Annotated in this window: 51 protein-coding genes and 4 pseudogenes (1 of these 55 cut by a window edge); 29 read left to right on the top strand and 26 right to left on the bottom strand. The window is 60.2% G+C overall.

Annotation, left to right across the window (positions count from 1 at the left end; genetic code table 11):
- Positions 1-539 (top strand): annotated as a pseudogene (locus WCA85_RS29495) (hypothetical protein); the annotation flags it as partial.
- Between the two features lie 150 nt (positions 540-689).
- Positions 690-983, top strand: a complete 294-nt coding sequence (locus tag WCA85_RS29500) for a hypothetical protein (RefSeq protein ID WP_424068406.1) — start codon at positions 690-692, stop codon at positions 981-983.
- A gap of 12 nt (positions 984-995) precedes the next feature.
- Here WCA85_RS29500 and glgA read toward each other — a convergent pair whose 3' ends face one another.
- Positions 996-2,627 carry a glycogen synthase GlgA gene (glgA, locus tag WCA85_RS29505; protein ID WP_424068407.1) on the bottom strand — a complete coding sequence of 544 codons (1,632 nt, stop codon included), beginning with the start codon at positions 2,625-2,627 and terminating at the stop codon, positions 996-998.
- Positions 2,628-3,161: 534 nt separating this feature from the next.
- Here glgA and WCA85_RS29510 point away from each other — a divergent pair.
- A complete protein-coding gene (locus WCA85_RS29510) occupies positions 3,162-3,431 on the top strand; it encodes a hypothetical protein (protein WP_424068408.1) in 270 nt (89 codons plus the stop codon).
- Positions 3,432-3,510: 79 nt separating this feature from the next.
- Entirely contained in the window at positions 3,511-4,590 is a 1,080-nt protein-coding gene (locus WCA85_RS29515) for an alpha/beta hydrolase (protein WP_424068409.1), read from the top strand.
- 20 nt (positions 4,591-4,610) lie between these two features.
- Here WCA85_RS29515 and WCA85_RS29520 read toward each other — a convergent pair whose 3' ends face one another.
- From WCA85_RS29520 to WCA85_RS29540, 5 genes are all read right to left on the bottom strand, one after another.
- Positions 4,611-6,566 carry a putative bifunctional diguanylate cyclase/phosphodiesterase gene (locus tag WCA85_RS29520; RefSeq protein ID WP_424068480.1) on the bottom strand — a complete coding sequence of 652 codons (1,956 nt, stop codon included), beginning with the start codon at positions 6,564-6,566 and terminating at the stop codon, positions 4,611-4,613.
- A gap of 170 nt (positions 6,567-6,736) precedes the next feature.
- Positions 6,737-8,566: an ABC transporter ATP-binding protein gene (locus tag WCA85_RS29525; protein WP_424068410.1), complete on the bottom strand. Its 1,830-nt coding sequence runs from the start codon at positions 8,564-8,566 to the stop codon at positions 6,737-6,739.
- Between the two features lie 158 nt (positions 8,567-8,724).
- Positions 8,725-9,831, bottom strand: coding sequence for a lipocalin-like domain-containing protein (locus WCA85_RS29530; RefSeq protein WP_424068481.1), 1,107 nt, complete (start codon positions 9,829-9,831; stop codon positions 8,725-8,727).
- Between the two features lie 119 nt (positions 9,832-9,950).
- Complete coding sequence (locus WCA85_RS29535; RefSeq protein ID WP_424068411.1) at positions 9,951-12,542, bottom strand: FtsX-like permease family protein; 2,592 nt, start codon at positions 12,540-12,542, stop codon at positions 9,951-9,953.
- Positions 12,535-13,260 (bottom strand): ABC transporter ATP-binding protein, encoded by a 726-nt coding sequence (locus WCA85_RS29540; protein ID WP_424068412.1) that lies wholly within the window; start codon positions 13,258-13,260, stop codon positions 12,535-12,537. Before WCA85_RS29540 ends, WCA85_RS29535 begins: the two co-directional genes overlap by 8 nt.
- A gap of 202 nt (positions 13,261-13,462) precedes the next feature.
- On the opposite strand from WCA85_RS29540, the gene WCA85_RS29545 reads away from it, so the two are divergent.
- Positions 13,463-13,894 carry a PRC-barrel domain-containing protein gene (locus tag WCA85_RS29545; RefSeq protein ID WP_424068482.1) on the top strand — a complete coding sequence of 144 codons (432 nt, stop codon included), beginning with the start codon at positions 13,463-13,465 and terminating at the stop codon, positions 13,892-13,894.
- A 403-nt stretch (positions 13,895-14,297) separates the two neighbouring features.
- Positions 14,298-16,559 (top strand): catalase/peroxidase HPI, encoded by a 2,262-nt coding sequence (katG, locus tag WCA85_RS29550; RefSeq protein ID WP_424068413.1) that lies wholly within the window; start codon positions 14,298-14,300, stop codon positions 16,557-16,559.
- A gap of 69 nt (positions 16,560-16,628) precedes the next feature.
- Here katG and WCA85_RS29555 read toward each other — a convergent pair whose 3' ends face one another.
- Positions 16,629-16,901: a hypothetical protein gene (locus WCA85_RS29555; protein WP_424068414.1), complete on the bottom strand. Its 273-nt coding sequence runs from the start codon at positions 16,899-16,901 to the stop codon at positions 16,629-16,631.
- Positions 16,902-17,207: 306 nt separating this feature from the next.
- Here WCA85_RS29555 and WCA85_RS29560 point away from each other — a divergent pair, with 306 nt between their 5' ends.
- Positions 17,208-17,669 (top strand): RidA family protein, encoded by a 462-nt coding sequence (locus WCA85_RS29560; protein WP_424068415.1) that lies wholly within the window; start codon positions 17,208-17,210, stop codon positions 17,667-17,669.
- Here the strand turns inward: WCA85_RS29560 and WCA85_RS29565 are convergent.
- Positions 17,666-19,126 (bottom strand): catalase, encoded by a 1,461-nt coding sequence (locus tag WCA85_RS29565; RefSeq protein WP_424068416.1) that lies wholly within the window; start codon positions 19,124-19,126, stop codon positions 17,666-17,668. The genes WCA85_RS29560 and WCA85_RS29565 overlap by 4 nt on opposite strands.
- Before the next feature lie 113 nt (positions 19,127-19,239).
- A complete protein-coding gene (locus WCA85_RS29570; RefSeq protein WP_424068417.1) occupies positions 19,240-21,285 on the bottom strand; it encodes an FUSC family protein in 2,046 nt (681 codons plus the stop codon).
- 576 nt (positions 21,286-21,861) lie between these two features.
- Here WCA85_RS29570 and WCA85_RS29575 point away from each other — a divergent pair.
- From WCA85_RS29575 to WCA85_RS29585, 3 genes and pseudogenes are all read left to right on the top strand, one after another.
- Positions 21,862-22,017: an FAD-dependent oxidoreductase gene (locus WCA85_RS29575; RefSeq protein WP_424068418.1), complete on the top strand. Its 156-nt coding sequence runs from the start codon at positions 21,862-21,864 to the stop codon at positions 22,015-22,017.
- Positions 21,980-22,300 (top strand): FAD-dependent oxidoreductase, encoded by a 321-nt coding sequence (locus WCA85_RS29580; RefSeq protein ID WP_424068419.1) that lies wholly within the window; start codon positions 21,980-21,982, stop codon positions 22,298-22,300. Before WCA85_RS29575 ends, WCA85_RS29580 begins: the two co-directional genes overlap by 38 nt.
- Before the next feature lie 176 nt (positions 22,301-22,476).
- Positions 22,477-23,110, top strand: a pseudogene (locus WCA85_RS29585) (ABC transporter permease subunit).
- A gap of 20 nt (positions 23,111-23,130) precedes the next feature.
- On the opposite strand, the gene WCA85_RS29590 reads toward WCA85_RS29585, so the two are convergent.
- The 3 genes from WCA85_RS29590 to WCA85_RS29600 all read right to left on the bottom strand — a co-directional run bounded on the left by WCA85_RS29590 (position 23,131) and on the right by WCA85_RS29600 (position 25,914).
- On the bottom strand, positions 23,131-24,234 hold the full coding sequence (locus tag WCA85_RS29590; RefSeq protein WP_424068420.1) for an acyl-CoA dehydrogenase family protein: 1,104 nt from the start codon (positions 24,232-24,234) through the stop codon (positions 23,131-23,133).
- Positions 24,231-24,797 (bottom strand): carboxymuconolactone decarboxylase family protein, encoded by a 567-nt coding sequence (locus WCA85_RS29595; RefSeq protein WP_424068421.1) that lies wholly within the window; start codon positions 24,795-24,797, stop codon positions 24,231-24,233. The genes WCA85_RS29590 and WCA85_RS29595 overlap by 4 nt, the downstream gene beginning before the upstream one ends.
- A 112-nt stretch (positions 24,798-24,909) precedes the next feature.
- Positions 24,910-25,914 (bottom strand): AraC family transcriptional regulator, encoded by a 1,005-nt coding sequence (locus WCA85_RS29600; protein ID WP_424068483.1) that lies wholly within the window; start codon positions 25,912-25,914, stop codon positions 24,910-24,912.
- A gap of 250 nt (positions 25,915-26,164) precedes the next feature.
- Between WCA85_RS29600 and WCA85_RS29605 the strand changes: the two are divergent.
- Both WCA85_RS29605 and WCA85_RS29610 read left to right on the top strand, forming a co-directional pair.
- Positions 26,165-26,395, top strand: a pseudogene (locus WCA85_RS29605) (sugar ABC transporter substrate-binding protein); the annotation flags it as partial.
- Between the two features lie 312 nt (positions 26,396-26,707).
- A complete protein-coding gene (locus tag WCA85_RS29610) occupies positions 26,708-28,360 on the top strand; it encodes an FAD-dependent oxidoreductase (RefSeq protein ID WP_424068422.1) in 1,653 nt (550 codons plus the stop codon).
- A gap of 495 nt (positions 28,361-28,855) precedes the next feature.
- Here the strand turns inward: WCA85_RS29610 and WCA85_RS29615 are convergent, their stop codons facing one another.
- The 3 genes from WCA85_RS29615 to WCA85_RS29625 all read right to left on the bottom strand — a co-directional run bounded on the left by WCA85_RS29615 (position 28,856) and on the right by WCA85_RS29625 (position 32,418).
- Positions 28,856-30,586 (bottom strand): FAD-dependent oxidoreductase, encoded by a 1,731-nt coding sequence (locus WCA85_RS29615; protein WP_424068423.1) that lies wholly within the window; start codon positions 30,584-30,586, stop codon positions 28,856-28,858.
- 90 nt (positions 30,587-30,676) lie between these two features.
- On the bottom strand, positions 30,677-31,513 hold the full coding sequence (locus WCA85_RS29620) for an enoyl-CoA hydratase/isomerase family protein (protein ID WP_424068424.1): 837 nt from the start codon (positions 31,511-31,513) through the stop codon (positions 30,677-30,679).
- Between the two features lie 227 nt (positions 31,514-31,740).
- The gene (locus tag WCA85_RS29625) at positions 31,741-32,418 is read right to left on the bottom strand and encodes a type 1 glutamine amidotransferase domain-containing protein (RefSeq protein WP_424068425.1); all 678 of its coding nucleotides are present in this window, start codon (positions 32,416-32,418) and stop codon (positions 31,741-31,743) included.
- A gap of 627 nt (positions 32,419-33,045) precedes the next feature.
- Here WCA85_RS29625 and WCA85_RS29630 point away from each other — a divergent pair.
- Together WCA85_RS29630 and WCA85_RS29635 are read left to right on the top strand one after the other, a co-directional pair.
- Positions 33,046-33,612 (top strand): VOC family protein, encoded by a 567-nt coding sequence (locus WCA85_RS29630; RefSeq protein WP_424068426.1) that lies wholly within the window; start codon positions 33,046-33,048, stop codon positions 33,610-33,612.
- A gap of 371 nt (positions 33,613-33,983) precedes the next feature.
- A complete protein-coding gene (locus WCA85_RS29635) occupies positions 33,984-34,946 on the top strand; it encodes a LysR family transcriptional regulator (protein ID WP_424068427.1) in 963 nt (320 codons plus the stop codon).
- Positions 34,947-34,959: 13 nt separating this feature from the next.
- Here the strand turns inward: WCA85_RS29635 and WCA85_RS29640 are convergent, their stop codons facing one another.
- The 3 genes from WCA85_RS29640 to WCA85_RS29650 are packed head-to-tail and all read right to left on the bottom strand — an operon-like array spanning position 34,960 to position 36,830.
- Entirely contained in the window at positions 34,960-35,295 is a 336-nt protein-coding gene (locus tag WCA85_RS29640) for a putative quinol monooxygenase (RefSeq protein ID WP_424068428.1), read from the bottom strand.
- Positions 35,296-35,346: 51 nt separating this feature from the next.
- Complete coding sequence (locus WCA85_RS29645) at positions 35,347-36,261, bottom strand: dioxygenase (RefSeq protein ID WP_424068429.1); 915 nt, start codon at positions 36,259-36,261, stop codon at positions 35,347-35,349.
- 44 nt (positions 36,262-36,305) lie between these two features.
- Entirely contained in the window at positions 36,306-36,830 is a 525-nt protein-coding gene (locus WCA85_RS29650) for a cupin domain-containing protein (RefSeq protein ID WP_424068430.1), read from the bottom strand.
- Positions 36,831-37,126: 296 nt separating this feature from the next.
- Between WCA85_RS29650 and WCA85_RS29655 the strand changes: the two genes are divergently transcribed.
- The 3 genes from WCA85_RS29655 to WCA85_RS29665 are packed head-to-tail and all read left to right on the top strand — an operon-like array spanning position 37,127 to position 39,765.
- Positions 37,127-38,062, top strand: a complete 936-nt coding sequence (locus WCA85_RS29655) for an NAD(P)-dependent oxidoreductase (RefSeq protein ID WP_424068431.1) — start codon at positions 37,127-37,129, stop codon at positions 38,060-38,062.
- Between the two features lie 12 nt (positions 38,063-38,074).
- Entirely contained in the window at positions 38,075-39,340 is a 1,266-nt protein-coding gene (locus WCA85_RS29660) for a sugar MFS transporter (RefSeq protein ID WP_424068432.1), read from the top strand.
- A gap of 53 nt (positions 39,341-39,393) precedes the next feature.
- Positions 39,394-39,765, top strand: a complete 372-nt coding sequence (locus WCA85_RS29665; RefSeq protein WP_424068433.1) for a YciI family protein — start codon at positions 39,394-39,396, stop codon at positions 39,763-39,765.
- Between the two features lie 160 nt (positions 39,766-39,925).
- Here the strand turns inward: WCA85_RS29665 and WCA85_RS29670 are convergent, their stop codons facing one another.
- A complete protein-coding gene (locus tag WCA85_RS29670; RefSeq protein ID WP_424068485.1) occupies positions 39,926-40,099 on the bottom strand; it encodes a hypothetical protein in 174 nt (57 codons plus the stop codon).
- On the opposite strand from WCA85_RS29670, the pseudogene WCA85_RS29675 reads away from it, so the two are divergent.
- From WCA85_RS29675 to WCA85_RS29690, 4 genes and pseudogenes are all read left to right on the top strand, one after another.
- Positions 40,055-40,236: pseudogene (locus WCA85_RS29675) on the top strand (fumarylacetoacetate hydrolase family protein); the annotation flags it as partial. The gene WCA85_RS29670 and the pseudogene WCA85_RS29675 sit on opposite strands and share 45 nt — an antisense overlap.
- A 162-nt stretch (positions 40,237-40,398) precedes the next feature.
- Positions 40,399-41,127 carry an SDR family oxidoreductase gene (locus WCA85_RS29680; protein ID WP_424068434.1) on the top strand — a complete coding sequence of 243 codons (729 nt, stop codon included), beginning with the start codon at positions 40,399-40,401 and terminating at the stop codon, positions 41,125-41,127.
- A 28-nt stretch (positions 41,128-41,155) separates the two neighbouring features.
- Positions 41,156-41,581, top strand: a complete 426-nt coding sequence (locus WCA85_RS29685) for a hypothetical protein (RefSeq protein WP_424068435.1) — start codon at positions 41,156-41,158, stop codon at positions 41,579-41,581.
- Positions 41,578-41,805, top strand: a complete 228-nt coding sequence (locus WCA85_RS29690; RefSeq protein ID WP_424068436.1) for a hypothetical protein — start codon at positions 41,578-41,580, stop codon at positions 41,803-41,805. The genes WCA85_RS29685 and WCA85_RS29690 overlap by 4 nt, the downstream gene beginning before the upstream one ends.
- Positions 41,806-42,342: 537 nt before the next feature.
- Here WCA85_RS29690 and WCA85_RS29695 read toward each other — a convergent pair.
- Both WCA85_RS29695 and WCA85_RS29700 read right to left on the bottom strand, forming a co-directional pair.
- The gene (locus WCA85_RS29695) at positions 42,343-43,227 is read right to left on the bottom strand and encodes a hypothetical protein (protein WP_424068437.1); all 885 of its coding nucleotides are present in this window, start codon (positions 43,225-43,227) and stop codon (positions 42,343-42,345) included.
- A 13-nt stretch (positions 43,228-43,240) separates the two neighbouring features.
- Positions 43,241-43,819 carry a hydrolase gene (locus tag WCA85_RS29700; protein WP_424068438.1) on the bottom strand — a complete coding sequence of 193 codons (579 nt, stop codon included), beginning with the start codon at positions 43,817-43,819 and terminating at the stop codon, positions 43,241-43,243.
- A 101-nt stretch (positions 43,820-43,920) separates the two neighbouring features.
- On the opposite strand from WCA85_RS29700, the gene WCA85_RS29705 reads away from it, so the two are divergent.
- Complete coding sequence (locus tag WCA85_RS29705) at positions 43,921-44,535, top strand: TetR/AcrR family transcriptional regulator (RefSeq protein ID WP_424068439.1); 615 nt, start codon at positions 43,921-43,923, stop codon at positions 44,533-44,535.
- Between the two features lie 51 nt (positions 44,536-44,586).
- Here WCA85_RS29705 and WCA85_RS29710 read toward each other — a convergent pair whose 3' ends face one another.
- From WCA85_RS29710 to WCA85_RS29725, 4 genes are all read right to left on the bottom strand, one after another.
- The gene (locus WCA85_RS29710; protein WP_424068440.1) at positions 44,587-45,339 is read right to left on the bottom strand and encodes an SDR family NAD(P)-dependent oxidoreductase; all 753 of its coding nucleotides are present in this window, start codon (positions 45,337-45,339) and stop codon (positions 44,587-44,589) included.
- A 56-nt stretch (positions 45,340-45,395) separates the two neighbouring features.
- Positions 45,396-45,980 carry a TetR/AcrR family transcriptional regulator gene (locus WCA85_RS29715; protein ID WP_424068441.1) on the bottom strand — a complete coding sequence of 195 codons (585 nt, stop codon included), beginning with the start codon at positions 45,978-45,980 and terminating at the stop codon, positions 45,396-45,398.
- 368 nt (positions 45,981-46,348) lie between these two features.
- Complete coding sequence (locus WCA85_RS29720) at positions 46,349-46,669, bottom strand: CcdB family protein (RefSeq protein ID WP_424068442.1); 321 nt, start codon at positions 46,667-46,669, stop codon at positions 46,349-46,351.
- The gene (locus WCA85_RS29725; RefSeq protein ID WP_424068443.1) at positions 46,669-46,911 is read right to left on the bottom strand and encodes a type II toxin-antitoxin system CcdA family antitoxin; all 243 of its coding nucleotides are present in this window, start codon (positions 46,909-46,911) and stop codon (positions 46,669-46,671) included. The genes WCA85_RS29720 and WCA85_RS29725 overlap by 1 nt, the downstream gene beginning before the upstream one ends.
- 413 nt (positions 46,912-47,324) lie before the next feature.
- Between WCA85_RS29725 and WCA85_RS29730 the strand changes: the two genes are divergently transcribed.
- From WCA85_RS29730 to WCA85_RS29740, 3 genes are all read left to right on the top strand, one after another.
- On the top strand, positions 47,325-48,713 hold the full coding sequence (locus WCA85_RS29730) for a cytochrome ubiquinol oxidase subunit I (RefSeq protein ID WP_424068444.1): 1,389 nt from the start codon (positions 47,325-47,327) through the stop codon (positions 48,711-48,713).
- Between the two features lie 42 nt (positions 48,714-48,755).
- The gene (cydB, locus tag WCA85_RS29735) at positions 48,756-49,754 is read left to right on the top strand and encodes a cytochrome d ubiquinol oxidase subunit II (RefSeq protein ID WP_424068445.1); all 999 of its coding nucleotides are present in this window, start codon (positions 48,756-48,758) and stop codon (positions 49,752-49,754) included.
- A 1,427-nt stretch (positions 49,755-51,181) separates the two neighbouring features.
- A complete protein-coding gene (locus tag WCA85_RS29740; protein WP_424068484.1) occupies positions 51,182-52,018 on the top strand; it encodes an alpha/beta fold hydrolase in 837 nt (278 codons plus the stop codon).
- Positions 52,019-52,217: 199 nt separating this feature from the next.
- Here WCA85_RS29740 and WCA85_RS29745 read toward each other — a convergent pair whose 3' ends face one another.
- Positions 52,218-52,424: a hypothetical protein gene (locus tag WCA85_RS29745; RefSeq protein ID WP_424068446.1), complete on the bottom strand. Its 207-nt coding sequence runs from the start codon at positions 52,422-52,424 to the stop codon at positions 52,218-52,220.
- 388 nt (positions 52,425-52,812) lie between these two features.
- On the opposite strand from WCA85_RS29745, the gene WCA85_RS29750 reads away from it, so the two are divergent.
- From WCA85_RS29750 to WCA85_RS29765, 4 genes are all read left to right on the top strand, one after another.
- Entirely contained in the window at positions 52,813-53,739 is a 927-nt protein-coding gene (locus WCA85_RS29750; protein WP_424068447.1) for a LysR family transcriptional regulator, read from the top strand.
- A gap of 131 nt (positions 53,740-53,870) precedes the next feature.
- Entirely contained in the window at positions 53,871-54,581 is a 711-nt protein-coding gene (locus WCA85_RS29755) for an SDR family NAD(P)-dependent oxidoreductase (RefSeq protein ID WP_424068448.1), read from the top strand.
- 80 nt (positions 54,582-54,661) lie between these two features.
- The gene (locus WCA85_RS29760; RefSeq protein ID WP_424068449.1) at positions 54,662-55,915 is read left to right on the top strand and encodes an MFS transporter; all 1,254 of its coding nucleotides are present in this window, start codon (positions 54,662-54,664) and stop codon (positions 55,913-55,915) included.
- 157 nt (positions 55,916-56,072) lie between these two features.
- A protein-coding gene (locus WCA85_RS29765; RefSeq protein ID WP_424068450.1) for a LysR family transcriptional regulator crosses the window boundary here: on the top strand, positions 56,073-56,146 show its 5' end (the start). Its footprint extends 985 nt past the window's final position; only the first 74 of its 1,059 coding nucleotides appear in the window; its start codon is at positions 56,073-56,075; the stop codon falls past the right edge of the window.

Here is a 56,146-nt window from a genome sequence, read left to right on the forward strand (position 1 = left end):
AGCCGGTATCAGCCGAACGCACCGAAACCAGGCCCGTGCCGTCGGGTGAGGGCAGCGCCCGGGCCGCGTCCGCGTCGACCCAGGTGCTGGTGCGCGAGTCCGCTTCAGTGAATAGCGCGGCCAACCCGTCTCCGCCTGTCATACCGGCTGGACCGCCGCCCACACAAAATAGCTCAACCGATGACATTCCGGCAGGACAGGATCACGGCGTCGCTTACGTCACGGGCGGCGTGGGGCAGGATGAGGCCACCGCGATTCGCGAACTCGCCTCGGGTTACAACATGCGGGCGACCTTTACCACACGTTCCGGCGAATACCTGTCGGGGGTGAACGTGCAGGTGTTCAAGGCAGACGGCGCCACGGTATTTGCCGCGACTTCAGACGGCCCGTATCTCTTTGCGCGCCTGCCACAGGGGCACTATCGCGTGATCGCCTCGGTGGAGGGCGCGGAGCGAAGCCGTGACGTCTACGTGCCGGCCCACGGTGGCGTGCACTTCACCCTGGTGTGGCCGAGCCTGCGCACGACGTCGACGAACTGATCGCGCGGCAAGCCTACGCTGTGGGGCCAGGGGGAGTATCGTTGAACAGGCCATGCCAGCGTGCGGGATGAGCATCACGAAACCGGCTCTCGGGCTATTTGCGCCGTCGGGCACCAGTCGTGCTGTGGACAGGCATCAATGGAGGTCACCATGACCCGAGACGAGTTTGAGAGCAAGCTCGCGATGATCCTACGGGACGTCGCGTTCGGGACCACCGCCGACCTGACTGAGCAGGCCGTTGCGTACTGGAACGGCGAGCATATCGTCTATGCCACGCTGCGCGAGGACGACAGCGGCCTCATCGACAGGGAATTCGATCTGGCCGCACAGTGGCCCGCATGGCGCGGGTGGCTCGAAGCGTGGATGAGCCAGCCTACCTTTAGCGTGCGTCCGGAACTGGAGATTGCGTGCAACGCGCATGAGGTTCCTGCCAAGGCGCGGTGAGGGTACGCGAGGTCACTGCGCCGCCGCTTGCGGCTTGTCGGCGTCATCGGCGAGCGCCTGCGACCGGCGGGTGCTGGGCGCCGTACTGGAACGCAGCGCGGCTTGCGCGAGGTTCGTGTTCTCGCGCTTGTTGATCCGCGTTTCGACCCGGGTGTCGACACCCGCGGCAGGACGGGCATCTGTCAATTCGCCATACACATCCAGATAGCGCCGCACGGGAGCGTTCCAGCCGGAATCGCGGGTCATGGCATTGCGCTGCAGGGCGCGCCATAGCGACGGATTCTTGAACGCATCGATAGCCCGCGCCACGGCGTTTGCGATGTCCACGGCAGTTTCACCTTCAAACAGGAACCCGTTGGCAGTGCTGTGGCGGTCCAGCTCGAAGGCATAGTCGGAGATCGTGTCGGCGAGGCCGCCCACGCGCGAGGCCACCGGGATGGTGCCAAAGCGCATCGCATACAGTTGCGTGAGGCCGCACGGCTCGAAGCGGCTCGCATGCAGCAGGATGTCCGCGCCCGCGTGCAGCATGTGCGCGAGCGTTTCGTCATAGCCGATGCACACGCCGACGCGGCCCGGCCACTGCGTGGCGAGTTCGCGCAGGCGGCGTTCGATGCGCACGTCACCCTGACCGAGGATGGCGAACTGCAGACGATCATGGCGCGACAGCATAGCCGGGATTGCTTCGGCAACTTCCTCGGCGAGTTTCTGCCCGGTGAGCCGGCTACCGATCGCTACCAGCGGCACGAACGGCTCGCGAGCCAGACCAAACGCCTGTTGCAATGAGCGCTTGCAGGCATATTTGCCGGCCACGTTGTCAGCCGAGTAGCGGCTCGCAATCAACGGATCGGTGGACGGATCCCACCTCTGCATATCGATGCCGTTCGTGATGCCAGACAGCTTGTGCGTCTCGGCGTTGAGCACGCCTTCCATGCGGTGACCGAAACGCGGCGTGAGAATCTCGCGGGCGTAACGCTCGCTGACGGTCGTCACCCGGTCCGCATGGACGATGCCGGCCTTGATCATGCTTAGGAAACCGTAAAATTCGATGCTGCGCTCGTCACTCAATGCGGGCGCCAGCAATTCGGGCGGCACGCCGATCCAGGCGCCTGCGGCCAAGGGATAGTTGCCTTGAAACGCGAGGTTATGGATCGTAAAGACGCTGCGCGCGGCCACCCCGCCAAGCTTCATGAAAAGCGGCGTCAACCCGGCATGCCAGTCGTGCGCATGCACGATGTCAGGGCGTTTGATGCCGCGTACGCCACGCGCGATTCTGGCCGCTGCCGCAGCCAATGACGCAAAGCGCACCAGATTGTCGACATAGTCCCGACCCTGGTGGTCAAGATAAAGTCCTTCACGATCGTACAGATGATCCATCTGCAACAGCAGCACCGAGAGTCCGGTATCCGGCATGCGGGCGCGGATGATGACGCCATCCCCGCCGGGCAACCCGGCCAGTTTCGCAACCCGGGTCGCGCCGAGTACGCGCTTGAGGGCGCTGGGATAGGCGGGCATGAGGATCGACGCGGCGACCCCGGCCTCGCTTAACGCTGCGCCATAGGCGCTGACCATATCGGCGAGTCCACCGGTCTTGGCGAGAGGGGCCGCTTCCGAGGCGACCAGCAGGACATTGAGCGGCGTCGGCATAGTGTGAAGAAGTGAAGGCGCTGGCTAAGGGAGAATCAACGGTGCCGCTAAAGCCGTTCCCCAGCAGCAAGCGCCGTGCCCATCTGTTTCGCTTCATGCGAACGGATGCACCTGTCCATTGACCGCGTCGGCACCGACGCCGTATCGGTCACTTTCGCGACGGGCTTGTCGCCCGTCTGCATCTCTCCGCGCACCCCACTGCGTAAGCCTGTGAGCGTCGACGGGTGTGCTAAGGGCATCGTTCGAGGTGGTTTGCGGTATGCGTTTCGCAGCGCAAATTATTTTGCTTGTGGCTCGCCTCATGACGCATACAAGACACCACGCAACCTGCAATACGCATCACGCCACGCAGTTTTTACGCAGAACGCGTAGACGATGCGCCGCCGTGGCGCCTCGTCTGCACCACGTCGCTACAGGCTTCGCCCGATTCAGCAGCACCCGCACAGGGGCACACCGCTTGCTGAATACGGTTGGGGTCTGCGCGGCTCGGTCGCTCAGCTTCTCAACACTTCCAACCTCATAGACGAGCACGTTATGAAGATCCATCACATCGTATTGATTTCGGCCCTGCTTTCAGGCTCTGGCATTGCGTTCGCAGCGGGCGGCAGTTCAGGTGGCTCCGGCAGTGCCGGGGGAGGCGGAGGCGGCGGCGTCGCTAGCGACTCGGCCATGACGGCTGCCAGCGGCAGCATGAGTACGAAGGCGCACTCGACCAAGAAGAAGCACACTACCGCGACGAAGCCGGCGAACGACACCACCAACATGCCCGGCGCGGACGCCAGCAGCGATACCAAGGGCAAGTGATCCCGGCAAAGCGTAGCAGGGCCGCCGGTGCCGGCCTTGCTTTCACTTGCGGATGTGAGCCGGACTTCGCGCCGCGACGATGTACGACTTGATCGAGGGTATGGCCATGACGCTGACCGAAACGCTCAAAGGGATGATCGGACTCGATCCGACCTCGCACGCGGACGACGATATGAAAGCAGTGCTGGAGGCTTTCAGGAGTCTGAAGCCCAAGCCCATTGAAACCTGCAGCGTTGCTGAAGCGCGCGAACAGCCCACGCTTGCCGACGCCGTCAGGAAACTGCTGACACAGGCCGGCCACGCCACGCGCCTGCCGCTCGAAGTGGAAGCCGTGGTGACTGAGGACATCAAAATTCCAGCGGGTGGCGACGCCGCAGGCACCACTGCTACCAACGCGGCGCGTGTTTATACCCCGGCTGGCGAAGGCCCGTTTCCGGTGATCCTGTATTTTCACGGTGGCGGCTGGGTGATCGCGGACCTCGACGTCTACGATGCGACGCCGCGCTCGCTGGCCGCGCAGAGCAAGGCGATCGTGGTCTCGGCGCGTTATCGGCAGGCGCCCGAACACAAACTCCCCGCCGCGCATCAAGATGCCTTCGCCGCGTGGCACTGGCTGGTGGAGAACGCGGCACGCCTTGGCGGCGACCCGCTCAAGCTCGCAGTAATGGGCGAAAGCGCGGGCGCCAATCTCGCGATCAACGTGTCGATCCACGCACGCGATACCGGCTTGCCGCCGCCCATCCACCAGGCGCTGATCTATCCGGTGGCGAGCAACAACATTGTCTCGATCTCGTACGAAGCGAATCGCAAGGCGCAACCGTTGAACAAGAAAATGATGCTGTGGTTCGTGCAGAACGTGATCAACGATGAACGCGATCTGAGCAGTCTGTTGATTGACGTCGTCAGCGCGGATCTGTCGAACTTACCGCCTACGGTGGTGGTGACCGCAGGCATTGACCCACTGCGCTCGGATGGCGAGAGGCTCGCGGAGAAACTGCGCGCGGCTGGGGTTGCCGTGGAGCACCGCGAATATCACGGCGCGACGCACGAGTTCTTCGGCATGGCGCCTGTCGTTCAGGCTGCGCGCGATGCACAGGCATTCGTTTCGCTGGCGCAGCGGCAAGCGTTTGGTGGGGTGCCGCTGGAGTCGACGGGTTGATAGTGACGATGACGGCTTCTTCACACCGCTGTGAGCTGGAGCCGACGTTGAATCATTGGCAGCGCGTCAGCCGGGGCAGGGCGGCCGAACAGGTAACCTTGCATGACGCGTACGCCGAGCGCAGTCAGAATTTCGCATTGCGCTTCGGTCTCGACGCCTTCGACCACGCACGCCAGCCCCAGATTGCGGCACAGATCAATCACAGAGCGGATGATCTGCCCGGAGGCGAGGTCCGTATCGACCTCGGCGACAAAGCTCCGGTCAATCTTGATCGTATCGAAGGGCAGCCGGTGCACATAGCTCAGACTCGAATAGCCGGTACCGAAATCGTCGAGCGACACATGACAGCCCGCCTGCTTGATCAGTGCGAGCGAGGCGCGCGCCTGTCTGAAATCGCGTGTCACTGCGGTTTCGGTGATTTCGAAATGCACGCGCTCGGCCGGGGTCGGTCCTGCGGCCACGATGTCGAGCAGTCGCCGTGAGCGGGGCACGGAAGAAATGTCCAGCGCAGACAGGTTGAACGACAGATAGACGTCGGCCGCCCAGTTTGCGGCTTCGGTCAGCGCCTTGCGTAACAGCACGTCAGTTACGCCGCGGATCAGGTCGGTGCGCTCGGCAATCCGGATGAACTCGTCGGGCCGCACCTGTCCGAGCTTGGGACTGCGCCAGCGTCCGAGGGCCTCGAAACCCGCCACGGTACGCTCGCGTACATCGCAGATCGGCTGGAACTCCAGATACAGCTCCGCCTCCAGGTTGGCCGCCTTGAGTTCCTGGGCGACCAGGCTCGCACGTCGCACGCGGTTTTCATGCTCGGCGGAAAACACGACCGCAGTGCCCCGGCGGCTTTCCTTGCCGACATATAACGCCGCGTCCGCGCGCTCGAAGATTTCAGCCGCGCTGATCCGAACGGCAGGCAGACCAGCCCAGCCGATCGTCCCCGACAGTTCGGCCGTGTTGCCGCCCACCATGTAGGGGCGCGTCAACTGCTCGCACAGCGTCTGGCCGAGTTGATCGAGTTCCGCCTCGCTCAGGCGCCGTTGAATGATGACGCCGAACTCGTCACCACCGAGTCGCGCGAAAAACATTGTCGGATCGGCCAATGCCAGCAGTCGCGCGCCGACCTCCTTGAGGACGAGGTCGCCGCTCGAATGACCGTAGATATCGTTGACCTGCTTGAAACCGTCGAGGTCGATCAGGCCCATATGGAAGCCACCGACAACGCTCGTGTCCTGTTCGGTCAGGGCGGTCAGCGAGGAGAAGAAACTGCGGCGGTTGGGCAGGCCGGTGAGACTGTCAATATTGGCAAGCCGGAAGTTGTCGTCGCTCAGTTTCTGCGTGATGGCCTGGCTCGCCAGCAATTCGCGTTTCGAATAGACGAGGCCGGCGTAGTTTCGGTGGTACAGGTCGACGATAAAGGCCAGCGCCACGCCGACAAACACCATGTCGATCGCCATGGCAATAAATACCGGGCGCCCTGTCGCGATGAGGCAAACCGTGCACGAGCCGATCACAATGGTCAGCAGTCGCAGCGCCGCCGCGCGTAAATTCATCAGGCAGAAAACACATCCCACCACCGTGGTCGCCATGTAAAAAGCGACCTGCGCTTGCTCGTAGGCAGGTCCGTAGCGAAACAGTTCCCACGCCCACCCGGTGAAGCCCACGGCGATCAGCCCAACGAGCCGCATGGACTGACGCAACGCCTGGACGGCTTGCTCCCCGGTGAGTGTCTCGTGCCGCACATGCCACCAACGCAGGCAGCGGATCACGCAAATTGCGCACAGGCCTGCGGGTATATAAATGGACGCCCAGGCCGGCGCGCAGTTCACGTGCGTGACGGCGACCGCCATCGTGCTGACGACGAGAATGAAGTAAAGCAGCGGAATCTGCCGGCGAAATGCCTGCATCTGCGACCGGACCAACTCCGGATCGCTTACGTCGACCTTGAACGCCGCCATCGCGCGAGCTACCGACACCATCAGTGCCTCTGGCATGGAGTGAGATGAAACACCGTATATCGGCATTCCTCAGAATATCTTCAGGATTTTGTCGAGTCCGAGTCCGAGTGCGTTGGCGTAGCGTGTCGGACAGACGGCAGGTAACGCAAACGTTGTCTTGCTGAACGTTATGGAAATTGTTCGGTAGAGCGTTAGGCGAGTCCGGCAGACGGAACGCGTTTGCGCTCGCGTGCGAGCGTGTCGCGGTAGATACCCGGTTGGGCTGCAAGTTCGGCAGGGCTGCCGTCCTGCACGATGCGTCCACGGTTGATGACGACGATCCGGTCGAAACTCTGCAGGGTGGACAGGCGGTGCGCGATTGCTACCACCGTGCGGCCTTTCATCAGCCGCTCGAGCGCCGCCTGGATGGCGGCTTCGGAGCCGGAGTCGAGCGAGGACGTGGCCTCGTCGAGCAGCAGAATGGGGGAATCCCGCAGGATGGCACGCGCAATGGCGATGCGTTGCCGTTGACCGCCAGACAGTTTGGCGCCGCGATCGCCCGCAATGGTATTCAGGCCTTCCGGCATGGCGGCGATGAAGTCGAGACAATTGGCGTCCGCACACGCGCGGCGCACATCGGCTTCGTCAGCCTTCGGCGCGCCGTAACGGATGTTCTCCAGCAAGGAACGATGGAACAGGGAGACATCCTGCGGCACGACGGACATGGCCGCTTGCAAGCTGTCCAGCGAAACCCGCCCGATGTCCTGGCCGGAGATGCTGACGCAGCCCGAGGCGGGCTCGTAGAAGTGCTGGAGTAGCGCGAGGATGGTCGATTTGCCCGCGCCGGAGGGACCAACCAGCCCCACGCGCTGGCCCGCCGGGATATGCAGCGTCAGGCCGTTGAGCACGGGCCTGCGACCAGGGTAAGCAAACGTCACGTTGGTGAAGTCGATACGCGCTTGCTCGACGAGCAGCGGCGCGGCGTCGGAGCGCTCGGGCATCGCATGCGGGCTCAGCAAGGTCGACGAGGCTTCGCCCAGGCGGGCAACGTGCTGGGTCAGATCGACGAACGCCACCGCCAGATCGCGCGTGCCGTGCAGGATCGCAAAACCGAGCGAACTGATCAGCACGACGTCGCCGGTGGTGGCGCGGCCCTGGCTCCATAGCCAGAGGGTCCAGCCGAGCATCGCTGCGGAAAGTATGGCTGTGGCGATGGCGTGCAATAGCCGCAGCTTTTCCAGGTACAGCAGACTGTGGGTGCGCGCTTTGGTTTCCGTCGCAAGGTGCCCGTCGAAGCGTTTGTGCTCGGCGCCGAAAGCACTGAAGGCCCGTACCAGCCCCATATTGCCGATGATATCGACCAGTTCGCCGTCGACCGATGCCGCTCTCGCGGCGAACGCCTGATGGCGCGACGTGCCCTTGCTCGCCAGCACGAACAGCCCGACGGCAAGAATGGCGGAGATTGCGACCAGCGCGGCGCTCATTTGAATACTGACTGCGGCCACCATCGCGATGGCCCCGACGACGGTCAGACATGGCGGCAGCGCCGTCCACGAAACGGTATTTTCGAGGACGTAGACGGCGTTGGCGGTGGCGGAGATGCGACTCGACAGCACGCCGGGCTGTTTGTCCGCAAAAAAGGCCGGTGGATGCGCGGTCAGATAAGCGAACATTTCGCGGCGGATGTCCCCCGTCACCGTGACGAAGGTCCGAGCGGCAATCCATCCACCGAGACGCCAGAACAGGTTATCCGCGACGATCAGGCCGACCAGCAACATAAAGGCATGCATCACGATGGCCGGATGTGCACGGCCAGAGGGCAGCGAATCGATCAGATTCTTGATTCCGTATTGGGACGCCAGCGCGCAGCCGACTGCGGCGATCACGCTCAGCAATACGATCAGATGCGAAAGTTTGCGCCTTGCGATGTAGCGCCAGAGCAGCCGCAAGGGCTTGCCCGCATAGCGGGACATCTCCCGCGAGCGGGCCCGGCGGCGTGCCTGACGCACGTGCCGCCGGTTCGCATTCTCCGTCATTTGCATGGCCACGCGCTCCGTTTCGATTAACGGGCCGAAAGCTTGCGGGCGCGAAAAAAAGGGGTGGCGCGGGCAAGGGGGCGTAGATCAGTGATACACCTCTGAACGCGGCAGCAAACGATGTGCCCGCGAGATTGCTTCTGGGCTATCCCGGTGTTATCAGATTAGCGCGCTGCCTTGGCGGGATTCTGTAGCGTCAGGGGTTTTGCATAACCCGTCAGTTCCAGGTAGCCGCGTCCAACCGCGTTGCCGTCACGTTTGATGGTGACCGCGCCTTCCCAATAGGCCGTGCCGGTCGAGTCGCGCGAGTCGAGTTCCTGGTCGTCGAGCAAGGGTTCGAGTTGCCACGTAAGCGGCCCGGTTCTGACGGTCTCTGCGACGGGATACGGTGTATTGGTTCGCGGCGAGCGCCACGTGCGCAGCGGTATGAAGTCCACCTGCGCGGGATCGAACGTGATGAGCTTGCCGTGCGCGTCGCGCAGCGCGGCATGCGCCCAGACCGATTTGCCGTCGCGTCCGCGTATCTTGAACGCCATCAGTGCCGAACCGTCGGCGAGATTGGCGCCGAGCCAGTCCCATCCCACCGCGTCGGGACTAAGCAAGGTGCTCGACCATTCGTGGTCGAGCCATGCGACACCCTGGACGGGTGTGCTTGCCGTTTGCTCCTGCGAGGCATGTCCAGGTCGGACAACAGTCCCGCACACGCGCAATTGCGGTTCGCTGTAGTAGTAGCTCGCCTCGTCCGGTGATGGTCCCTTTTGTGAGTAGCCCTGATCGCCCTCCAGAAGCGGTGGCTGCGTCGGCGCGAGCGAGAGGTTTAGCGCGAAGCCGTTCGCCCTGGCCGTCACACTGTAATGGCCGTCGGGGGCGCGCACCATGGTCCAGTCGTCGAGCTTGACGTCGGTATTGTCCGGTTTGGCATACGCGAGGTCAAAACCTTGTCGAGCAATTTTCTGATCGTGGATACCTCGGCCTAACGCGGGATCACTCAGGGCCGCATGGGCGATGATCAGTTGCGTCGGCGCAAACGCGCTGGGGTCCGCGCGGTCGTGTGGGGTCGCCGAACGAAAAAAGGTGATCTGGAATCCTAATGGCGTGCCATCCGGCGTATTCAGCCAGCCGGTTGCGTACCACCATTCGGTCTGGAATGCGGGATGCGCACCCGTGTCCGATGGGAACGTGAGTGCATGTCCGGGTGTGACCGTTGCGAACGTCGGCGGAGCCGCATGGGCGGTGGCGAACATCAGGCACAGCGACAGCCAGGCCAGCATAAGGGACACGCACGCCGAACCTGCGCGGCACACCATAACGACCGACGCAGCGAACCGCCGCGCTTCGTGACGGTGTTCAACCCGACGTTCCCGTTTACGCAAGACTGGCGGCGCTCGCATTACCAGTCCTCCTTCACCGCGCGTATCGCATCGATCGAGATGGCCCTGCGGCCTGCCAGTACCGCCGTCGCACATGACGCGAACAACATGACCGCCGCCACGGTGCACAAGACCCGCCAGGGCATATGGAGCGACATGGTCCAATGGAACGATTGCGGGTTGACAACAAACACGAGGATGAGGCTCACCGCGAACCCCAGCACGAAGCCCATCGTGATGCCAAGAGCCGTCAGCATGCCGCCTTCTTTGGCGAGAATCGCGAGCACCTGGCTGCGGGTCACGCCAACATGGCGCAACATGCCGAACTCCCGCGCCCTGGCGAGCGTCTGCGCCGAGAAAGTGGCGGCCACGCCGAACAGACCAATCACAATCGCCACCGCTTCGAGCAGGTACGTCACCGCAAAGCTGCGGTCGAAGATGGTCAGCGAGCGCGCGCGAATCTCGCCGGGTTGAGCGAACGTCAGCACGCCGCCAAAGGGCAGCGCGCGCAGTGCGGTCATTACTTGCTCGACACTTTTGCCAGGCGCGACGGTGATGGCGACGTCGGTTGCGCCGTTGTCGTGCGTGAGGCGCCGATAGTCGGCGAGGCGTAGCTGAATCGAGCCGGTTTGACGCACGTAGTCACGCCAGATTCCCGCCACGACAAACGCTTGCTGGTGCTCGCCTACCGGAAGCTCGACCCGCTGCCCGAGCCGGTAGCGATACAGATCGACCATCGCCTCGGAGACCCAGATCGGCGTGTCGCCATGCAGCGTGGCAGGCGGTAACACAGGGCCGGACATCTGGAGGGTGGCGCCCGGATCGGCGGCGTCGATTTCGCGCGCAATCAATGTTACGGCGGGGCGAGCGGGGTCGAGCGTCAGTTGCGAGACGCGGCTGAATGCTGCGGTTTTGACGCCAGATGCTGCCGCTATCCGCGCCTGGTCGTCCGGACTCAGCACACTGGTATCGCCGTTGGATGCGACCCGCACGTACAGATCGGCGGATAGCAGATGGCCTAGCCACTCGTCGACGGACACACGAAAGCTGGCGACCATGATGGCCATCGCGACGATCAGCGCGAAGCTGGACAGGACGCCGCTGATCGCCACCGACGCCTGACCAGGTGCGTTGGCGAGGCGCGACAGCGCGAGCGCCGTAGTGGGCGCGCGGGTGGCAGCGCTGGTCGACCCGGTTCGGCGCCGCTCGCGCGCACGACTGATCGCGGTAAACACGACTGCAGTACAGCGCGGCATCAACGCAATCCCACCGACCAGCAGAAGCGCCACCGCGAGGTAGCCGAGAATGGGCGCGTCGAATATCGGCGGCAGTTGCGTGAACACAGCCGCGAGTACGATGCAGACGAGGGCCGGCCACGGCGACGCGAGTCTCGCGAGCGCGCCTTCTTCGCTGCCCGCTTTCAGAGCCGTGGCGGGACGCGCGTCTGCGGCTTCGAGTGCTGGCGCGAGACTGCCGAGTACGGCAACGAGAATGCCCAATAGCAGAAACACGGCACTGGCCGCGGGTTCGAAACTGACGCGCGGCTGCACACCAGGAAAATAGCCACCACCCAGATCGCTGCCGAAGAAACGCAACGCGGCACCAGCAATCACATAGCCCAACGCGAGCCCGGCGAGCGAACCGAGTACACCGAGGAGCGCACCTTCCATCAGAATCTGGCGCAGCAACTGACCGCGCGTCAGGCCGAGTACGCGTAGCATCGCCAGTTGGGCGCGCCGCCGCACGACACTCAGCGCCTGGGTCGAAAACACCAGAAAAGCGCCGGTGAACAGCGCGACCAACGCCAGCACGTTCATGTTGATGCGGTAGGCGCGGGACAGGCGACTGGTGCGGCTGTCGACATCGCCCGGTTCGAACACGACAAGCTGAGGGGCAACGCGTGCTTGCAGGTCATGCTTGAAGCGTTCGCGGTCGATGCCGCGCTGCAATTCGAGGTCGACCCGTGAGAGTTTGCCGAGCCGCGCAAAGCGCCATTGCGCGGCGGCGATGTCCATCACTGCAATGCGCTCACCGGGCCGCGTTCTGACCAGGCCTCCCGCGACACGCAGGTTCACGCTCGACGTCCCGCTTTGTAGGGCAATGTGCTGGCCCGGCGCGGTATGCAGCCATTGCTGCGCGGCGGGCGAGAGGAAAATGGTGTCGTCCGCGAGCGTATCCAGCGGACGCTGCGAAGCGGGCACGCCGACGAGATCCGGCGCGATCCGGCTTGCCTTGAACACATCGATACCTAGCACCTTGAGCGGCGCATTCTGGCCGGGCACGGTCGCGTCCAGCTCAAGTACCGGGCTTGCGAGGGCAACACCAGGCTCGGTGGCCAGGCGTGGATACCAGGTATCGTCGAACAGCGGTTGGGCGCCGCGTACTTCCAGATCCGCTTCACCAGACAGGCTGCGCGCGGCGGCGGAGAATTCATTGAACGCTGAACTGTTGATAAGTTGTACGGAATAACCAAGTGCGACACCAAGCGCAATCGTCACGATAGCCACTAGCGCACGGCCGCGCTGGCTGTGCCATTCGGCGCCAATCAGCCAGCGGCCCAGTTGCCGCGCGCCGCGCGCGGAGCTGGAAGACGACGTAGCGCGGTTACGCATGAGGCTTATCGACACTGCGGACGCTGCGCCGGGCGGGGAGCGTACCGGGATGCAAATGACCGGCACTCAGGATCAGCACGCGGTCAGCGATCGCGGCAGCGGCCTCCGAGTGAGTGACCATCATCGTGGCCGCATGGTTCGAGCGGGCTTGCGCACGCAATAGCATGAGCACTTCGTGGGCAGTGTCGGGGTCGAGGTTGCCGGTGGGCTCATCGGCCAGAATCAGTTTGGGCTGATGCACCAGCGCACGCGCGATGGCGACCCGTTGCAACTCGCCGCCTGACAACTGGCGCGGGAAGTCGTCGCCGCGTCCGGCGAGACCAACGGCGGCGAGCATGTCGAGCGCATGAGCGGGCGACAGGTTATTCAGCAGCAACGGCAGCGCGACGTTTTGCGCCAGCGTCAGATGAGGCAGCACATGAAAAGCCTGAAACACGAAGCCGAGTTTCTGACGACGCAGGCGCGTGGCCGCATCGTCGTCGAGTTGGCTGACGGGCTCGCCGTCGATCAGCACGTCGCCACTATCGGCTTTATCCAGCCCTGCGATCAGATTCAGAAGCGTGGATTTGCCCACGCCGGAATCGCCCATGACCGCAACAAACTCACCGCGCGCGAGTGTGAAGTCAAGACCCGCGAGAACGACGCGGTTTGGACCGTAGGCCTTGCTCAGTCCTCGACATTCAAGTGCGGGAGCGGGGGATTCGTTGCGAACGGGCATGGACGTTGGTCGAGTGGAATCACGCGATGGTTGGAGTGCTGGCTCGCCTGGGAGTGACCGCGAGCGAATCAGGAAAGCGAAATGTGCATGTGCATATTAACCGCGATGCCCGGTTCGTGTCCCATAGGCCGGGCATGACGCGTGCTACTGGGTATTCCATCTATTTCATAGGGAGCCGTCAGGGAACGGTAAAGATCTGATGATGAAAATCAAGGCACAACTCTGCGCTGGCGCAATCCTGTTCACGTGCGCATTGCCCGCTGCGATGGCACAGATTGCCGGCGTGCAACCGCTCGGCGGCACGGTCGAAGAAACGAATGGATTGCTGCACGGCTGGAGCGTTCGCAAAGCGCTGGTCGACGAACCGGTTTACAACGAAGCCAATGACAAGGTGGGCAGCATCTATGACGTGATCATTGCACCCGATCGCAAGGCAACCTATGCGGTGCTGTCGGTGGGTGGCTTTCTTGGCATGGGCATCCATTACGTTGCGATTCCGGTGGATCACTTCGAAATTCGCAATGGCAATCTGTATCTGCCGGGCGCAACCAAGGCAGCGCTGAAGGATGTCCCCGAGTTCGAATACAACAAGCTGGAAAAGGCGACCAAGCCGCGCAAGGTGAGCGCGCAGTAGCGGCGGCAGTTCCGGCCGGTACGATATCTGGCGGCGTACATTGCCGCCAGATTGCTTTTGGCCGACGCAAACCCTGCTTTGGCACGGCCACGGCAGCATCTGAAGGCAGCAGATAAACTTCAATCAACTGGACGATGGATAGCAAAAACCACCGCCACGTCATAGACATAACATATCAATAACGTTGCGACAATTGCGTACCATTGGTTTGCAGTCTGATCGCGGACGGCATCCGTACTCGTCCAATGCGCGCCATACCACCGGTCTTCACACAAAGCTCATGCGCATTGGGTCGTCAGCGGTGGTGCATCAAAAAAAACTCACCATGTGATTGTCCGGCGGCTCTGCCGACGCGAGATCGGCAATGCGCCTTAGAAGGTATGTCCTTTCCAGGAGATAACGCATGTCAAACGACGCAAAATGCCCCTTCAACCATGCCGCTGGCGGCGGCACGACGAACCGGGACTGGTGGCCGAAGCAAATGCGGCTCGACTTGCTCAGCCAACACTCCGCCAAATCGAACCCGATGGAACACGGGTTCAACTATGCCGAGGCGTTCAAGAGCCTTGATCTGCCTGCGGTGAAGAAGGATCTCGCAGCGCTCATGACCGATTCGCAGGACTGGTGGCCAGCCGACTTCGGCCATTACGGTCCGCTTTTCATCCGTATGGCCTGGCACAGTGCGGGCACGTATCGCATTGGTGACGGCCGTGGTGGTGCCGGGCGCGGCCAGCAGCGCTTTGCACCGCTGAACAGCTGGCCGGATAACGTCAGCCTCGACAAGGCTCGTCGCCTGCTCTGGCCGATCAAGCAGAAGTACGGCGAGAAAATTTCCTGGGCCGACCTGCTCATCCTGACCGGCAACGTCGCGCTCGAGACGATGGGCTTCAAGACTTTCGGCTTTGGCGGCGGTCGCGAGGACACGTGGGAGCCGGACCAGGACGTCTACTGGGGCAACGAGAAAACGTGGCTCGGCGGCGATGTCCGTTATGGCAAAGGTGCGGCAGGTGATGACAAGGACGGCGGCGTGATCGTCGCGGACGAAGAGAAGCACGGTGAAGAGGTGAGCCGCGACGACAATGGACGTCACCTGGAGAATCCGCTGGGCGCCGTGCAGATGGGCCTGATCTACGTGAACCCGGAAGGTCCCGACGGCAACCCGGACCCGCTCGCTGCGGCGCACGACATCCGTGAAACTTTCGCGCGGATGGCCATGAACGACGAGGAAACGGTCGCGCTGATCGCCGGCGGCCACACCTTTGGCAAGACGCACGGCGCGGGTCCTGCCGACAATGTCGGCCCCGAACCCGAGTCCGCCGATCTGGAGAACATGGGGCTGGGCTGGAAGAACAGCTTCGGCACCGGCAAGGGTGGCGACACGATCACGAGCGGTCTGGAAGTAACGTGGACGACCACGCCGACGAAGTGGGGCAACGGCTTCTTCGAGAACCTGTTCGGCTACGAATGGGAACTGACCAAGAGTCCCGCGGGTGCTAATCAGTGGGTCGCCAAGGGTGCTGATGCAACGGTGCCGCACGCGCACGATCCGTCGAAAAAGATCTTGCCGACCATGCTCACCACCGACCTGGCACTACGCTTGGACCCGACGTACGAGAAAATCTCGCGGCGCTTCTTTGAAAATCCCGACCAGCTCGCCGATGCCTTCGCGCGTGCATGGTTCAAGCTGACGCACCGCGATATGGGACCGCGCGCCCGCTACCTCGGACCGGAAGTGCCTGCTGAAGAACTGCTGTGGCAAGACCCGATTCCGGCGGTCGACCACCCGCTCGTCGATGAGAAGGACGTCGCTTCGCTTAAAACGAAGATTCTGGCGTCCGGGCTGTCGGTAGCGGAACTGGTGTCGACCGCGTGGGCATCGGCGTCCACCTTCCGCGGCTCGGACAAGCGCGGCGGCGCCAACGGCGCGCGCATTCGCCTCGCTCCGCAGAAAGACTGGGCGGTCAATGAGCCCGCGCAACTGGCGAAGGTGCTGAAGGCGCTCGAAGGGATTCAGGGCGAGTTCAACGGCGCGCAGTCTGGTGGCAAGAAGGTTTCGCTGGCAGACCTGATCGTGCTGGCCGGCAATGCCGGCATCGAGCAGGCGGCGAAGAGCGCCGGCCATGCGGTGACGGTGCCTTTCACACCGGGTCGTGGGGACGCCTCGCAGGAACAGACCGATGTCGAATCGGTTGGGGCGCTCGAACCGGTCGCCGACGGCTTCCGCAACTACCTCAAAGGCAAATTCAGCGTCCCCGCCGAGGCTCTGTTGATCGACAGGGCGCAATTGCTGACTTTGACCGTCCCTGAAATGACGGTGCTGATCGGCGGCTTGCGCGTTCTCGACGTCCATGCGGGACAGAATCCGCACAGCGTCTTCACGCGGCGGCCGGGCACGCTGACCAACGACTTCTTCCGTAACCTGCTTGACATGCGCACGGAATGGCAACCGCGCTCGTCGGAACGGGAGGCATTTGAGGGGCGTGACCGCAAGACCGGCGAGACGAAGTGGACCGGTAGCCGCGTCGACCTGGTGTTTGGTTCGCATGCCCAGTTGCGGGCATTGTGCGAGGTCTATGCAAGCGAAGACGGGCAGGAGAAATTCATCAAGGACTTCGTTGCAGCCTGGGTCAAGGTGATGAATCTCGACCGCTTCGATCTCGCCTGAGCGAGCGGCGAACAGAGTCCCGTCAGGATTGTCACTCTGACGGGACTTCAGCGTTCGCTGATTAAGCTTCTATTGCGCTGCCGTGAGCTTCAACCCTGGCCGTAGAGACGGGGATGGCTCCTGATGATTTTTGCGTTCGTCTGACACCTGCTCGATTCCCTTTCTGGTGACTTCTTCCAGAAAGGTCAGGCGAGCCCGGTAGTAGTCCGCACGCAACTGTGCGTCCAGTACGTGTTGCTCGGCCTGAAACAGCTCCATGCGTAGTTCGTTCAACGCGCGTTCAGCCTGTTTCTCGGGCGTGGGGGCGTGATGTGACGCCCAGTTTGCAAGCCATCGAAGCATGGTTAGGCCCTCCTGTCGTTGGACGCACTAACACGACTAGGCTAACAAAATCCGACCACAACGTGGGCGAAAAAATCGGCGCGATCTGTTGCAAAACGGCAACCCATTTCCTCCTTTTATCGGCATTGCGTACGTTGCCACTCATAGAGTACGCCTGCGACGTATGAGCGTCTGGGACGCCGGCCTATTTGCGGCGAATCTGGCGACCCGCTAGCCGTATCAGCGGGAATAAATCGTCCTTGAGGCGTGTTTAGAAATAGGTCCGTCCGTGTACCTAAAAACGTCGTTCTGACTGGAAGCGAAAACATGAGTCTCCGTGACCGCTTGATGAAACTCGGTGTGGAGTTGCCCGCGCCGATCAATCCTCTTGGATCCTATCGGACCGTTTCGGTCTCGGGAACGCAACTGTATGTCTCTGGGCTCGGGCCGTTCGAAAACGGCAAACCCATCGTGGGGATCGTCGGTGCGGATCTGTCGCTTCAGGACGCACAGCGTGCGGCACGTCTGACGATGCTCATGATTCTGGCCTGTGTCGATCAGGCAATCGGGTTGGACAAGATTGAGAGGTGCAACCGGTTGACCGTCTACGTGCGCGCCGACCCGTCGTTTACCCGGCATCCTCAGGTAGCGGACGGCGCGAGCGATCTCCTGCTGGAACTGTTTGGACCGGACACGCTGCCGGCGCGGAGTGCACTGGGCGTGCACACCTTGCCGATGGGCATTCCTGTCGAAATCGATAGCATCTTCGAGTTGTCACCGAATCCCTAGAGCACCTTGTTGGGTGCTTTGCCCAGATTCAGCGCATCGAGCGCCCTGGCGACTCCCGCACCATACGCAGGATCAGCCAGCCTGCAATGTTCGATATGAAGCTTGCTGATCGGTTCAGAAACATTGACAAGCTCGCGCGCCGTGTTTTCGAACAACACCTGTTGTTTGGCGGGAGTCAGCAGCCGGAAGAGGGCGCCTGGCTGCGAGTAATAATCGTCGTCCACCCGATGATTCCAATGATCCGCCGCACCCTCCAGGCTTAACGGGGGCTCTCTGAAGTCAGGCTGCTCCTGCCACTCACCTCGGGTATTCGGCTCATACGGCGTCGCGCCGCCCATGTTGCCGTCCACTCGCATCGTGCCGTCACGGTGATAGCTATGCACGGGACACTTTGGTGCGTTGACCGGAATCTGATTGAAGTTGACACTCAAGCGGTAGCGTTGCGCATCCCCGTATGAAAACAGGCGACCCTGCAGCATCTTGTCCGGTGAGAAGCCAATTCCCGGCACGACATTCGCCGGATTGAACGCGGCCTGCTCAACATCCGCAAAGAAATTCTCAGCATTACGATTCAGTTCCATCACGCCGACTTCGATCAGCGGATAGTCTTTGTGCGGCCAGACCTTGGTCAGGTCGAACGGGTTGATTGGATAGGTGGCGGCCTCGTGTTCCGGCATGATCTGCACGGCAAGTGTCCAGCGTGGAAATTCCTTGCGCTCGATGCTTTCATAGAGGTCGCGGTGCGAGCTTTCGCGATCGTGCCCAATGAGTTCAACCGCTTCGGCATCGGTCAGATTCTCAATACCCTGCTGCGTGGTGAAATGGAATTTGACCCAGAATCGTTCGTTGGCCGCACTGATGAAACTAAACGTATGACTGCCAAAACCGTGCATGTGACGGAAGGTGCGCGGAATGCCGCGATCGCTCATCACGATGGTTATCTGATGCAGTGCTTCGGGCAACTGCGTGAAGAAATCCCAGTTGCTTTCGCCACTGCGCAAGCCGGTCCGTGGGTCGCGCTTGATTGAATGGTTGAGATCGGGAAACTTCAATGGATCGCGCAGAAAAAACACTGGCGTATTGTTGCCCACCAGATCCCAATTTCCCTCTTCGGTATAGAACTTCACCGCAAAGCCGCGGATGTCGCGTTCGGCGTCGGCGGCGCCTCGCTCTCCAGCGACCGTCGAGAAGCGAACGAACAGATCGGTCTTTTTGCCGACCTCTGAGAAAATCTTCGCCCGCGTGTAGCGGGAGATGTCGTGCGTGACGGTGAAGGTGCCGAAAGCGCCGGATCCCTTCGCGTGCATGCGGCGTTCAGGAATCACCTCGCGGTCGAAATGGGCCAGCTTTTCCAGAAACCAGATGTCTTCGAGCAAGGCCGGTCCGCGTGCGCCGGCGGTCTTGATGTTCTGATTGTCAACGACGGGGGCACCGAATGCGGTTGTGAGCTTTGGCATGGCAATCAACTCCTTTGAGGTCGTACCTAAAAAAGACACCAGGAAGATGCGCAAGAACAGGACAGCACGTCAGGTGAAGAGCCGGGTAACAAACAAAGGACGGGGGACGCGATTCACTGCTCGTCGGCAAGGTTCTCGCCCGGGAATAGCGATAACCGAAGCCCGGCTAGCGCACGGAGCGCCTCTCTTCGCTGCTTGCCTCCTGGAGCGCCGGGATTCGTCGAAAATACAGCCATGATTCGAGTGATGGTCGTGTCGATGTCGACTGCAAGCGTTGCAGGTACGGTTTGCCGTCTCCCCGCTGCGACGCATTGTTCGTAGTGCAACCGCACCCCGTCGAGGGCCTGACGCAATGCAGCGGAGGATTCGCCTGGCAGTTTCTTCGTCAGTCTGCACAGATCGAGCGAATTGAGCGCGATGCGCATGTCGCGCAGGCTTTCCGTCGCGGGGTGCCTGTGAGCGTCGCTCGGCCCGACGCGCGGAATGAGTTGCATCAGCCGGTCAAGCATGCGTGCGCTCAGGTCGCGTTGCTGGTCGATCGTCAGACCAGACACGCTGAGAACGACATCCCCCCAGGTGGAGCGAGTCAGTCTTTCAGCCGCTGCATTCGTTCCGAACGGGCGGAGTACTCCTGTCAATACCGAAGCAAAAATGACCCCCGCGAGACCGGCGAGATTGGCATTCAGGAACGTCAGGAAGTTGGCGTCATAGGCATCGCCAATACCGAGAAATGTCGCCGTGGTCAACGCCACAAGGGTCGATACCAGGGCCCATTTCGGATGCGCCATCAGCAGTCCGAGAGGAACGAACAAAAACGAGAAGAAGATGACCAGCATACCGAAGTCCTGGCCATTCGGCAGCACCACGAACAGATAGAAGGCGGCGATAAAGACGGCCATCGAGGCGCACTTGAGGAAGGTAATCATCATGGGCACGGGTTCGTCGAGTGCGGCGAAAAAACAGCATCCAATGGCGCCGAGCGAGACCGCTGCGGCACCGTCCTGCCAGCCCGAGGCGATCCACACGGATGATGAAATGAAAATGACGAGCCCGGCGGAGATGGAGGAAAACCACGCGAGCCCCTGATCGAGAAAACTGTGCTTTTTGCCGAGCCGCCAGTGACGAAACCGCACCCGCCAGTGTCCCGTCTTGTGGACGATGATATGGCGGAGGGTCCGGCAATCCGTCCATAGGTCGACCAGTTGCCGCAAACGCCACAGCGCACTGGATAACACACCTCCCTGCCATGTCGCCATTTCGGCGTCGGTCGGCTCCAGTAGCGCAATGCGTGCACGCAGGTTCGGTGCTTCGCGCTCGGGATCGTCGCCGAGCGGCTCACTCATCCAGAGCTCGACATCGCGCAGGAGTTCGTTAAACCCCGTCTGCGCGCCAAGGTCGTTTTTCAGGGCGACGTGAACGATATCCGCGAGCGCAGAGGTGATGGGCAGCATGAGTTGCATCCTGCCGTGCAGTTCGTCGCTGCGGGCGAGCGTGTCGAGATCGGCGTTATCGTAGCTCAACTGGCTCAGCAACAACTCGAAGCCTCTGACGGTAGCCGCCATCTGCTGGCGACCGGCCGAAACGCGTGCTCCCACAATCAGGCCCGAGAGCGACGCTTGTGTGTAAATAACGGCGTTGCGAAACCACGCGTCCGTTCGCTCGATGAGCGTCGGTGCGAGCCGGCTCGGAAAAAAGATACTTCCGACGACATTGGCGCACACAATGCCGAGCGTGATTTCCTCGGTTCGGGCTACCGCGACATCAAAGATGCTCAGTGGATTGGCCAGCGCAGGCAGTGCGATAACCGACAGGGAATAACTGGCGAGCAGAAACACATAATTCCGTGCGCTGCGCGTTGATATGGAAATGTAAACAAACACCGTGGTCCACAGTGCGATCAACGCACTCAACAGATACGGCGATTCCGCGAACGGCGGCACCAGGGCAACGGAAGCGCCTGCGCCGAGCAGGGTGCCCAGGACGCGATATAAGGCCTTGGAGCGCGTCGCGCCGACGAACGGATTCGACACGATATACACGGACGCCATGGCCCAATAGGGGCGCGGCAGGTCGAAATAGAATGCGATGTACAGCGCGAGCATCGCTGCGAGGAAGGTTTTTAACGAAAAGATCCAGTCGCGCAGTGAAGGGATGCTCATGGGCAAGTGCCTGGGTGGTCAGTTTCGCTCGGTAAGTAGCCGGGGACTGGCGGCAGAACGGATTGTAGTGTGCTGCATTTTGGCAAAACCTGTGAGATCAAATTGATCAGCTGAATGAACGGCAAGTGCTCTGGAAACAGAGCATGCAGGTGTTGGGCCGCCTAGGGGCGGTACTTCCGGGGGGAGAAGAGCAGATAAGCGATACGGATTTCGGCCCCGCAGCAAGACCTTCGCCTCACGAAGGTAGGGCACAATTTTCGACTGTTAAATCGCCTCGAAGGCATCGAGCCGCTCAAGCAGCTGAGCGCGCAGATCCGTGAGCAAGGGATCGTCTGGGTGCGATATTGCTGGCTTCGCGGCACATCGATGATTGTCGTCACGCACGAGATCGGGTTTGCTCGCGTACTGCCCAAACTCGAACCTCAGGCCAAACCGCAAACCGGCTAACTGCGTCGTCGCTGCGCGTGGCGTGAGCGCTCGACAGATGCAAAGGAAGTGCCGACAATCCAGGTTGACCGCCAGCGCGCCTCGCCAATCGTTGCGACGGGCACTGGCACTGGCACGGGACACTTCCATATGCATGAGTTGAACTTCGGCGATCGATCCTTCGATACTCTGACCGTCGGCGCGGGTTCGATGGGCATGGCCGCTGGATATTATCTGAGCAAGGCCGGCAACAAGGTGCTGCTGCTCGATGCGGGCGACCCGTGCGCCGCTCGTTCCTTTCGGTGATGAGCCAACCGACCTGCCTGAACTAGGAAGCTTTCTGCGCCGGTATTTGCCGAAAGCCGGAAAGCTACGCATGGGTGGGACCTGCGAGTACGATGTGACGCCGGACGAACATTTCATCATCGACCGAGTACCTGCGTGCTCCAACGTTCACGTGGCGACAGGTTTCTCGGGGCATGGCTTCAAATTCGCCAGTGCGATTGGCGAGGCACTGGCCGAGCGGATCACTCAAGGTACTGCCCGGATGGACCTTGGGCCTTTCACAACCGAGCGCTTTGCGTCGTAAAGCTCCAGGCGCGTCCGGCTGGGCGTTATCAGAAAACACGAAAAGCAACGCGGATACAAATATTTGCCATCATCGAAGAGCTGGTTTCTACTCGCGAATTGCCCTTCTTCGCCCCCGCGCGAAATTGCATACCAGGAGACCATCCACCATGATTCGAGCCGGAGCTCGCCGGCGGCTTGTACATCACACTGGAATTGGCGGCGGTTGCAATGGTCGCAGGATTTTGCCTCGGCACGATCTTGACGCTGTTCCGTTTGTCCACGTGGCGTCCGCTCGCGGTGTTCGCCCAGGCCTATGTGACGGCGTTTCGTGCGGTGCCGCTCGTCATGGTTCTGCTCGGGCTCTTTCTGGTTGTGCCGCAGTTCTTGCGGTCGGTATTGCATCTGCATGCGAATACGGACATTCGCCGCGTTTCGGCCTTGATCGCGTTCTCGCTCTTCGAGGCCGCCTACTATTCGGAAATCATCCGTGCGGGCATCAAGAGCGTTCCTTCAGGCCAGGCGAACGCGGCGCTGGCGCTCGGCATGACGAGCGGCCAGAGCATGCGGCTGGTTGTTTTTGCCGCAGGCGTTACGGGCGGCGGCGCCATTGCTGCTGACGCAGGCAATAATCCTGTTCCAGGACACGTCGCTGGTCTACGTCATCGGACTCAACGATTTCTTCACGGTTTCCTCGAATGCCGGTGCGCGAGATGGAACCACAGTCCAGTTGATCCTGTTTGCCGGGGCCTGCTATTTCGTGGTGTGTACGGCGATGTCCGCTGTCGTTCGGCGCTTGCACCGTCGGCTCGACGCCCGGTTCGCGCATTAACTGCATATCGACGACGCTGCTCATGCAGCGTTCGTTTTACGATGCTGTGCAAGCTGGTTCTTCAACTGCACGATGCTCGGCGTGACGATTGGCACGAACGCAGCTTCGCGCACGCGACGTGCTGCGCCACTCTGGCCACGCAGGTAACCGCGCCCACCAGAGGCTTGCACTTCCAGCCGGAGCGCAGCATCGACCACGCTTGCAAGACCGATGCGCACCTCGAACAGCAGCGCTGGTGAGTGCAGAAACGTGCCTTGCTGAACGCCGTCGAAGAGGCGCTTCGAGAGCCCATTGAGTTCGTGGGTAAGCTGGGCAGTTTCGTCATCCACCGCAGCGCGTGCGGCGGCACCGCTGTCGGATACAGCGTCAAGCGCGCGGCGCGCGAGGCCGATCGACATGCCGCATTGCAGGCCGAGAAATGCAGGGCGGACCCGCACAAGGAAGGCGGGGGCATCAGGCGTGATTTGCCAGCTTGCGTCGAGTACGGTGTCTTCGACACGCAAGGCCGCGGTGTTGCTGGAGCGCAGTGCAATCAGATCCAGATCGTCGCTGCGAACCACACCGGTTGCATTGTGCGGAATCGCAAAGATCGAAGGCGGCGCACCGTCGCTGTGATCGAATGCAGCCGCCGCGAGAAAACCCTCGCGGCGCAGGTTGGTGATCCACGGCAGGCTGCCATTGAGTGTCCAGCGTGTGGGGATATCTGCGTCTTCGAGCCGCGTCGCGCTCATCTGCAGCGATTCGATATTCGACAGATACTTCATCGCGTTCGACAAGCCAGTCGCGCCCGCGAATTCACCGTGTAGAAGCGCGGGCAGCCAGCGGCTGCGCAGCCCCTCGTTCGGACTTTGCAGCAGGTATTCGATGAAGGTGCGCTGACCCCAGAAAACGAACGCCGCAGTCAGCGAATGATTCGCGACGCTGGCGATGGCTTCAATCGCATCCACCGTCGTGCCATCGAGACCGCCGTCCTGCGCAGGCACGCCTACCCGAAACAGATCCGCGCGACCGAGTTGCGGCACGATCTGCGCAGCGAGATCCTGGCCGGCATCGATCGCTTCGGCGTTTTCGTCAAGCCAGGCGGCCAGTTCCGGCGCAATGGCAGCCAGCGCAAGCGGCTTCATGCTGCGTGCGCGCTGGGTTCCCAGCGATAGGCGGCGAGTTGCGGATTCAGTTCGGTCTGCGCGAGGTTGTTGGCGAAATTGCAGAGCGTCGCGAGACTCACGCCGAGTACGACTTCGAGCGCATTGGCGTCGCTGAACCCTGCCGCCCGGAAGGTTGCAAGCTCGGCGTCGCTCACCGCGCCGCGCGTGGCGATTACCGCACGTGTAAATACGGCGACTGCGTCAAGGCGCGCATTGCTAAGGGGCTTTTGCTCGCGGATCGCTTCGACGAGTTCGCCATCGAGTTGCGCCTTCTTGAGAGCGACCGCGGTATGACCCGCGACGCAGAATCCGCAGCCGTGAATGCCTGCAGCCGTGATCTGTATCGTCTCGCGTTCGGCAAGCGTAAGGCCGCTGCGACCGTTGATTTCGCCAACGGTCAGATAGGCCTCGAGGGCAGTCGGCGCGGTCGCGAGCTGAGCGACCAGGTTCGGCAGAAAGCCGTTATTGGCCTGGGAGCGTTCGAGGTAAGGACGGCTCGCTTCGGGAGCGCTTTCAATGGTTTGCAGCGGTAGACGGCTCATGTCGGATCCTCATAGGGTAGCCTTTATTGTGCGTGCCCGACTGGCCTTCGACAATGCGCCGTTGTCTGCAATTTATGCGGGTTTGTCTTGCGATGGGGCGAGCAGGCGGCCGTCAGTGCAGCGAAGCGCGCGACGTTACGTCAGCCGAGCTGTTCGCAGTTCCCGCCTCACGCGCTGCACGCGAACGGCGCCATGCGCCGGGCTGGACGCCGGTGACACGTTTGAATGCCTGTGCAAACGCCGATTCGGACTGGTAACCGACACGTTCGGCCGCGTCCGGCGTACGCGCGCCGCTGCGCAACATCGCCGCAGCCAGCTTCATGCGGATCAGCGTGACGAATTGCGCCGGCGGTTGCCCTGAGACATCGACGAACAGCTTGCAAAAGCGTGCCCGCGACATATGGACGAAGCCTGCCATGGTGTCGGTGGTCCAGCGCTTGTCAGGCGACTCGACGATCGCGCTCACGAGCGGAGCAAACTCAGCGCGCCGCATCAGCGACCAGAAACACGGCGCAATCTCGTCGCCGTCGCCCAATGCGCGCAACGTATAGACGAACAGCAGATCGGTGAGCCGGGCGATAAGCGGCGAGGGGAGATGCGGATCATGCATTGCCTCGGCACGAATCAGATCGAAAATCGCACGCGCGCCTTCGAGCGATGGATTGTCCCGCCGTGCCACGATATGGTCGGGCAACAGGGTGAGCAGCATGTCATCGAGCCCGGAACTGAACTCGAAGAAGCCGCAAGCGATACCCACGCTTGCGTTGCCTGAGGTTCGCGTAGCGGCTTGGTCACTCAGCGGTGACATGGTGCCGATACGCTGGCTCTCGTGACCGCGCGCGGGTGGCTGTGGGTCGGGCGAAAGGCAGTGCGGCATGTCTTGCAGCAGGAACACGGCGTCGCCTGCATCGAGGTGCACGCTGTGCGCATCGCGCCCGGCATTGGCGGGAAGGTGCAGCCAGCATTCGCCATGCAGGACGACGTGGAAGCTCGCGCGCTGGTGGCCCGCGGTTGAAGCCTGCCAGGTGCCGCAATACTGGCCAACGTGAAAAATCGTGCTCTTTAGTTCGAGACCGGAGAGCAACCAGTCGGTCATCTTGTCGGCGTTGTGTGGCATGACTTCAAGGATAAAGGCGCGCATGCGGAGGCGCTGCGCAGACTCTTTAAATAAGGCGGTATCTGGGCTGGTGCAACGAATTTTTTGTTGGAAGCTTATGCCTGAAACGGGCCGTGTACGGCTCGATTACCGCGCAGACGGGCTCCCAGCCTTTGACCGCCTTTGGGATTGGCATGCCGCCGCAGCGTTAATTTGCGCGCGAATTGGTCAACTGCACGCCCGAACAGGTCTGTCCCCGACATCCCTTTTTGCTTTTACTGCGGCCCATCCGGCGGTGGTCGGTGCGGTCTCGGTGCGCGCGGCGGCGTTGGAGGCGGCGGGTGAAGATCCGGGTCGCCACATCGTCGTCAAGCCAACACTGATTACCCGTGACGATCTGGTGAAAAACGACATCAAGACGATTGCGGAGCCAGGCGCGAAGTTTCCGGCCTTCCGCTCGAGCAACGCTGCGAGTGCGGCCCGGATTGCAGCTACGGAGTAAAGGCCAGTCCAGCAGCAGCGTAAGGCGGCAGCGCTCTCGCGGTGGCGCTGCTGCGGGCCGTGCGCCCTCTAACCTGGCGAAAGTCCTATACTGGCCCGGTCTGCTTGCTGTGTCTCGCCCAGTCATGGTGTGCGTTCGCAAGTATTCGAGCAGTATCGGCGTGCTCCATACGGCAAGACTAACGGACTGGTGCCTGCTTCCGATTGCGCGGCAAGGGTCGATCCGTTTGCTTGCGCATCTTTGTCAGGCCACCCAGGCGAGCGAAAACGAGGCGGACCGAGTGTCCCCTTACTTGCCTGTCCGGACAAAGCCATGCTGACAATCGACGACATCCGCGCGGTTCCACTGTTTGCAACACTCCCTGATGACGAACTGGAGCATCTCGCTCACACGTCCGCAGACCTGCACCTGTGCGCGGGCGAGTTCGCAGTCCATGAAGGTGGCGAGCGCGCGCTGTATGCCGTTCTGGCCGGCAAGATGGAAGTCATCAAGACATTCGACGGTGTCGAGCGGACGCTGGGCTGGCGTCTGCCTGGAACCCTCTTTGGCGAAGTGCCGCTCGCGCTGAGTTCGCCGTTTCCAGGCGCCTATCGGGCAGCAGAGCCATCGCGTGTAATGCGTGTGGACGCTCAGCGTTACTACCAACTGGTTGCCGCATCGCCAGAAATTGCGTTCAAGATGGGCACCCTTGCGCGCGAGCGTATCGGGGGTCTGCAGGGACTCTCCGCCGAGCCGCCCAAGCCACGCGTGACGATGATTGGCAGTCGCTGGGACGACGCCTGTACAGCGCTGCGGAAGTTTCTCGCCCGCAACCAGATCAGCTACGACTGGATGACACCGGATGCGCCAGAACTCCCGGCGCGCTGGCCTGGAGCCTGTCCACCAGAGCAAGATTGCCCGGCGTTGCGACTGGCAGATGGCACAGTGCTTAGTCAACCTGCGACGCGCGAGCTCGCCGGGTTGCTAGGTCTGCAGACGCAGCCCCGCTTCGCTGAATACGACACGATGATCATCGGTGGCGGACCGGCCGGTCTCGCTGCGGCGGTGTACGGTGCGTCCGAAGGTTTGCGTACTGTAGTGCTGGAGCGCGAAGCGCCGGGCGGGCAAGCTGGGACATCTTCGCGTATCGAGAACTACCTCGGCTTCCCCAACGGCGTGTCTGGAGATGAACTCGCTAGCCGTGCACTGCAACAGGCAAGGCGTCTCGGTGCAGAGATTCTGGTGACACGATCAGTCGCTCGAATCGATGTCGAAGGGCGTAACGTTTACCTCGACGGAGGTGACGTCATCCGGGCTCGAACGATCATTCTCGCGACTGGCGTCACGTGGCGCCGCCTCTCGATCGATGGCTTCGACCGGTTTATCGGGAAAGGAATTTACTACGGCGCGTCACGCAGCGAAGCGAGCGCTACTCATGGACTCGAGGTCTACCTGATCGGTGGTGGAAACTCGGCCGGCCAGGCCGCTTTGTACTTTGCCAATCATGCGCGCATGGTCACGCTTGTCCTGCGAGGCGATTCGCTGGAGAAGAGCATGTCGCGCTACCTTGTCGAGCAGCTTCGCGGGAAGTCAAACGTAGCGGTGCAACTGCGATCGGAAGTAGTCGGTGCATACGGCGATACTCAGCTGACGGCGATCGATGTGCGCGATGAGCTGAGCGCAGAAGTGCGTCGGTACGAGTGTGGGGGATTGTTCGTGTTCATTGGCGCCGACGCAGAGACCGAGTGGTTACCGACGGAAATTGCACGCGATGCGCGCGGATATATTCTCACTGGCGACGACGTTGTCAAGGCGGGACGCTGGTCCCATATCCGGGATCCCTACCTCCTCGAATCGAGTGTGCCAGGCGTGTTTGCCTGTGGAGATGTGCGATTGAGCCCGGTTAAGCGCGTCGCTTCCGCCGTCGGTGAGGGCAGCATGGCGATCGCTTTCGCCCACAAATATCTTCAGCATGAGGCCAGATAGGCCCCGATGCGGCGGGGAGGTGCCTACGAACTCTCGTCGTGGATTTCGATCGATTTTGAATGGCCGCTTCGATGGGGGTGACAGGCTGCTATCGGGTCGACATGAGCCAAAACGCACGGGGCAGGACGCGGCCAATTTCTGCCGTACACGTGTGTGACTGGACAGCCATTCACACGACCGCTTCGCGCACGAAAGCGGACGACCAGGTGCGGCCGCCTGGAATCCGGAGCACTATCGAAGAAAAATCAGTTCTATCGCCAGAATTATCGATGCCACTATGGCAACTCGCGTCACGCCCCACTCGAACTGGTGGCGTTCTGTCCTGGTGAACGCGCATAGCGTTCCCGCACAGTAAGCGAAGAAATTCATGCTCTTTTTCGTCGCAGCTTCAACCCGATTGCGACGGAGGATTTTTGCCATGATTCAAACCCTGGTTTCGTTTTCGCCGGTCCGAGTGCAACGTGTCAGGCGCCGCGAGTACATGGATAGAGTTCATCAGGCGTGGGCCAGGAACCCTTGAATCTGCGCCACCACGCCGGCGCCTTCGCCTACTGCCGATGCGACTCGCTTGGTCGATCCAGAACGAACGTCGCCGATTGCAAACACTCCCTCGGCGCTCGTCTGCAGCGGCATCGATTGCACGCTGCTTTCCGGGAGATCGGTGCCCGTCAAGACGAATCCCTTGCTGTCGAGCGCGACGCCGCACGCTTTGAGCCAGCGAGTATTCGGTTCTGCGCCGATGAACACGAACAGGTGATGCGTCGTCATGCTTCCTTCAATCCCGCCAGCACCGCGGTAATGTACGCGCTCCAGACGCGTATTTCCTTCAAGCGCAGTCAGTTCAACGCGCGTATGAACGGTCACGTTCGGTAGCGATGTGACGCGCTCGGTGAGGTAGTGCGACATGCTGTGCTCAAGGTTTGCGCCTCGAATGAACATATGTACCTGCTCGGTGTGCGACGCCAGAAACACCGCTGCCTGTCCTGCAGAATTACCACCACCAATCAGCAATACCGGCTCCTTACGGCAGAGCCTCGCCTCAAGCGGGGTTGCCCAGTAGTAGACGCCGCAGCGTTCGAAACGGGCAAGGTCCTCGACGGCGGGTCGCAGGTATTCTGCGCCGCTAGCAATGACCACCGTGCGCGCCGTGATGCGATGGCCGTCGGCAAGCTCCACGACGTGCGGTTGCCGGTTGCAGTACAACGCCTTGACCTCGCACGGGATGCCGATATGGGCTCCGAATTTCTGCGCCTGAATGAACGCGCGGGCCGCGAGATTGTGACCGGTGATACCGGTAGGGAATCCCATATAGTTCTCGATGCGCGCGCTCGTACCGGCCTGTCCACCGGGAGCGCGACAGTCGAGCGCCGCCACTGACAAGCCCTCCGATGCTGCATAGACAGCCGCTGCAAGTCCCGCGGGCCCCGCGCCGACGATGGCGACATCGTAGACGTGCGCTGGGTCGAAATCAGGAATCAGTCCGAGACACGATGCGAGCTGTCTTTCATCCGGATTTTTAAGCACAGTGCCGTCCGGACACACGACGAGTGGGAAATCGTCGGGTTGCGGTGTCAGGCGCTCGAGCAGCAAGGCAACTTCGGCGTCGTGCTCCGCGCCGAGCGTCGTGTTCGGAAGGTTGTTGCGGCGCAGGAAATTCTGTAACGCGCGCAGTTGTGCGTTACCGGAGGAGCCGACCAGCACGACACCGGGTACGCGCTCAAGCACCATGGTCCGCCTCAGAATCAGGGCGCGCATGATCTTTTCGCCAAGATCGGCCTCACCGATCATCATGGTGGTGAGATCGTCGGGTCGCACCAATAGCGCTTCGACATCTTCGAGGACATGCGCGTCCACCACGGCGGGCTTCGGCGAAAGTTGGCCGACATCAGAGGTGAACTCGCCGCGGTGGACGTAGGTGTGAATGATCCGTTCGAGTCCGAGGCCGTTACGCGCGATGATCCGGATCTTGCCCGAGAGCATGACGAACACCCCCGGACTGCGGACTCCCGCACGATAGAGCATCGTGCCTTTGGTATAGCGCGACAGGCTGCCGAAGCGGCGCAGTCTGCTGATTTCGGCCTCGGTGAGAACCGGAAACATGTGATGGTAGCGTGGATGGCCAATCACATATGGGTCATCGTCAGCCATGTCATCGTCAATGGGGCTCCTGTCTTCTGCGGGTCGAGGCAAACGCGTATCGTCGCCCGGTATTGACTCGTTGCTCATCGCTAATTCTCCTCCCGCCGCTGCGCGGCGGCACCGCCCTGGTCGACAGTCGCATCTGTCGCCGGGCGAAAAACCAGGTCTCGCGCCGGCCTAACCTGCGAGCTGGCCGAGGTAATATCCAAGCCGATCCTCGACATCGCCCGGCTTGTGGAAGCCCCGCGCGAGTAGAGCCTTGACACCTTCCTGTGCGGCGGGCCGTCCTAGCGAAGCGATACACGCATCCCAACCGGCGCCGAGTTCCACGTCCGGTGGCAGGCTGGTGTTGACGAGGCGCTTGGTGTTGGCGATGGCCCACTTGTCGAACCTGGAGATCCTGGTCGCCATCGCGTCGACGTAGGCGTCGAGATCGGCATCCGGCAAGGTCCGGTTCACATAGCCATAGGCCTCGGCCTTGTCACCGTCGATGTCTTCCGAACTCAGCAGCACTTCAAGGGCGCGGTTACGCCCAATCAGTTGTGGCAGCCGCGCCATCGGACCGCCGCCGGCGACCATGCCCACGCCCACCTCCCATTGCGAAATGATGGTCTTCTCCCGGCTGGCAAAACTCATGTCACAGGCCAGCGTGATCTCGCTGCCATTGCCCGTCGCACGTCCTCGGATCAATGCGATGGAGACGACCGGTGCGCGTGTCAGGCGCACGAGAAAATCCGGCCACTGCGGCAAGCCTGTTGGACCGGCTGGCATGGCGGTGAGGTCCTCGATACCGGCATTGAAATCCGCGTGATTCAGGAAGTAGCCGTCCACTGCACTGTCAAAGACCACGACCTTCACATGCTCGTCGGTTTCGAGGGCATGGATGACCTCGTGAAACTGCGCGACCATCGGCGGCCCCATGACGTTGATCGGCGGGTTGTCGATCGTGACGCGCCAATAGGCTGGAGACTGCCGGGAAACTTTGATCTGAACGGGGTTCGTAGTCGCTGTCATTTGGGGCTCCTATCACCGACACATGAGATGCTTTGTGCGGGATCCGCTCGCGGATTGCGATCGTGCATTCCGCTGTTGAAGGGCATTCGCTACCCGGTTGCGTTTCGTTGAACGATCCTGTTCAGTCGTCGAGCGCCGCTAGCGCCGCCTCGGCGATTGCAATGTCCTGCTCGACGGGAAGGCCGTCTCACATGCGCGCCGGCTTCAAGATTCGCGCCGGATTTGAACTAGGCCTGCAGAACCTTGAGCAGCTCCCTGGCAGTCGGGCCCGATGAGGCGGGGTTCTGGCCGGTGATCAGTTGCCCGTCGACAATGGTAAGGACTGCCCAGTTCTCTACCTTTTCGAAGTGTCCGCCCAGACGCTTGAGTTCATCCTCGACGAGGAAGGGCATGACCTTGGTCAGGCCCACGGCCTCTTCTTCATCGTTGGTAAAGCAGGTGACGCGCTTGCCCTTGACGAGAGGCTGTCCCTGGTAGGTAGTCTTGCGGAAGACACAAGGACCATGACAGACGGCAGCGACCGGCTTGCCCGCGTTGTAGAAATCCTCGATCAAGGCGATCGAATGCTCGTCATTGGTCAGATCCCACATCGGACCATGGCCGCCGGCATAGAAGATCGTGTCGTAGTCGGCCGCCTTGACGTCGGCAAGCTTGACGGTGTTGGCCAGCACCTTCTGGGTCGCAGGGTCTTTCTTGAACCGGAGCATCGTATCGGTTTGATTGTCCGGATCGTCGCTTCTCGGGTCGATCGGTGCAAGACCTCCCTTGGGCGAAGTCACTGTGACCTCTGCACCGGCGTCCGTGAACGCATAGTAGGGGGCAGTGAACTCTTCGAGCCAGAAGCCGGTTGGCTTGCCGGTGTCTCCAAGGATGTTGTGCGAAGTCAAAACCAACAGGATTTTCATTGCCAGTCTCCGTACATTGAGGCGAATGTCCGAACGCGGCATCGCCGGGGGAAAACTCGAGGTCGAGGCTGTTACTTGGTCAGAAGTTTGCGAGCCGTGCCCTGCCGGGCAATTGGCTCATGCGGGTTTGGAGCACGACGGGCCGAGGGGCACAGCGAAGAGAGCGCTGTCGCAGCGGCGTCCTGTCCCCTGCACCTGCAAGGTGCCTGTAGACGAGTGCAAGGCGTTTGTATTTAACTCCAGGCATCGGGCGCTCGCCATCAACCGAAGGTATTGCCGGACTATGCGATGGGATGAACTGGACTTCGCTGTACCCCTTGGAACGTCGCGCGAGGGCAATGCTGCTGGGGTTCATGCGACCGAAATGACGAAGTTGGCACGCTCGCTCAAAGCGCGTAGATACTGCGTTTGGCTCAATTTGTAGCGTGATGTGACACTTAAATAGTAAGGCAGGAAGCGCATCAGCAGGGTAATGGAACGATGCGAGTGTGTTAGTGCAGTCATAAATTTGAAAGACTGTGTCTTGGCGTGTTGTAATTTCGCGCTGTGTTTTCGCCTATTGTGGTTTTCAAATACGCCAGGCAGGCAAAGGGAAGCCGATAGTCAACACATCCAAGGAGCCACAGCATGAGCAACACTCCAATGGGCAGCGAACACGCAGTTGGGATCTCGGGCGCTCTTGCGTTCGAGATGAAACTCGAGATCGTCATCATCCCTGTTACCGATGCTGATCGAGCGAAGCGCTTTTATAGCGATCTCGGTTGGAGGCTCGATATCGATTTCAAAAGAGGCGACGACTACCGCGTGATCCAGTTCACGCCGCCAGGTTCTGGATGCTCGGTGATGTTCGGCAAAGACATCACCACGGCCGCGCCAGGCTCAGTTCAAGGGCTTCACCTTGTCGTTTCCGACATCGTGGCCGCGCGTAACGAACTGCTCCGTCGTGGTATCGCGATCAGCGAACCATTCCACGACACCGGCGGCGTGTTCCACCATGCTGACGGGAAATACGTGCTAAGCGGCTTAAACCCGACGCGACAAAGTTATGCCTCGTACGCTTCATTCAGCGATCCAGACGGCAACGGCTGGTTGTTGCAGGAAATTACTGTGCGATTGTCCGGCGACATCGAAATAGGCGACCCCAGATTCACTAATGAGGTTGTGAGGGCGATTCACTCGACGACACCTGTTTGATCGTCGCAGGACGTTCACTTGTTTGGAAAGTGCGAGCGAATGAACTTTGGTTTCATGACCGCGCGCACGGCCACGCTTCGGTTGTTTGTTGAATATCCGCGCTGGCGATTCGGGTGCGTGTGGTACTTCACGGCGTCTTGCTAGGAACGCCTGGCGAGCGGCCGTTTGCGAGGACTGGATGGTTTGCTGACTCACGACAGTTCGAGAACGCGCCGGCGTTGTGCGAACAGCCATTCGACATTAGCATCCGGATCGCTGACAATCCAGCAAGCGACTGAGGGCGGGGACGCTGTCTCGTGACAGCCCGTCCGCGCCTGGAACTCGCCTTAGCGGTATTGCTGGCTTTCGTCGTTATCCGGTCGGGGAACTTGATGGATCTGCGTCAGTTGCGCTATTTCACTGTGCTAGCGGCACATCAACACTTCGGGCGTGCTGCTTCTGTTCTGCACATTGCGCAGCCTGCACTGAGCCGGCAGATCCAGTTGCTTGAGACCGAGTTGGGCGTGAAGCTCGTTGAACGGCATTCGCGCGGCGCTTCGCTGACCCGTGAAGGAGAACTGCTGCTCGATCGTGCAACTTTCCTGCTTCGCTACGCGGACCAGATCCGCGTGGATATCATGGACCAGCAAAGTACGCCGCGCGGTCCTGTCGCGCTTGGTCTGCCGCCAGCACTCGCATCCTTCTTCGTTGCGCCGCTCACACGCGCCTTGCGCAATCAATATCCGGAGATCCGGCTACGCGTTAGCGAGAGCTTTTCGCCATCGCTCTCCGAAGCGCTCGAGCGTGGCACGCTGGATGTCGCGTTGATCAGTGGTCCAATTGCCGCACCTGCGCAGATCTGTGCCGAACCATTGCTGAGCGAAAAGCTCTGCGCGATCGGCCCCGCGACAGACGCGCGACTCGCAGTGTCGTCGCTCGATATCCAGGCACTTGGTGAAGTCCCAATGATACTGGCCGGCTTGCAAAAGTCAGGAGTACGTCTTGCCCTCGAACGTAGCGCTGCCCGCGCGAATATATCGCTTCACGAAGTGATGGAAGTCGAATCGGCTGATGTGGCAGCTCAACTCGTTTCTGAGGGTGCCGGTTGGACCGTGCACGTTGCTTCCGCAGTACGAAGGGAAGTCCTGGCAGGTTCACTGCGCGCTGTACCGATTTCGGGGCTGACGCTGGAGCGCTTCCTCGCTCATTCTCGGCAGCGGCCTCCATCACGCGCGACGATCGCGCTGATGAGCACGATCCGCTCTATGGTCGTGACGATGATCAATGCCGGCGATTGGCCAATGGCGCAGGCTCACGAGTCGGCGAACGACGAAGAAAATAACCCTAAAGCCTAAGCGCTGTCCGGCATCAGGGATAAGTCAGACTGGCCACATCGAGCGGTGACATGACGACAACAGAAGGCGCTCCCTGCAACAACGGATCGATGGTGGCGCGATAGATGCGGTAGTGGTCGGTCAGTCGATGCTCATCGATGGCCTGTTTCGTCGCGAAGACTTCGTAGAGCCGGAACGTCGTGTGTGGTTCGACGCTCACGAGGAGGTCGAACTGCAGGCATCCCGGCTCGCATCGCGTGGGGGGCAACACTGCCCGCAGCGCGCGCTGAACCTCCTGTTCCTTTCCGTTTTTCGGCACGAAGCTCGCGAAAACGACGATCGGAGCAGGGCTTTCGATATTCGACGTCAAGGGCCGCTCCTGATCGGCAGGTGAAGGGTCTATGAAGCTCAAGGCAGAGTTTCAAGGCAGTGGGCACATCGGCACGCGCATGGCGCCGGGTTCGAGTTTCAGATCGAGGTTAAGCCTGAAACTCTTGTCGGATACTTGCTCGAAGCGGTGCAACAAGGAGCCGACCGCGCCAAAGACAACGTCGCGATAGGCGTTTGGATCGTCTGCGTCGAAAATCTGTGTAGCCAGTGTCTTGTAGCCTTCTGCCATGACGATGAAGTGAAGATGCGCGGGGCGCATGATCGCGCGCTGTTGTGCTTCAAGCAGTTCACCGCATGGACCGTCGACGGGAACCGCATACCCGGCTGGACGCACGCTATTGAACGAGAAGCGCCCGTCACTATCCGTCTGGAAGCGGCCGCGAAGATTCATCTCGGCTTGCTCAGGATCCTGGTTCTCGTAAAGACCACCGGGCGATGCCTGCCACGTCTCTATGCGCGCATTGGCGATGGGCTCGCCGTCGAGCGAGAGGATCCTGCCACTGACGAACAGCTTGTCGCCTGGTGTCCCGTCAGCGGCGATGTTGGCGCCATTCTCGCGTAGCGGCTGAGCAGCGCGCCAGAACGGACCAATCAGCGCCGGCTCGGTACCGCCAGCGGCCAGCGCCTTTTTCGCATCGATGAGGCCCACGAGCGTGGCCAGTCCGAGAATGTCCGCGAGCAGAATGCCCTCGTGCTTTTCGGGTCCCGTCGCTTTGCCAATGCGCACCAGAAAGTCGATGCCGACTTCCAGTTCCTGATAGCCAAGATCGACCTCGACAGCGAACGCATGGAGATGGCGCAGCAGGCTGTCCAGAACCTGCTTGAGGCGGGGATTTGTCGTATGCCTGTTCGCGGCGAGCACCGCTTCACGAAGTGCCTCGGGAGTGGCGGGAAGTGCTTCGCGGTTATCCGGTCGTGTCGGAGTAGTTGTATCGGGTTGGTTCATTGCGTGCTTTGCCTCCTGCATGTTCAGCGCCTTATGGTTGCTCGTTACGCTTCGGTTTTCAGAAAACCCGTGCCGTCGTATTGGAGTCCGGTACCTTCGGCTGCTTTGAGTACGTCGGGATGCCATTCGATCCGGCCAACTTCTTCATCTGTTCCACCGACGACCGAATAAACAACGAGATCGTGATCATTGGGATTGCGAAATCCGCGCATGACACCAGTCGGCATAGATATGCAGTCCCATTGGTTCAGTTCGAGCTGGTGCTCGCCATTCTCGCCCCAGATCACGATCATCTTGCCATTAAGCGGGAAGAACACCTCTTCGGTCTTGTGGGAGTGCAGGTTTGCCCCTTGGCCCACGGGAATTTCGATCAGCGTGACGCCAAAGCGGTGGGCGCCTTCGATCGCTGGCTGCACGCCCTTATTTTCGAGCACGCCGCGGTTGATGATCTTGTACAGGCGCTTTTCGAAGCCCGGCAGTCGGCTTTCAATGAAAGTCTCTCCGTACGGTTTGACTTTCCCCCAGCGCGCGACGCGGGTTGCTTCCATCTGTTCAGGTGTGATGTCCATGGTCGACTTCCTTGGTAGTGGATGTAGAGCGCGGTCCGACGTTTGCCGGCCCTGCCAACCAGATCGTATTCAGCTCGCGAAGCGAAATCCAACACCATTTTTTTAAGGTGTCGATAACTTCCTGGCATTGAACAGTTGAGGGCTTATCGCGTGGTCAGAGCAAACCCGATAACAGAAAGGTATCAATGCCAGAAATATTTGATCTTGGACGCGGGCAGGTGCCGCCACCTACGATCGGTTCAGAACGCCGGATTTCGTGGCACAGCCGACGCAAACCCATATCAGGAGAGACACCCATGGATGACACCACCTTCACGTCTGTCGAACGGGGCACGCGCTTCGCGGAGCGCGAAGCTTTTAAGGTCGGTTTTATTGGCATCGGCAAGATGGGCCTGCCCATGGCAACGCGCATTCATCGGCACGGCCACCATGTATCGACCTTCGACGCGAGCAGCGAGCGCATTGGAATGGCGCTTGCCGCGGGCATTACGGTGCAGCGAGATCTGGATGCAGTGGTGGCTTCGGCCGAAGTGCTGATCACCTCGTTGCCCAACGACGCTGCGTTTGAGTCGGTGGCGTTCAAACTCGCCGCCCGCGCGCGCCCTGATCAGTTGTACATCGATACCAGCACCGTATCAACGGACGCTTCCAGTCGTGTGGCACAGGCGTTCGACGATGCTGGCGTTCCTTATCTGCGAGTCGCGGTATCCGGCAATGCGCGGATGGCCGAAACCGCGCAGCTGACCTCGATTGCCTCTGGCACGCGGGAGCACTATCAGCGCGCGCTTCCACTGCTGCAGTTGCTGGGACCTTCGCAGTTCTATGTCGGAGCACGGGAAGAGGCCCGTGTGATGAAGCTGGTGATCAACCTGATGGTTGCCGATACCGTCGGCATGCTCGCGGAAGCGCTCGCTATCGGGCAGCAGGGTGGTCTCGACTGGAGCGATATGTGGCGGGTGCTGTGCGAAAGCGCGGTCGCTTCGCCAATTGTGAAAGCGAAAGCGGAGCAACTGAAGACTCTCGATTTCTCACCGACCTTCAGCGTCGAGCAGATGCAGAAGGATGTGGGACTCATCCTGGCGGCGGGCGCCGATGGGCACATTCCGTTGCCCATGACAGCGGTCGTTGCCCAGTCGCTGCAGCATGCGTCGGCGCTTGGCCTTGCTAGCGAAGACTACGCCGCCCTGATCAAGCTCTCGCTGCCGTCCGCGGGCCAGCGATCCAACGTATGAATGAGGTGCGACATGCAAACTTCTTCGACTATTGTTGAACCGTCCGCTGTGGTCCGCGTAGACGCAACGGTCCGTTACGGCGTCGCGCTTGCGCTAGTCTTTAGCCTTTTCTTCGCATGGGGGCTGACCTATGGTTTGCTCGACGTACTGAACAAGCATTTCCAGCAGACGCTCAACGTTACGCGAATGCAGTCCGCGTTGCTACAGACATGCTACTTCGGCGCGTACTTTCTGGTCGCGCTTCCATCAGGGCTCTATGTTAACCGGTATGGATACAAGCGCGGAATCCTCCTGGGACTCGTTGTGTTTGCGCTCGGGGCACTCCTGTTTGTACCGGCAACTTCACGCCACCAGTTTTATCCGTTCCTTATAGCGTTGTTCGTGCTCGCATGCGGTGCCGCCTGTCTAGAAACAGCGGCAAATCCGTATGTGACTGTGCTCGGACAACCTCTTGGGGCGGCGCGACGGCTCAATCTCGCCCAGGCCTTCACCGGATTCGGCGCGTTTGTGGGCCCGCTGATCGGCGGCTTATTTTTCTTTCGACATGGCGCATTGGCTGGCAGCAATGTCGCGTCGGTGAAAATGACCTACGTTGTGATCGCCGCTGCGATGCTGCTATTAGCTTTGGTGTTCTGGCGGATCGCAATGCCTGAACCCGGTGAAACATCCACCTCGGCGTTGCGCGCAGAAAGCGTGACACCGCTTCGGCGCGAGCGTCGGTTCGTGTTCAGTGTCATCGCGCAGTTTTTCTATTTCTCCGCTCAGGTCGGCATCGCGGCGTTTTTCATAAACTTTGCGACCGAGCATTGGTCCGGACTATCGGTAAGTGCGGCGGCGTTTATGCTGTCCGGAGCGATGGTCGCTTTCACAGGTGGGCGTTTCCTATCGACTGCACTAATGCACAGGTTTGACGCGGCATCGATGCTCGCTGTGTATGCCGTCGTGTCACTCGTGCTGTGCGTCGCGGCATGTGCCGGTGCAGGTTCAGTCGCTGTGGTGGCATTGATGGCTGTGTTCTTCTTCGAGTCGATCATGTTCCCGACGATTTTTGCCCTTGGCGTCGAAGGACTTGGTTCACGTACTCGGCGCGCCGGTTCGTTCCATGTGATGGCGCTCGTTGGCGGCGCGATTGCGCCGCTCCTGATGGGCGCCATCGCGGATCGGTTCTCGATCGGTGCGGCCTATCTGGTGCCGGTGCTCTGCTTTGTCATAGTGTTGTGGTTCGCGCTATCGAGCCGAAGTGCACGCTCCCAGGCTTCCCGAAATCTTTCCGTATGACCAGAGACAGCAAAGATTGAACGTCACCTATCAAAACCCGAAGGAGATTCAGCATGTCTGAAATCCAGAGCGAGATTCAGCGTCTCGTCGAACCCAACCTTAAAAGACGCCTGTATGTTGCATTCAGCTACCCGGTTGCTTCGGTCGAAGAGACGTTGCCGCATATTCCAGAACATATCCGCTACCTTATCGAGTATGAGGACAAGGTGTTCCTGTCCGGTCCTTTCGTAACGGAAGGTCATATCGTGGGCCAGGGCATGACCGTTTTGTATGCCGAGTCGGAGAAAGAAGCTGCCGAATTCATGGAAAATGAACCGTTCGTCCGGCGCGGCCTGCGCCGGTACGAACTCAAGCTTTGGGAACTACGCGAAGGAACGCTTTCGATCAAGACGCGCTTGTCTGCGAGCCGTTTCGAACTCGATTGAGACATCGCGTCGAAAGCGATGCGACATCGCGCTCCCGGTTGAATCGTCGTGCGTCGCAGCGCCAATGTTAGCTGAGAATGTTCGCATGGATTCATGCCATTTCGTCATTGCAAAACTGACGGCGTAGCGCTTCATCTTTAGCGATCGCCCGGCGACAATTCTAACCAAACTGTTCGATCACAAAGCTGATGAACTGGCTAATCTTCGGTGTCATCTGATGATCCTTCAGATAGACGATGTGCAGCGGCGACGGCACGACCGCGCATTCGGGCAACACCGGGACAAGTTCGTTGCTGCCTGCGTCAGCTATGTGGGCCGCTTCATGACGTTGCATCCGGGGGACGTGCTGACAACGGGCACGCCGCAGGGTGTCGGACTCGGCCCGAGCCGCCGCGCCATCTCGCAAGCGGCGGCACGATGCAACTTGGAATCGCCGGCCTCGGTGAGCAGTTTCAAACGGTGCGCGGCTGACACTGTGTGAGTCCGCTGTGCGTCGCGTACCGGAATTGGCAAGTTTCGCTTCGAGGTGATGCAAGCGAAGCACACTGTTTCGGACAGTGACCGCACCTCATACTGAATCCTGAATCCGGCTGGGAATTGCAGCAGCTGGATCATTTTATTTCGGAGAACAACATGTCACTTACAGGAAAAAGAATCGTCATTCTTGGCGGTTCGTCGGGTCTCGGCTTCGCGACCGCGAAGGCCGCCGCTGCGGAAGGCGCGCAGGTCGTGATTGCATCGAGCAACGCGAAAAAGGTTGCGGATGCAACGGAGCGCCTCGAATCGAGGGTCGAAGGCCGGGTTGTCGATCTGTTCGACGAACGCGGCATCGCGGCGTTCTTTGATGCTGTCGGCGCGTTCGATCATCTCGTCTATACGGCAGGCGACGCACTGAAGGCTGCCGAGCTGAAGGAGATGACGTTCGCGGATGCGCAGGCGGCGTTCGGCATCCGCTACTGGGGGGCACTGCTCGCGACGAAGTACGGGGCGGCGAAGATCCGCGTGGGCGGTTCGATCGTGCTGACGTCCGGACTCGCGTCGCAGCGCGCGCGCAAGGGCTGGTCGGTCATTTCGAGCGTTTGCGGCGCGACGGAGTCGTTCGCGCGCGCACTCGCGGTCGAGCTTGCACCCGTGCGTGTCAACGTCGTCAGCCCCGGCACGGTGCGCACCGAGCTGTGGGACGGCCTGCCCGACGCGGCGCGCGACGCCATGTTTCAGAAGGCGAATCAGCTCTTGCCCGTCGCGCATGCCGGTGAGCCCAGCGAAGTCGCGGAAACGTATCTGTATTTCATGCGCAGCGGTTTCGTCACCGGCTCGATCGCATACGTCGACGGCGGCGCTGGCGTGATGTCCGCCTACTGAACGACGATCGGTAGCCAGAGGAATGACGATGATTTACGAACTCAGGACCTATGTGCCGGCACCCGGGCGCCTTGACGACGTGCTCGCGCCATTCCGGCAGCCCGTGCTGCAGATCTGGGAAGAACCTGGAATCGAGCTGTTTGCTGGCCAGGTGGGCGACGCCACCCGGGTAAGCCTGGCCGGAAAGTTCCGATGCCGGGCCATGCAGTACGTCGATGCGCTCAAGGCCGTACCGGTCGAAGCTGGGGATAGCGTAGCCGAAGCTGGTGTCACTATGCCACCTGCTCTTCGGGTAGGATCTTGGGTGCTCGCCCGAGCGCACAGCGCTCGCGGCGTCAGCCTGACCCGATGCGAATCTTGCCGCTGCAGAGAATTTCTCGACCAAACCTGGCCTCTGAGCGGGAAGGGCCGTATCCGGTTGGTAATACTCCACAAGGAAAAAATACGTTCATGAAGAAAGCGTTTTGTATGTCGGTTGCACTGATGATGAGCCTTGGCGCTGGCGAGGCATTCGCGGCAGGTTGCCTTAAAGGAGCCGCCGTCGGGGCAGTGGCTGGGCACGTAGCGGGGCATCATGCGGTTGCTGGGGCGATCGTCGGTTGCGCGGTCGGGCACCACATGGCTAAAGAACAGGCAAGGAAATCCGCAGAGGAGCACGCTGCGGCGCAGCCGCGTTAAACAACGATCGTGAATTCGCTTCAGTCGGCAGTGCCTGACATACGACCGGTTACGGCGTTTCGTTCTCACCGGGAAAAGCGGAACCTGCTTTCAAGCTGACTGGTCTTGCTTTCTTTTTCCTTTCGATTGACGAGCGGCGGCCACCGGCATTTCAACCCCAAGGTTAGTTGGTCGTCAATGTCTTCGCTGCCGCCAGCGAATATCGCGCGGCGAGCGTTCAGCCACAGCGCGCGTCGCTGAACGCGTGGCCTCGTGGCGCAGTTCACTATATCGCCTGAAGGAGATCGTTAGCCTGGGGTTAGCGAATCTCCACTCAGCATGATTGAACCGGTGCCGCTTGCTCCTTAAACTGGTTTCAGTGCTTCAGAAACATCAATCCAGTGACCACCAGACTTTGATCAACCCCGAAAAGTCTGGAATGAATCCTAAGACCTTGTGTTCGCCGTAATGTAGACGCAGTACGAAGCGATTAGCCGGAACCCGATTGAATAACCCAAGCCTGAAGGCGATTTACATCGCCAATTTAATTTTACGTTACTAAGGAATCCCCACAACAGCTCCGGCAATACGATTACGGAACTTGAGCCGGGCACTCGGCCAACTTCCCGTCACCACGCTCGCTGCCGACCAGATCATCCACTGACCGTGGTCGATATGCCTCCACTCCACAAGTGCGGCCGCGACGCCGACTGCGAGAGCGACGGCGATCATTGCCGCGATGAACGGAACACGTTCGCCGCCGTCGGACCGCCTGGACCATTTCGCGAAGTGCACCCAGTAAGAAACTTCTGGGCGGCGTTCGTGCCAATAGTTGATTGAAGAAATCAGCAGAACTGGCAAGAACGCGATCCATATAAACGGCAGAGTCTCGAATGCCCGATGAATCAGTGCCGATTGCCTGATTCCTTCGGTGCTCTCACACGCGAGGTAAAGCGCGGGAATGAAGGTAAAGTTCCCGAGGGAAAGCAGCTCGCTTCCCTGTGCGGTGAGCAGTATCGATCCCATTGCCAGAAGGGTGGTAGCCCCGACAAACAGAGGCGGATACGCGAGCGATGCTGTTAATACAACGACGCCTAGTCCAATGGCTATCCCATGGGCGACTACACCGAGCGGGGCGAGATGCGCGCGGTCCACCCCGATAGCAGTGGACACGGTCACCAACGAAACAGTCAACCACTCGCTGTTGCCTGAAACCAGCGCTAGAACAATCAATGGCAAGAGAGCGGTCAACGCACGAATGAGTGCCTTCCCATTGATCACGGCCTGGAAGCCAGATACGGCCGATTCGATGAATCGAAAACGGCGTATTCGGTCCGACAAAGGCAAGGCGAGCTGGTCATCTGATTGGTTTTCGGACCTTGACTTGCACATCTCGAAGACCTCAATTCTGCGATTCGAGCGCTCCCGCTGCCCGTTACTCACAAACCAGCACTCACTACGCGAGTGCCTGGATCACATCCTCGGACGGTCGCACCAAGCCAATTCTCGGGAAGATGTAATCAACTGACGCCTGGTGATGCTCAGCCGCACCGCAGCTCATCGCGTCCTCGACGAGCACGAGCGTATAGCCGAGTTCATAGGCGGCTCGTGCCGTTGATTCGACGCCGATGTTTGTTGAAATTCCGCCGAGCACAATTGTCTTGATGCCACGACGGCGCAATTGCAGATCAAGTTCGGTGCCATGGAATGCATTCCACTGCCGCTTCGTGATCTTGATGTCGCGTTCGTCTGCTTCGAGGGCGTCGGGGAAATCCCACCACGTAAGCGGAAGTCCGCCGGCAGGAAGCGTTACGGGCTGATCGACGGGTTGTTTTAAGGCATCGCCGAAATCCTGGTTCCAACCTACGCGCACCAGTACGACAGGCGCGTCGATCTCCCGGAAGCGTTTCGCGAGCGTGGCCGAGACGGACACGACTGCGTCTGCCGGGCGAGGTGCCTTCGCGAACCCGAGGATTCCCTGCTGGAGGTCGATCAGAACGAGGGCCGTCGTTTGGGGATCAAGTTTGTGCAGCATGTTTGCTCCTGGCGTTGAACTCGGTGGGTCAAGGGTGTATTGTGAGGCCTGCCTCACATTTTTAATATATGAGAATGTCCTCACAAAAGTCAACGGGAACATTGGGTGCCGGAACCGCGCAAGTGAAATCTCCCAGTCGCGCGCGTGGTCATGCGCGTGTCGCGGCGCTTCTGGAGGCGGCGAGCATGGAATTTGCAGAAAAGGGATATGACAGCGCGACGATGACGGCGATCGCCGCCCGCGCGGGGTCGTCTATCGGCTCGCTGTATCAGTTCTTTCCCACCAAGGATCAGGTCGCGGGTGCGCTGCTCGAAAACTATCTGAACATGCTCGCAGAGACGTTCCATAAGCTGCGCGAGGCCGCACCGACGTTGGACCTATCGTTGCTGGCAGGGCGGTTGACGAGGGTGTTCTTGAAGTTCCGCACGGCTCATCCGGCCTTTGCGGTGCTAGCTGAGAGCTACAGCTATGCTTTGCCGGGCACGGCCCGCATCCGCGAACGACTGCGCGGAGAGATCGAATCCTTGCTTGGTGCAGTGGCGCCTCACCTCGCGGCAGATGAGATCACTATCCGCGCGGCAGTAATCCAGCAACTCATGAAGGCTGCCGTCGCGATTAATGGCGACACCTCGATCGCCGGTCGTAAGGCCGCGATCGACGAACTGGAGCGCTTGATGCAGCACTATCTGAACGAGGCGATTAATTCGGCCAGATAGTGCGTCTGAGGGAAACCGGTTCGTCGATGGTGTTTTTACGTAGCCGAATGGTCACAACGCCATACCACCGTCGATGGTGATACTGGAACCTGTCATGTAGCCTGACTCCTTGCTGGCGAGGTAGGCAACCAGACCGGCGATCTCCTCCGGATCTCCTGCGCGCTTAAGCGGAATGAGCGGCTTGATTCTCTCGATATGGTCGACCGTCATGTCCGTTACGGTAGGCCCGGGCTGAATGTTGTTGACTGTGATGCCGCGCCCGGCAAGATCAATAGCGATACCTTTCGCCATGACTGAAACGGCAGCCTTAGTCATTGAGTAAACGCTGGAACCCGGATGTCCGCTTCGCACCGCCGTGTTGCTGCCGATCGTAATGATCCGGCCACCGTCACTGAGATGCGCAGCCGCAGCCTGGATGGCGAGAAAGACACCACGCACGTTGATGTTCAGCATCCGGTCAAGATCTTCTACACTCACGGTCGCAACATCGCCAAGCAACAAGATTCCTGCGTTGACAACCGCGATATCCAGTCTCCCAAAGTGATCCACGGTCTGCGCGACTGCCGCCTTGATAGCCGCCGGATCCGCGTTGTCTGCCTTGATTGCAAGGCCGCTCCGTCCGGTGGCCTCTATCGCCGCAACTGTTTCGGCCGCTCGCTGCGGCGCAGATACGTAGGTCACCGTTACGTGGGCCCCCTCGGTGGCCAGGCGTCTCGCCGCCGCCGCGCCAATGCCTCGCGAACCGCCGAAGACGATGGCAACCTTTCCTGCAAGTGTGCGATTCTCGTTCACTGATATCTCCATTTTTGACAGATTAGTCCATAACCAGGCGTAAGTGGGCCAGACTGGGCTCTCCTTGCCTAGCGCGTTCTAAATCGGTTGATTGCAAACCTGGCCAGTACCCGCAGGCTCCTCGCGTCGCCACCCGCACGGGCGCCGAGCTGGATGCCCTGCATCGTCATCTGTAAAAAGGCAGCGGCTTCCCGCGCGTCGATGGTGGGGTCAACTTCTCCGCATGCTTGCCCCTCGCGGATGCGTTCGGCGAGGCGTCTAAAAAGCCTTGACCCCACCTTGCTCCGTAACGCTACAAGCTCCGGATCCGCAGCCCCGAATTCAGCGACTGCGCCGACCCCCATACAGCCAAGCGCGCGGATGCTCTCGTCTTCGGCAATGAGTCCGAGCAAAAGCGCTTCTATACCGCCTAGTGGTGAGGCAGTGCTGTTCAGACGCTCCATGTGGCCAGCCGTGCTGTCCCGCTGATATCGCTCCAGCGCTTCAAGGTAGAGTTTTCGTTTGTCGCCGAACGCGTTGTAGAGGCTCTGTCGCCCGATATTCATCGCAGCGAGCAGGTCGTCAGTTGAAGTAGAGGCGTAGCCTTTCTCCCAGAAGACGCGCAACGCGCAGTCCAGGGCCTCATCTCGATCGAACTCTCTGGGTCTAACCATGACCCGAGCTTATTTGTTATGGACTGATCTGTCAATAACAATTCGACGCTGGTGCCGACGCAGGCGCGACTGAAGATTGTCGAGCAATAAATCGTCTACGGCTTTTAGTCCACGAACAACGTCTCGGCGTTCTCGTCGCTGCTGACGTAGAAGTCGTTGTTAGACACACAGCTTCGTCTATAGCAATCTCCTATAGTCAAAAGCGGAAACGGGTCTTGGACGCAGGATATCGAATGCTTCCCCAATCCGTTGTTTTGTCCCGCACGATGACGGCGCTGTTTGCGCTTAATCATCGCGAACATGGGCGAGGACGCGCCGGCCATCGCAAATGGAGGCATTACTGTTGCCACGTTTCATCCTGCTCTCGGTCAATAGGCACCGAAAATCCGGTCGAGCGCCGCCAGGACGGTTTCTCGTTGATCCGAAAAAGAAGCGATGCGTTTGCCGAGCGCGTTCAACGGAACTGCACTCATGGCGGGGGTATCAAGGAAACATGTTTCGCCATTGACTTCAAAAACTGGCAGCAGATCCGATGGTTTGCCCGAAAAAGCGAGATGACGGGCAGGGCGCAGAGGAATCACGATGCGCGTCGGCAAGATTCCGACGTGCGTGCTTTGAACGTCAAGCAGGTACGGCGCGAGTTTCCGCGTTTCATTGTCAGGGTTCGCGTAGAGATCGAACCGCGCCATTAAAACGTCCTGAATTTCGCGAGGGGAAGCCCGTCGCGATCGACCATCGCCGTGTATGCAGCAACCAGCTCGGCGTTATCATCGGCCCAACGGCGAGCCTCCGCCTCCTGGATTTCTTCGCGCACGCCGCGCTCGCTCGCTCGCGAAAGGTTAATGCCTAGCTCCTTGGCCCGATCCAGAACTTCAGGCGGCAGCGTGACGTTGGTTGACTTGCGTGGCCGAACATCGAGAGCCTTGCCCATGTGCGCCTCCATGTTGAATATAACGTGCATTATTGTCCACATGGACGATTCGCTGCAAGTTGACGGGTTTTGTGGTTGTTTTAACAATTTCTATAAAAGTTGATAATTTATATTATGTCAAATTATAGATAGCGCGAAAATACACGACTACCTGTTCACAGTGCTCGTACATAAAGTCGTCATGTAAGGCTACCAAATCGCGTCCAGGAAAAAACAACCCGCCTTGTTAACATCGTGCGGACAGCTTCACTTCACGGAAATTCATAACGCTTAATCTGCCCCCCGCCCTCATCTCGATCAATTTGGATAAGATGAGAAGAGGAACAGCGCCCCAAAGCCGAGGCGCACTTTCCAAATTGCCCCGGAATCGCACCCACGACTGAGCCGGTCGTCGTCAAAGGGAACGAGCAACGATGAATCTAAGCGCGCTGGATCTCTCCCGTCTGCAATTCGCGTTCACCGTATCGTTTCACATCATCTTTCCGGCGATGAGTATCGGCCTCGCAAGCTTCCTCGCTGTGCTCGAGGCAGCATGGCTGAAGACGGGCAAACTTCACTATAAGGAATTGTGCCTGTTCTGGTCGAAGGTCTTCGCCATCGGCTTCGGCATGGGCGTAGTGTCGGGCGTCGTGATGGCCTATCAGTTCGGCACAAACTGGGCCGGCTTCTCCCGATTTGCTGGGCCCATCACCGGACCATTGCTCACCTACGAGGTCATGACCGCTTTCTTTCTCGAAGCGGGCTTTCTGGGGATCATGCTATTCGGCTGGGATCGCGTCGGGCGGCGCGCACACTTCGGCGCCACGCTGCTGGTCGCGACGGGCACCTTGATCTCGACGTTCTGGATTCTCGCCTCCAATAGCTGGATGCAGACGCCGCAGGGTTACGCGATCGAGAATGGTCACGTCGTTCCGCTCGATTGGTTCAAGATCATTTTCAATCCATCGTTTCCGTATCGGCTCGCACACATGACGATCGCCGCCTTTATCGTCGGCGCGCTGGTGGTCGCGGCGACCGGTGCCTGGCATCTGCTTCACGGCCGGCGTGATCCTGCGGTCAAAACCATGTTTTCGATGGCCCTCTGGCTCCTGCTCATTCTCGCACCAGTGCAGGCATTGGTTGGAGATCAGCACGGTCTGAATACACGGAAATATCAACCTGCCAAGATCGCCGCGATCGAAGGACTGTGGGAAACGGAAAAGGGAGGCACAGCGCTCAACCTGATTGGTTTCCCGGATATGCAGGCGGAAGTGACGCGTTATGCGATCACGATCCCTCACCTTGGCAGCATAATTTTGACGCACACCTGGAGCGGTGAAATTCGCGGCCTGAAGGAATTCCCGAAAGAAGACCGGCCGAATTCATCGATTATCTTCTGGACCTTTCGGATCATGGCCGGTCTTGGCATGCTGATGATCCTGCTGGCACTCGTTGGCCTTTTGTTGCGGCGCCGTGACAGGCTGTACGAAAGCCGATTCTTCCAACGTTGCATGCTTGCGATGGGCCCGGCCGGCTTCGTGACGTTACTTGCCGGCTGGATTACCACTGAAGCGGGCCGGCAGCCGTGGGTCGTCTACGGCGTGTTGCGCACCGCACAGGCAGTGTCGCCCGTGACGCAACAGGACGTGAGTGTCTCATTGATGATCTTCGTGATCGTCTATTTTCTGGTGTTTTGCACGGGCATCTATTACATCCTCAAGCTCCTCCGTCTGGGGCCTCACTATGACGACGCCGGACCGCGTCCCGAGCCGAATGCCAACGCGAACAGCAGTGGTCGCCGTCCGCTCGCCGCCGTCGAGTGACCCGCTCGGCTCAGTGCCAACTCATCTGAATCGGAGCGCCGTATGGACGTCACGACAATCTGGGCAGCGATCATCGCATTTGGACTCTTCATGTATGTCGCCCTGGACGGATTCGATCTTGGCGTGGGGCTGATCTTTCCGTTCTTTCCCGAGGATGATGAGCGCGACCTCATGATCAGCACGATCGCGCCGGTCTGGGACGGAAACGAAACCTGGCTGGTACTCGGCGGCGCGGCGCTCTTCGCCGTATTTCCGGAGGTTTATTCGGTCGTTCTTTCCGCGCTCTACCTGCCGATCGTCACCATGCTCGCGTGCCTGATATTTCGTGGGGTGTCGTTTGAAATCCGTGAGAAAGCGATTCGTACCAAGAACCTCTGGAACCTCGCTTTCGTGGCCGGCTCCGCCGGGGCAGCTTTTTTTCAGGGCGTGATTCTCGGCACCTATTTGCAAGGCATTCCGGTAGCGAACGATGTATTTGCCGGACCTTCATTCTTCTGGCTCACACCGTTTAGCATGCTCACCGGTTTTGGACTGATGGCGACGTACGCGCTTCTTGGAGCCTGCTGGCTAGCCATGAAGATCGACGGCGATCTGCAGCACCGTTTGCACGCATTGATTCGTCCTCTCACGATGGTGCTGCTCGCATTCATGGTCATCGTGTCGCTCTGGACGCCGTTGACCGATGCGCAGATCGCCAAGCGGTGGTTCGACTCCGGGCTACTGTACCGCCTCCTGCCTGTGCCCTTCCTCGTCATTATCGTTGCGCTCTTCATGTTCCGCGCAGTGAGGCATCGTCACGATACAACGCCCTTTCTGCTCGCTCTCCTGCTAGTTCTGCTTGGCTATGTCGGTCTGCTTGTCAGTATCTGGCCGTACGCCATCCCGAACGTCGTCACACTCGAAGATGCGGCAGCACCGCGCTCCAGCCAGCTTTTCACACTGGTGGGGGCGGTCATCATTCTGCCGGTCATTGTGGCTTACACGACCCTCGGGTATCGCGTATTCAGAGGGAAGGCTGTACCTGGCGCGAAGTATCATTGAGCGGGAAAGGGAGCAGTGCGATGCGAATGTCCAGACTCTTGACGCTTCGAAGGCAACAATCCTCTTCACTGCTATCGTCATCCGCGGACGAGACTAGGCACGCAAAGTTGCGCCGAGTGCTCTGGTTTGTTGCGTTATGGTGTGCAGGGGTAATGGGAGCAGTGCTTCTTGCACTGCCATTTCGGCTCCTGATGGCAGCTTGCATGCAATAGGGCTGACACGGCCAGAGCGGTCAAAATAAGTCAGATGGCGGGGATATGGACCATCGACGTTTGACCCTCCTGACATGTCAGCACATAGTTGTTGCGTCTTGGTGTGGGCTTCCGGTCTGCCAACTTGCCCGTCTCACCGCCAGCTGTGCGCAGTCAATATGGGCGCGCATACGGACCTAATCGATTTCGTATGATCGGCGGAGCCGCTTGTGTATTCGTGACCAGGGTGCGCTGGCGCATCGAACGCGACTATCAGGATCTGAATCACGAGTCGGCCTCGGTCACTACGAAGGGCACATCCTCAAGTCTCGCAACTGGGGCCGCCTTACGACGACGCTGCCGCCCGCCCCCTTGCCACGGTCGAATGAGCCTGCTTTGACGCTAGCTCATCTGAATCGGGGGAAACCGCACGGTGTTTTAGATGAATTAATTAAAAATAAGGACTTTTATCCGCATCCAGGCCTAACCTTCACTTCATGTAGCGGCGCAGTCTGAAAGGATGGTCTATGGACTCGCAAGTCTTTGGCAGGTGACTCGCTCGGGCCCTCACACGAGGCGAACGGGAAAAATGAAATGGCGCGCGCCTCACCTGGCAACGTATTGCTTTAGAGAATTGATTGCGAAAATGCGCATCCGTCCTTTGATGGCCGTGATCACTTGCGCTGTCGACAGCTTACGCCAGCGGGGACATTAAATATCCGGAATCTGACGAAGTAACGAAGGCACAGCCACCTATGCCTGGCTCGGCTGGAAAGACGATGTGGGCCGCGGACCGGAATCTATCACGCGACGCACGCGACGCGATCGCTGGCAGCGGCGTTGTGGACATGTCGTGTCGGGGGGCATCGCACCGTCCGTGCAAGATCACGCAGGTGGGTTCCGTTCCCGCGTCAGAGCAGGATCGATCTCGCGACGCAACACGCAAAGTCGGTGTCCTGCGTCGTGGACGTAGCAGACCGGGTCAGCATCGACACGGCTGGCGGCGGTTGATTGATGTAAAGACGACGGAAAGTTAGCCGGCTTTTCACTCTTCTCAAAGGAAAATAAATGAGCTCGCAAACCAACGAACAAAATCCTTCGGCGTCGCGGCGCAACATGCTGATGGCGGGCGCAGGCGCAGTTGCCGCGGCAACGCTTTCCAGTTTCGCACACGCCGCCGACACTTCGCCGAGCAAAGCGGCATCCATTCACTCTGCACATCCAGGAGCTCAACCCATGAACTACGTCACGACCAAAGACGGCGTTGAAATTTTTTACAAAGACTGGGGACCGAAGGATGTTCAGCCGATCTTCTTCCATCATGGCTGGCCCCTGAGCTCCGATGACTGGGACGCACAGATGCTCTACTTCCTTAGCAAGGGCTTCCGGGTCATTGCCAATGACCGTCGCGGCCACGGTCGCTCGAGCCAGGTGAGCGACGGCCACGATATGGACCACTACGCCGCCGACGCCTCGGCCGTAGTTGAGCACCTCAATCTGAAGAACGTGGTCCACATCGGCCATTCCACCGGCGGTGGTCAAGTAGCGCGCTACGTCGCAAAATACGGTCAGCCGCAAGGCCGTGTCGCCAAAGCTGTGCTCGTCAGTTCTGTTCCCCCACTGATGCTTAAGACCGAGGCCAATCCGGGCGGCACGCCGATCGAGGTGTTCGATAATTTCCGCAGCGCCCTCGCCGCCAACCGAGCGCAGTTCTACATCGACGTCGCCAGCGGCCCTTTCTACGGGTTTAACCGTCCCGGCGCAAAGGTTTCGCAAGGCGTGATCGACAATTGGTGGCGCCAGGGCATGATGGGCGCAGCCAAGGCGCATTACGACGGCATCAAGGCATTTTCCGAGACCGACCAGACCGAGGATCTGAAGGCGATAACTGTGCCCACCTTAGTCACCCAGGGCGACGACGACCAGGTCGTCCCCTACGCCGACGCCAGTTTGCTCCAGGTGAAGCTGCTGAAGAACGGCACACTTAAGATCTACAAGGGCTATCCGCACGGCATGCTTACGACACATGCCGACGTGATCAACCCGGACCTGCTCGCCTTCATCCAGGGCTAACGAGTACGGCGCCTCACGCCACGCCCACTTGTTATCGTTTCCGGAAAGCTGGAATACGTCCAGGCGGGTGCCGCGTAAAAGCGGCGATAGCGTTTGCATTGGTTGGGGCGCGCAATTGCTGCCCCTGACCATTGTTGACAGTTTGGACTACGTAGACATTTAGACAACCACATCCACGATCTGCTGACGCAGAAGGGTTTTAACCCTTCGAATCCGGCCGGCTTAATTCCTCAAGCAAGAAGACAAACGATTCGTAAGGCCGGCCAGTCGCGTGGCGCAATCCCATTTCACAGGTGCGATTCGCCGACAGACAGGCGTCGGCTGGATGCGCGTCGAGCACGGTCTTGACCTCGCGGGTTGCCGCTACGACTAGTTCCGGGTGCAGCAGACCGCGGTCACCTGCCATACCGCAGCAAGTTGTTCCGATCGGCACTTCAGCATCGTCCGCTAGCGCTGACGCGATCTCTTTAAGAGACCTAACCAGCCCCAGATGGGTGATCGTGGGGGAAGTTACCGCGAACGCTTTTCGTGCTGCCAGACCGGGGCGCCCACATTAAGCGTGCGTCAACGGGACTCATGGGCGTGCTACGTCGGCTTGCATTGCTAGGTTAGCAGTCAGTGTGCGCCATAGCTCTTAGCCGTTCTAAAACATCCTTAAACCGCCTCACCGATGCGCCCGGGGCGCCGTGGAAAATTACAAATTACTTAAAACGTTCGAGCAGGAACAAAATGACGCAAACTAACGTTGACCGCCTACACTACACCGTTCCTGTTCTCATCCAGCACAACAACAAATGGATCGAATCGACGCGATGAAAGTATTCGTTGCGACTCTTGACGAAGGCGGCCTCGCGGCCGCTGGCCGCCGGCTGGGCCGCTCACCCGCTGCGGTCAGTCGCGCTATCGCGTTTCTTGAAGAGCACGTTGGCACGACCCTGCTGCATCGTACGACTCGCACGATCAAGCTCAGCGGCGCCGGCGAGCAGTACGCCGCCGCCTGCCGACGCATCCTGACCGACCTGGAAGAAGCCGATCTGCTGGTGGCCAGCGAACGTTCCGCGCCGCGCGGCACGCTGACCTTGACCGGACCCGTCGGCGCCGGCGAGGATTTCTTGCGGCCGATTCTCGACGAGTTCGTCGATGCCCACCCAGCCGTCACTGCACGATTGCACCTGCTGGATCGACCGGTCAATCTGATCGACGAAGGCATCGATGTCGCCCTGCGGTTCGCGCATCTGGCCGATTCGACGCTGGTTGCGTTGCCGGTCGGCGAAGTGCGACGCGTGGTTACCGCGTCACCGCGCTATCTGGCCAAAAATCCGCTGATCACCGAGCCTGCCGATCTCGCGCATCATCAGATCATCTCGATGACGCATTTTGGCGTCGACTCCTGGAGCTTCCCGCCCGCGAACCAGTCCGCTGTGCCTCGCGTGGTGCAGTTCACGCCACGTTTGATCGTCAACAGCATCGAGGGTGCGGTCTCCTCGGCCGTCGAAGGGCACGGCGTCACGCGCGTTTTCTCGTACCACATCGCCAGGCACGTCAGAGAGGGTTCGCTGCGTATCCTGCTCCCCGAATACGAACATGCGCCCCTCCCCGTGCATCTGCTCACGCCGCAAGGCCGTCTCGCGGTGCCAAAGGTACGCTCGTTCGTCGATTTCGCCCTACCGCGGCTGCGCGCCCTTTTCGAAGAATTAAAACGAATGACCGACGTCGATTAAATCGCTGCGCGGAAGAACGTCTGCCGCAACGCGCCGATTCTCTCGGCAATCGATAGTATCTACACTGCTTCCATCAGCAACGGATGGCCGCTCCTCGATGCGGCCCCACCCCGACACTATTGGAGCAGGTCATGGGCACAGAGCAGAAAGTCGTCATTATCACCGGTGCGTCGCAAGGTATCGGCGCGGGTCTGGTCAAGGCATATCGGAACCGTCATTACCGTGTTGTCGCCAACTCGCGCCAGATCCAACCTTCGCGTGATCCCGATGTGGTCACCGTGGCAGGCGACATCGCTCAGCCGGAAACCGCGCAACGTGTCATTGACGCGGCGCTGGAACGCTTTGGCCGAATCGACTCGCTGATCAACAACGCGGGCATTTTCGTCGCAAAGCCGTTCACGGAATACGCCGGCACCGACTACGCATCCGTACTCAGCACCAACCTCGCAGGCTTCTTTGAAATCACCCAGCGGGCGATCGCGGAAATGACGAAGCAGCGCTACGGCCACGTCGTGAACATCACCGCAAGTCTCGTCGATCAGCCGAGTTCCGCACGCCCCGCAGCACTCGCGGCGCTGAGCAAGGGTGGCCTGAATGCAGTGACAAAGTCCCTCGCCATCGAATATGCCTCGCGTGGGATTCGCGTCAATGCCGTCGCACCCGGCATAATCCGCACGCCATTGCACGCGCCGCACACCCATGAAGCACTCGCAAAGATGAGTCCCCTTGGACGTCTAGGCGAAATCGAAGATATCGCCGATGCCGTGCTTTACCTCGAATCAGCGAGCTTTGTGACTGGCGAAATTCTTCACGTCGACGGCGGCCGGAGCGCGGGCATCTAAGACAGGAGTTACGCGATTTTTCGCATACCTCATCAAACTGGTTGCTTGCCCCACCCCATTCACCCGTCTCGTGAGATGTCATGAACCAGCCAGGCACCCTGTTCACCCCTGCCGCGACGTTCCCCGAACGCGGCAGCTATGCGGAGCGCAACACCCTTTACTGGCGACGCAATCTCGCGATCTGCGTATTCGGCTCATTCACTACGCTCGTCAGTCTGAGCATGCTGCTGCCGTTCTTGCCGCTCTATGTGCAGCAACTGGGCGTGAGTTCGCAGGCGGCCGTCGTGCAGTGGTCCGGCGTCGCCTTCAGTGCGACGTTTCTCGGCACGGCAGTGACAGCGCCGATCTGGGGGCGCCTCGCCGATCGCTACGGCCGCAAGCCGATGCTGGTGCGCGCGGCGGTCGGCATGGCGGTCGTGATGTCGTTGATCGGCATGGCACACGGCGTCGTCGAACTCGTGGTGCTGCGGCTGATCGCGGGCCTGGTGGGCGGATACGCATCCGCATCCATTGTGATGATCGGCACTCAGGCCCCTCGCGACCGTGCAGGCTGGGCGCTTGGCATCCTGTCTACCGGATCGCTCGCAGGCAGTCTGGTTGGTCCGCTGATCGGCGGGTTCCTGCCAACATGGCTCGGCATCCGTGGCACGTTCTTCGCGGGTGGCGCGATGATTGCCGTCGCGGCGTTGATGACCGTCGTGCTGGTACGCGAGGATTTTCACGCCGAGACCGATGCCAAACGCAGGGGCGCAGCGTCTTCCACGCCGTCACGTCAAGCTAGTCGCGGCGTCAAGGTTGCCCTGCTGCTGACCGCGATGATGGTGCTGCTCGCGAATATGTCGATCGAGCCGATCATCACCGTATACATCTCCCATCTTGGTGTTCCAGCCCACCGGCTGGCCCAAGTCGCAGGCATCGTGATGGCCTGTTCGGCGCTGGGCAGCATGCTTACTGCCGCGCGTCTGGGCGCACTGGCTGATCGCATCGGCGGTTGGAACGTGATCATCGGCTGTTTGCTGCTGACTGCACTGGCCATGATCCCCCAGGCGTTCGTCACGCAATGGTGGCAACTGGCGGGACTGCGCGCCGTGATGGGCATGGCCCTCGCGGGCCTGCTGCCGTCAATTGCCAAATTGGTTCGGCAGTCGGTCGATGAACGCGAGTCGGGAACGATGCTCGGCTATCTGCAATCCGCTCAGTTTTCCGGTCAGGTCGTTGGACCGCTGCTCGGTGGCCAGGTCGGCGTGTATCTGGGCCTGCATTCGGTGTTTTTTGTCACAGGGGGCCTGCTGGCTGCGTGTGCAGTGCTCGGCCAATGGGCGCGACGCCGGTAATGAGCGTGGTCCGCCGGTAGTTGAATTGGGGTAAGCCTCTCAGCGACGCTGTTGTTCGCGAAGGACAACAAGTTGGAGTGCGTCGGCGCATGTTGCGTCCAGCATTCGCTGGCAACCCTGATACCTGATCGAAGCAAACTGAAAAGGCTGGTGCAGCATGGACACGTTTAGCAGCATGAAGATTTTCATTGAGGTGGCCGAGTCCGGAAGCTTTACGGCAGCGGCAGAACA

This window comes from Paraburkholderia sp. (genome assembly GCF_049581445.1).
Lineage (GTDB): Bacteria > Pseudomonadota > Gammaproteobacteria > Burkholderiales > Burkholderiaceae > Paraburkholderia.

Bases quoted from the DNA above. Each gene is read 5' to 3' on its own strand.
- WCA85_RS29595 (WP_424068421.1), bottom strand. From the start codon at position 24,797: ATGAGCCGTCTACCGCTGCAAACCATTGAAAGCGCTCCCGAAGCGAGC.
- WCA85_RS29575 (WP_424068418.1), top strand. From the start codon at position 21,862: ATGCATGAGTTGAACTTCGGCGATCGATCCTTCGATACTCTGACCGTC.
- WCA85_RS29545 (WP_424068482.1), top strand. From the start codon at position 13,463: ATGAAAATCAAGGCACAACTCTGCGCTGGCGCAATCCTGTTCACGTGC.
- WCA85_RS29725 (WP_424068443.1), bottom strand. From the start codon at position 46,911: ATGGGCAAGGCTCTCGATGTTCGGCCACGCAAGTCAACCAACGTCACG.
- WCA85_RS29660 (WP_424068432.1), top strand. From the start codon at position 38,075: ATGCAAACTTCTTCGACTATTGTTGAACCGTCCGCTGTGGTCCGCGTA.
- WCA85_RS29730 (WP_424068444.1), top strand. From the start codon at position 47,325: ATGAATCTAAGCGCGCTGGATCTCTCCCGTCTGCAATTCGCGTTCACC.
- WCA85_RS29680 (WP_424068434.1), top strand. From the start codon at position 40,399: ATGTCACTTACAGGAAAAAGAATCGTCATTCTTGGCGGTTCGTCGGGT.
- WCA85_RS29655 (WP_424068431.1), top strand. From the start codon at position 37,127: ATGGATGACACCACCTTCACGTCTGTCGAACGGGGCACGCGCTTCGCG.
- WCA85_RS29665 (WP_424068433.1), top strand. From the start codon at position 39,394: ATGTCTGAAATCCAGAGCGAGATTCAGCGTCTCGTCGAACCCAACCTT.
- WCA85_RS29555 (WP_424068414.1), bottom strand. From the start codon at position 16,901: ATGCTTCGATGGCTTGCAAACTGGGCGTCACATCACGCCCCCACGCCC.
- WCA85_RS29715 (WP_424068441.1), bottom strand. From the start codon at position 45,980: ATGGTTAGACCCAGAGAGTTCGATCGAGATGAGGCCCTGGACTGCGCG.
- WCA85_RS29700 (WP_424068438.1), bottom strand. From the start codon at position 43,819: ATGCTGCACAAACTTGATCCCCAAACGACGGCCCTCGTTCTGATCGAC.
- WCA85_RS29520 (WP_424068480.1), bottom strand. From the start codon at position 6,566: ATGGTGTCGGTAGCTCGCGCGATGGCGGCGTTCAAGGTCGACGTAAGC.
- WCA85_RS29645 (WP_424068429.1), bottom strand. From the start codon at position 36,261: ATGAACCAACCCGATACAACTACTCCGACACGACCGGATAACCGCGAA.
- WCA85_RS29720 (WP_424068442.1), bottom strand. From the start codon at position 46,669: ATGGCGCGGTTCGATCTCTACGCGAACCCTGACAATGAAACGCGGAAA.
- WCA85_RS29530 (WP_424068481.1), bottom strand. From the start codon at position 9,831: ATGCTGGCCTGGCTGTCGCTGTGCCTGATGTTCGCCACCGCCCATGCG.
- WCA85_RS29740 (WP_424068484.1), top strand. From the start codon at position 51,182: ATGAACTACGTCACGACCAAAGACGGCGTTGAAATTTTTTACAAAGAC.
- WCA85_RS29755 (WP_424068448.1), top strand. From the start codon at position 53,871: ATGGGCACAGAGCAGAAAGTCGTCATTATCACCGGTGCGTCGCAAGGT.
- WCA85_RS29750 (WP_424068447.1), top strand. From the start codon at position 52,813: ATGGATCGAATCGACGCGATGAAAGTATTCGTTGCGACTCTTGACGAA.
- WCA85_RS29535 (WP_424068411.1), bottom strand. From the start codon at position 12,542: ATGCGTAACCGCGCTACGTCGTCTTCCAGCTCCGCGCGCGGCGCGCGG.
- WCA85_RS29570 (WP_424068417.1), bottom strand. From the start codon at position 21,285: ATGAGCATCCCTTCACTGCGCGACTGGATCTTTTCGTTAAAAACCTTC.
- WCA85_RS29745 (WP_424068446.1), bottom strand. From the start codon at position 52,424: ATGGCAGGTGACCGCGGTCTGCTGCACCCGGAACTAGTCGTAGCGGCA.
- WCA85_RS29710 (WP_424068440.1), bottom strand. From the start codon at position 45,339: ATGGAGATATCAGTGAACGAGAATCGCACACTTGCAGGAAAGGTTGCC.
- WCA85_RS29615 (WP_424068423.1), bottom strand. From the start codon at position 30,586: ATGAGCAACGAGTCAATACCGGGCGACGATACGCGTTTGCCTCGACCC.
- WCA85_RS29635 (WP_424068427.1), top strand. From the start codon at position 33,984: ATGGATCTGCGTCAGTTGCGCTATTTCACTGTGCTAGCGGCACATCAA.
- WCA85_RS29630 (WP_424068426.1), top strand. From the start codon at position 33,046: ATGAGCAACACTCCAATGGGCAGCGAACACGCAGTTGGGATCTCGGGC.
- WCA85_RS29510 (WP_424068408.1), top strand. From the start codon at position 3,162: ATGAAGATCCATCACATCGTATTGATTTCGGCCCTGCTTTCAGGCTCT.
- WCA85_RS29650 (WP_424068430.1), bottom strand. From the start codon at position 36,830: ATGGACATCACACCTGAACAGATGGAAGCAACCCGCGTCGCGCGCTGG.
- WCA85_RS29565 (WP_424068416.1), bottom strand. From the start codon at position 19,126: ATGCCAAAGCTCACAACCGCATTCGGTGCCCCCGTCGTTGACAATCAG.
- WCA85_RS29670 (WP_424068485.1), bottom strand. From the start codon at position 40,099: ATGCAACGTCATGAAGCGGCCCACATAGCTGACGCAGGCAGCAACGAA.
- WCA85_RS29600 (WP_424068483.1), bottom strand. From the start codon at position 25,914: ATGCCACACAACGCCGACAAGATGACCGACTGGTTGCTCTCCGGTCTC.
- cydB (WP_424068445.1), top strand. From the start codon at position 48,756: ATGGACGTCACGACAATCTGGGCAGCGATCATCGCATTTGGACTCTTC.
- glgA (WP_424068407.1), bottom strand. From the start codon at position 2,627: ATGCCGACGCCGCTCAATGTCCTGCTGGTCGCCTCGGAAGCGGCCCCT.
- WCA85_RS29515 (WP_424068409.1), top strand. From the start codon at position 3,511: ATGTACGACTTGATCGAGGGTATGGCCATGACGCTGACCGAAACGCTC.
- WCA85_RS29560 (WP_424068415.1), top strand. From the start codon at position 17,208: ATGAGTCTCCGTGACCGCTTGATGAAACTCGGTGTGGAGTTGCCCGCG.
- WCA85_RS29620 (WP_424068424.1), bottom strand. From the start codon at position 31,513: ATGACAGCGACTACGAACCCCGTTCAGATCAAAGTTTCCCGGCAGTCT.
- WCA85_RS29525 (WP_424068410.1), bottom strand. From the start codon at position 8,566: ATGCAAATGACGGAGAATGCGAACCGGCGGCACGTGCGTCAGGCACGC.
- WCA85_RS29540 (WP_424068412.1), bottom strand. From the start codon at position 13,260: ATGCCCGTTCGCAACGAATCCCCCGCTCCCGCACTTGAATGTCGAGGA.
- WCA85_RS29625 (WP_424068425.1), bottom strand. From the start codon at position 32,418: ATGAAAATCCTGTTGGTTTTGACTTCGCACAACATCCTTGGAGACACC.
- WCA85_RS29690 (WP_424068436.1), top strand. From the start codon at position 41,578: ATGAAGAAAGCGTTTTGTATGTCGGTTGCACTGATGATGAGCCTTGGC.
- WCA85_RS29590 (WP_424068420.1), bottom strand. From the start codon at position 24,234: ATGAAGCCGCTTGCGCTGGCTGCCATTGCGCCGGAACTGGCCGCCTGG.
- WCA85_RS29500 (WP_424068406.1), top strand. From the start codon at position 690: ATGACCCGAGACGAGTTTGAGAGCAAGCTCGCGATGATCCTACGGGAC.
- WCA85_RS29760 (WP_424068449.1), top strand. From the start codon at position 54,662: ATGAACCAGCCAGGCACCCTGTTCACCCCTGCCGCGACGTTCCCCGAA.
- WCA85_RS29685 (WP_424068435.1), top strand. From the start codon at position 41,156: ATGATTTACGAACTCAGGACCTATGTGCCGGCACCCGGGCGCCTTGAC.
- WCA85_RS29580 (WP_424068419.1), top strand. From the start codon at position 21,980: ATGCGGGCGACCCGTGCGCCGCTCGTTCCTTTCGGTGATGAGCCAACC.
- katG (WP_424068413.1), top strand. From the start codon at position 14,298: ATGTCAAACGACGCAAAATGCCCCTTCAACCATGCCGCTGGCGGCGGC.
- WCA85_RS29610 (WP_424068422.1), top strand. From the start codon at position 26,708: ATGCTGACAATCGACGACATCCGCGCGGTTCCACTGTTTGCAACACTC.